General features: G+C 45.4%; 71 protein-coding genes and 3 pseudogenes (2 of these 74 only partly in view). 25 read left to right on the top strand and 49 right to left on the bottom strand.

Going from position 1 to position 53,239, the window contains the following annotated elements; genetic code table 11:
• Together QUE23_RS04515 and QUE23_RS04510 are read left to right on the top strand one after the other, a co-directional pair.
• Positions 1–1,020 carry the 3' portion of a DUF2779 domain-containing protein gene (locus QUE23_RS04515; protein WP_286349379.1) on the top strand. It extends 516 nt beyond the left edge of the window, so the window shows 1,020 of its 1,536 coding nt (coding positions 517–1,536); its start codon lies beyond the left edge, outside the window; the stop codon is at positions 1,018–1,020.
• Between the two features lie 170 nt (positions 1,021–1,190).
• A complete protein-coding gene (locus tag QUE23_RS04510; RefSeq protein WP_286349378.1) occupies positions 1,191–2,390 on the top strand; it encodes a HipA domain-containing protein in 1,200 nt (399 codons plus the stop codon).
• 206 nt (positions 2,391–2,596) lie between these two features.
• Here the strand turns inward: QUE23_RS04510 and fic are convergent, their stop codons facing one another.
• The 6 genes from fic to QUE23_RS04480 all read right to left on the bottom strand — a co-directional run bounded on the left by fic (position 2,597) and on the right by QUE23_RS04480 (position 5,180).
• Positions 2,597–3,172 (bottom strand): protein adenylyltransferase Fic, encoded by a 576-nt coding sequence (gene fic / locus QUE23_RS04505; protein ID WP_286349377.1) that lies wholly within the window; start codon positions 3,170–3,172, stop codon positions 2,597–2,599.
• A gap of 172 nt (positions 3,173–3,344) precedes the next feature.
• Entirely contained in the window at positions 3,345–3,497 is a 153-nt protein-coding gene (locus QUE23_RS04500; protein ID WP_286349376.1) for a hypothetical protein, read from the bottom strand.
• Between the two features lie 21 nt (positions 3,498–3,518).
• A complete protein-coding gene (locus QUE23_RS04495; RefSeq protein WP_286349375.1) occupies positions 3,519–3,686 on the bottom strand; it encodes a hypothetical protein in 168 nt (55 codons plus the stop codon).
• A 107-nt stretch (positions 3,687–3,793) separates the two neighbouring features.
• Positions 3,794–4,501 (bottom strand): Fic family protein, encoded by a 708-nt coding sequence (locus QUE23_RS04490; protein WP_286349374.1) that lies wholly within the window; start codon positions 4,499–4,501, stop codon positions 3,794–3,796.
• 57 nt (positions 4,502–4,558) lie between these two features.
• The gene (locus tag QUE23_RS04485; protein WP_286349373.1) at positions 4,559–5,005 is read right to left on the bottom strand and encodes a type II toxin-antitoxin system death-on-curing family toxin; all 447 of its coding nucleotides are present in this window, start codon (positions 5,003–5,005) and stop codon (positions 4,559–4,561) included.
• 1 nt (position 5,006) lies between these two features.
• Positions 5,007–5,180: a hypothetical protein gene (locus tag QUE23_RS04480; RefSeq protein WP_156295966.1), complete on the bottom strand. Its 174-nt coding sequence runs from the start codon at positions 5,178–5,180 to the stop codon at positions 5,007–5,009.
• A gap of 873 nt (positions 5,181–6,053) precedes the next feature.
• Here QUE23_RS04480 and QUE23_RS04475 point away from each other — a divergent pair.
• Entirely contained in the window at positions 6,054–6,188 is a 135-nt protein-coding gene (locus QUE23_RS04475) for a hypothetical protein (protein ID WP_286349372.1), read from the top strand.
• A gap of 82 nt (positions 6,189–6,270) precedes the next feature.
• On the opposite strand, the gene QUE23_RS04470 is transcribed toward QUE23_RS04475, so the two are convergent.
• The 8 genes from QUE23_RS04470 to QUE23_RS04435 form a co-directional block, all read right to left on the bottom strand.
• Complete coding sequence (locus tag QUE23_RS04470) at positions 6,271–7,674, bottom strand: hypothetical protein (RefSeq protein WP_286349371.1); 1,404 nt, start codon at positions 7,672–7,674, stop codon at positions 6,271–6,273.
• On the bottom strand, positions 7,614–9,374 hold the full coding sequence (locus QUE23_RS04465; protein WP_286349370.1) for a hypothetical protein: 1,761 nt from the start codon (positions 9,372–9,374) through the stop codon (positions 7,614–7,616). Before QUE23_RS04465 ends, QUE23_RS04470 begins: the two co-directional genes overlap by 61 nt.
• A gap of 1,107 nt (positions 9,375–10,481) precedes the next feature.
• The gene (locus QUE23_RS04460; protein WP_286349369.1) at positions 10,482–10,901 is read right to left on the bottom strand and encodes a hypothetical protein; all 420 of its coding nucleotides are present in this window, start codon (positions 10,899–10,901) and stop codon (positions 10,482–10,484) included.
• Between the two features lie 187 nt (positions 10,902–11,088).
• Positions 11,089–13,278, bottom strand: a complete 2,190-nt coding sequence (locus tag QUE23_RS04455) for a coiled-coil domain-containing protein (protein WP_286349368.1) — start codon at positions 13,276–13,278, stop codon at positions 11,089–11,091.
• On the bottom strand, positions 13,278–13,628 hold the full coding sequence (locus QUE23_RS04450) for a hypothetical protein (RefSeq protein ID WP_286349367.1): 351 nt from the start codon (positions 13,626–13,628) through the stop codon (positions 13,278–13,280). Before QUE23_RS04450 ends, QUE23_RS04455 begins: the two co-directional genes overlap by 1 nt.
• A gap of 288 nt (positions 13,629–13,916) precedes the next feature.
• A complete protein-coding gene (locus tag QUE23_RS04445; protein ID WP_286349366.1) occupies positions 13,917–14,108 on the bottom strand; it encodes a hypothetical protein in 192 nt (63 codons plus the stop codon).
• Positions 14,109–14,292: 184 nt separating this feature from the next.
• Positions 14,293–15,357, bottom strand: a complete 1,065-nt coding sequence (locus tag QUE23_RS04440; RefSeq protein ID WP_286349414.1) for a replication initiation protein — start codon at positions 15,355–15,357, stop codon at positions 14,293–14,295.
• Positions 15,332–15,595, bottom strand: coding sequence for a hypothetical protein (locus QUE23_RS04435; RefSeq protein WP_286349365.1), 264 nt, complete (start codon positions 15,593–15,595; stop codon positions 15,332–15,334). Before QUE23_RS04435 ends, QUE23_RS04440 begins: the two co-directional genes overlap by 26 nt.
• Before the next feature lie 301 nt (positions 15,596–15,896).
• Here QUE23_RS04435 and QUE23_RS04430 point away from each other — a divergent pair, with 301 nt between their 5' ends.
• The 11 genes and pseudogenes from QUE23_RS04430 (at position 15,897) to QUE23_RS04385 (ending at position 23,444) form a co-directional block, all read left to right on the top strand.
• On the top strand, positions 15,897–16,703 hold the full coding sequence (locus tag QUE23_RS04430) for a cache domain-containing protein (protein WP_286349364.1): 807 nt from the start codon (positions 15,897–15,899) through the stop codon (positions 16,701–16,703).
• Between the two features lie 4 nt (positions 16,704–16,707).
• On the top strand, positions 16,708–17,577 hold the full coding sequence (locus QUE23_RS04425; protein WP_286349363.1) for a methyl-accepting chemotaxis protein: 870 nt from the start codon (positions 16,708–16,710) through the stop codon (positions 17,575–17,577).
• Between the two features lie 5 nt (positions 17,578–17,582).
• Positions 17,583–17,951 (top strand): annotated as a pseudogene (locus tag QUE23_RS04420) (methyl-accepting chemotaxis protein); the annotation flags it as partial.
• 602 nt (positions 17,952–18,553) lie between these two features.
• Positions 18,554–18,733: an SEL1-like repeat protein gene (locus tag QUE23_RS09950; protein ID WP_353622240.1), complete on the top strand. Its 180-nt coding sequence runs from the start codon at positions 18,554–18,556 to the stop codon at positions 18,731–18,733.
• 408 nt (positions 18,734–19,141) lie between these two features.
• The gene (locus tag QUE23_RS04415; RefSeq protein ID WP_286349362.1) at positions 19,142–19,639 is read left to right on the top strand and encodes a tetratricopeptide repeat protein; all 498 of its coding nucleotides are present in this window, start codon (positions 19,142–19,144) and stop codon (positions 19,637–19,639) included.
• Positions 19,640–19,847: 208 nt separating this feature from the next.
• Positions 19,848–20,144 (top strand): PP2C family serine/threonine-protein phosphatase, encoded by a 297-nt coding sequence (locus QUE23_RS04410; RefSeq protein ID WP_286349361.1) that lies wholly within the window; start codon positions 19,848–19,850, stop codon positions 20,142–20,144.
• Between the two features lie 78 nt (positions 20,145–20,222).
• Entirely contained in the window at positions 20,223–20,492 is a 270-nt protein-coding gene (locus QUE23_RS04405; protein WP_286349360.1) for a NifU family protein, read from the top strand.
• 9 nt (positions 20,493–20,501) lie between these two features.
• A complete protein-coding gene (locus QUE23_RS04400) occupies positions 20,502–21,110 on the top strand; it encodes a histidine kinase (RefSeq protein ID WP_286349359.1) in 609 nt (202 codons plus the stop codon).
• Entirely contained in the window at positions 21,107–22,441 is a 1,335-nt protein-coding gene (locus tag QUE23_RS04395; protein ID WP_286349358.1) for a UDP-N-acetylmuramoyl-L-alanyl-D-glutamate--2,6-diaminopimelate ligase, read from the top strand. Before QUE23_RS04400 ends, QUE23_RS04395 begins: the two co-directional genes overlap by 4 nt.
• Positions 22,438–23,313 (top strand): transaldolase family protein, encoded by an 876-nt coding sequence (locus tag QUE23_RS04390; protein WP_286349357.1) that lies wholly within the window; start codon positions 22,438–22,440, stop codon positions 23,311–23,313. Before QUE23_RS04395 ends, QUE23_RS04390 begins: the two co-directional genes overlap by 4 nt.
• Complete coding sequence (locus QUE23_RS04385) at positions 23,301–23,444, top strand: hypothetical protein (protein WP_286349356.1); 144 nt, start codon at positions 23,301–23,303, stop codon at positions 23,442–23,444. The genes QUE23_RS04390 and QUE23_RS04385 overlap by 13 nt, the downstream gene beginning before the upstream one ends.
• Here QUE23_RS04385 and QUE23_RS04380 read toward each other — a convergent pair.
• Complete coding sequence (locus QUE23_RS04380) at positions 23,427–24,311, bottom strand: aspartate carbamoyltransferase catalytic subunit (RefSeq protein WP_286349412.1); 885 nt, start codon at positions 24,309–24,311, stop codon at positions 23,427–23,429. The genes QUE23_RS04385 and QUE23_RS04380 overlap by 18 nt on opposite strands.
• Positions 24,312–25,644: 1,333 nt before the next feature.
• Here QUE23_RS04380 and QUE23_RS04375 point away from each other — a divergent pair.
• On the top strand, positions 25,645–25,824 hold the full coding sequence (locus QUE23_RS04375) for a hypothetical protein (RefSeq protein ID WP_286349355.1): 180 nt from the start codon (positions 25,645–25,647) through the stop codon (positions 25,822–25,824).
• A gap of 88 nt (positions 25,825–25,912) precedes the next feature.
• The gene (locus QUE23_RS10170) at positions 25,913–26,425 is read left to right on the top strand and encodes a flagellar type III secretion system protein FlhB (RefSeq protein ID WP_434802007.1); all 513 of its coding nucleotides are present in this window, start codon (positions 25,913–25,915) and stop codon (positions 26,423–26,425) included.
• A gap of 16 nt (positions 26,426–26,441) precedes the next feature.
• On the opposite strand, the gene QUE23_RS04365 is transcribed toward QUE23_RS10170, so the two are convergent.
• Positions 26,442–27,428 carry a glycosyl transferase family 90 gene (locus QUE23_RS04365; RefSeq protein WP_286349354.1) on the bottom strand — a complete coding sequence of 329 codons (987 nt, stop codon included), beginning with the start codon at positions 27,426–27,428 and terminating at the stop codon, positions 26,442–26,444.
• Between the two features lie 97 nt (positions 27,429–27,525).
• Here QUE23_RS04365 and QUE23_RS04360 point away from each other — a divergent pair, with 97 nt between their 5' ends.
• From QUE23_RS04360 to purB, 5 genes are read left to right on the top strand one after another with little or no spacing between them, the layout of a single operon-like run.
• Positions 27,526–28,086, top strand: a complete 561-nt coding sequence (locus QUE23_RS04360) for a pyruvate flavodoxin oxidoreductase subunit gamma (protein WP_286349353.1) — start codon at positions 27,526–27,528, stop codon at positions 28,084–28,086.
• Between the two features lie 9 nt (positions 28,087–28,095).
• Positions 28,096–28,524, top strand: coding sequence for a 4Fe-4S dicluster-binding protein (locus tag QUE23_RS04355; protein ID WP_286349352.1), 429 nt, complete (start codon positions 28,096–28,098; stop codon positions 28,522–28,524).
• Positions 28,514–29,737, top strand: coding sequence for a 2-oxoacid:ferredoxin oxidoreductase subunit alpha (locus QUE23_RS04350; RefSeq protein WP_286349351.1), 1,224 nt, complete (start codon positions 28,514–28,516; stop codon positions 29,735–29,737). The genes QUE23_RS04355 and QUE23_RS04350 overlap by 11 nt, the downstream gene beginning before the upstream one ends.
• A 9-nt stretch (positions 29,738–29,746) precedes the next feature.
• On the top strand, positions 29,747–30,691 hold the full coding sequence (locus tag QUE23_RS04345; RefSeq protein WP_286349350.1) for a thiamine pyrophosphate-dependent enzyme: 945 nt from the start codon (positions 29,747–29,749) through the stop codon (positions 30,689–30,691).
• Positions 30,691–32,001 (top strand): adenylosuccinate lyase, encoded by a 1,311-nt coding sequence (purB, locus tag QUE23_RS04340; RefSeq protein WP_286349349.1) that lies wholly within the window; start codon positions 30,691–30,693, stop codon positions 31,999–32,001. Before QUE23_RS04345 ends, purB begins: the two co-directional genes overlap by 1 nt.
• Positions 32,002–32,180: 179 nt before the next feature.
• Here the strand turns inward: purB and QUE23_RS04335 are convergent, their stop codons facing one another.
• The 6 genes and pseudogenes from QUE23_RS04335 to QUE23_RS04310 all read right to left on the bottom strand — a co-directional run bounded on the left by QUE23_RS04335 (position 32,181) and on the right by QUE23_RS04310 (position 36,843).
• Positions 32,181–32,624 (bottom strand): methylated-DNA--[protein]-cysteine S-methyltransferase, encoded by a 444-nt coding sequence (locus tag QUE23_RS04335; RefSeq protein WP_353622239.1) that lies wholly within the window; start codon positions 32,622–32,624, stop codon positions 32,181–32,183.
• Positions 32,621–33,999 (bottom strand): annotated as a pseudogene (glcD, locus tag QUE23_RS04330) (glycolate oxidase subunit GlcD). Before glcD ends, QUE23_RS04335 begins: the two are co-directional and overlap by 4 nt.
• Before the next feature lie 10 nt (positions 34,000–34,009).
• Positions 34,010–34,444: a hypothetical protein gene (locus QUE23_RS04325; RefSeq protein WP_286349348.1), complete on the bottom strand. Its 435-nt coding sequence runs from the start codon at positions 34,442–34,444 to the stop codon at positions 34,010–34,012.
• On the bottom strand, positions 34,441–35,100 hold the full coding sequence (locus QUE23_RS04320; protein WP_286349347.1) for a plasminogen-binding N-terminal domain-containing protein: 660 nt from the start codon (positions 35,098–35,100) through the stop codon (positions 34,441–34,443). The genes QUE23_RS04325 and QUE23_RS04320 overlap by 4 nt, the downstream gene beginning before the upstream one ends.
• Positions 35,093–35,692, bottom strand: coding sequence for an NUDIX hydrolase (locus tag QUE23_RS04315; protein WP_286349346.1), 600 nt, complete (start codon positions 35,690–35,692; stop codon positions 35,093–35,095). Before QUE23_RS04315 ends, QUE23_RS04320 begins: the two co-directional genes overlap by 8 nt.
• Positions 35,692–36,843, bottom strand: a complete 1,152-nt coding sequence (locus tag QUE23_RS04310) for a peptidoglycan DD-metalloendopeptidase family protein (RefSeq protein ID WP_286349345.1) — start codon at positions 36,841–36,843, stop codon at positions 35,692–35,694. Before QUE23_RS04310 ends, QUE23_RS04315 begins: the two co-directional genes overlap by 1 nt.
• A gap of 72 nt (positions 36,844–36,915) precedes the next feature.
• On the opposite strand from QUE23_RS04310, the gene QUE23_RS04305 reads away from it, so the two are divergent.
• The 4 genes from QUE23_RS04305 to flgK all read left to right on the top strand — a co-directional run bounded on the left by QUE23_RS04305 (position 36,916) and on the right by flgK (position 39,708).
• Entirely contained in the window at positions 36,916–37,122 is a 207-nt protein-coding gene (locus tag QUE23_RS04305) for a hypothetical protein (RefSeq protein ID WP_286349344.1), read from the top strand.
• Between the two features lie 56 nt (positions 37,123–37,178).
• On the top strand, positions 37,179–37,379 hold the full coding sequence (locus QUE23_RS10165) for a flagellar biosynthesis anti-sigma factor FlgM (RefSeq protein WP_434802006.1): 201 nt from the start codon (positions 37,179–37,181) through the stop codon (positions 37,377–37,379).
• Between the two features lie 67 nt (positions 37,380–37,446).
• A complete protein-coding gene (locus tag QUE23_RS04295; RefSeq protein WP_286349343.1) occupies positions 37,447–37,875 on the top strand; it encodes a hypothetical protein in 429 nt (142 codons plus the stop codon).
• A 9-nt stretch (positions 37,876–37,884) separates the two neighbouring features.
• Entirely contained in the window at positions 37,885–39,708 is a 1,824-nt protein-coding gene (flgK, locus tag QUE23_RS04290) for a flagellar hook-associated protein FlgK (protein ID WP_286349342.1), read from the top strand.
• An 18-nt stretch (positions 39,709–39,726) separates the two neighbouring features.
• Here the strand turns inward: flgK and QUE23_RS04285 are convergent, their stop codons facing one another.
• The 27 genes and pseudogenes from QUE23_RS04285 to rplP form a co-directional block, all read right to left on the bottom strand.
• On the bottom strand, positions 39,727–41,346 hold the full coding sequence (locus tag QUE23_RS04285) for a hypothetical protein (RefSeq protein ID WP_286349341.1): 1,620 nt from the start codon (positions 41,344–41,346) through the stop codon (positions 39,727–39,729).
• Positions 41,347–41,356: 10 nt separating this feature from the next.
• Positions 41,357–42,361: a hypothetical protein gene (locus tag QUE23_RS04280; RefSeq protein WP_286349340.1), complete on the bottom strand. Its 1,005-nt coding sequence runs from the start codon at positions 42,359–42,361 to the stop codon at positions 41,357–41,359.
• A 14-nt stretch (positions 42,362–42,375) separates the two neighbouring features.
• A complete protein-coding gene (locus QUE23_RS04275; RefSeq protein ID WP_285602144.1) occupies positions 42,376–42,783 on the bottom strand; it encodes a hypothetical protein in 408 nt (135 codons plus the stop codon).
• Between the two features lie 21 nt (positions 42,784–42,804).
• Positions 42,805–43,092: a YkgJ family cysteine cluster protein gene (locus QUE23_RS04270; protein WP_286349339.1), complete on the bottom strand. Its 288-nt coding sequence runs from the start codon at positions 43,090–43,092 to the stop codon at positions 42,805–42,807.
• A 1-nt stretch (position 43,093) separates the two neighbouring features.
• A complete protein-coding gene (locus QUE23_RS04265) occupies positions 43,094–43,507 on the bottom strand; it encodes a hypothetical protein (RefSeq protein WP_286349338.1) in 414 nt (137 codons plus the stop codon).
• Between the two features lie 199 nt (positions 43,508–43,706).
• Entirely contained in the window at positions 43,707–43,871 is a 165-nt protein-coding gene (locus QUE23_RS04260) for a hypothetical protein (protein WP_286349337.1), read from the bottom strand.
• Complete coding sequence (gene rplQ / locus QUE23_RS04255; protein ID WP_286349336.1) at positions 43,872–44,222, bottom strand: 50S ribosomal protein L17; 351 nt, start codon at positions 44,220–44,222, stop codon at positions 43,872–43,874. It abuts the gene before it with no gap.
• Positions 44,222–45,226 (bottom strand): DNA-directed RNA polymerase subunit alpha, encoded by a 1,005-nt coding sequence (locus QUE23_RS04250; protein ID WP_286349335.1) that lies wholly within the window; start codon positions 45,224–45,226, stop codon positions 44,222–44,224. The genes rplQ and QUE23_RS04250 overlap by 1 nt, the downstream gene beginning before the upstream one ends.
• Positions 45,227–45,234: 8 nt before the next feature.
• Positions 45,235–45,861 (bottom strand): 30S ribosomal protein S4, encoded by a 627-nt coding sequence (gene rpsD / locus QUE23_RS04245; protein ID WP_285602141.1) that lies wholly within the window; start codon positions 45,859–45,861, stop codon positions 45,235–45,237.
• Between the two features lie 9 nt (positions 45,862–45,870).
• Positions 45,871–46,263, bottom strand: a complete 393-nt coding sequence (gene rpsK / locus QUE23_RS04240) for a 30S ribosomal protein S11 (protein WP_285759001.1) — start codon at positions 46,261–46,263, stop codon at positions 45,871–45,873.
• A gap of 10 nt (positions 46,264–46,273) precedes the next feature.
• Positions 46,274–46,636 (bottom strand): 30S ribosomal protein S13, encoded by a 363-nt coding sequence (rpsM, locus tag QUE23_RS04235; RefSeq protein ID WP_053829179.1) that lies wholly within the window; start codon positions 46,634–46,636, stop codon positions 46,274–46,276.
• Between the two features lie 3 nt (positions 46,637–46,639).
• Positions 46,640–46,753 carry a 50S ribosomal protein L36 gene (rpmJ, locus tag QUE23_RS04230; RefSeq protein WP_006016749.1) on the bottom strand — a complete coding sequence of 38 codons (114 nt, stop codon included), beginning with the start codon at positions 46,751–46,753 and terminating at the stop codon, positions 46,640–46,642.
• A 57-nt stretch (positions 46,754–46,810) separates the two neighbouring features.
• Entirely contained in the window at positions 46,811–47,029 is a 219-nt protein-coding gene (infA, locus tag QUE23_RS04225) for a translation initiation factor IF-1 (RefSeq protein WP_006016750.1), read from the bottom strand.
• A 1-nt stretch (position 47,030) separates the two neighbouring features.
• Positions 47,031–47,792 (bottom strand): type I methionyl aminopeptidase, encoded by a 762-nt coding sequence (gene map / locus QUE23_RS04220; protein WP_286349334.1) that lies wholly within the window; start codon positions 47,790–47,792, stop codon positions 47,031–47,033.
• A pseudogene (gene secY, locus QUE23_RS04215) lies at positions 47,792–49,050 on the bottom strand (preprotein translocase subunit SecY). The gene map and the pseudogene secY overlap by 1 nt, the downstream one beginning before the upstream one ends.
• A complete protein-coding gene (rplO, locus tag QUE23_RS04210; RefSeq protein WP_286349333.1) occupies positions 49,050–49,454 on the bottom strand; it encodes a 50S ribosomal protein L15 in 405 nt (134 codons plus the stop codon). The pseudogene secY and the gene rplO overlap by 1 nt, the downstream one beginning before the upstream one ends.
• Positions 49,455–49,463: 9 nt before the next feature.
• Positions 49,464–49,904 carry a 30S ribosomal protein S5 gene (gene rpsE, locus QUE23_RS04205; protein ID WP_015106535.1) on the bottom strand — a complete coding sequence of 147 codons (441 nt, stop codon included), beginning with the start codon at positions 49,902–49,904 and terminating at the stop codon, positions 49,464–49,466.
• A 9-nt stretch (positions 49,905–49,913) separates the two neighbouring features.
• Positions 49,914–50,270 (bottom strand): 50S ribosomal protein L18, encoded by a 357-nt coding sequence (gene rplR / locus QUE23_RS04200; protein WP_286349332.1) that lies wholly within the window; start codon positions 50,268–50,270, stop codon positions 49,914–49,916.
• A 9-nt stretch (positions 50,271–50,279) separates the two neighbouring features.
• Positions 50,280–50,816 carry a 50S ribosomal protein L6 gene (gene rplF, locus QUE23_RS04195; RefSeq protein WP_286349331.1) on the bottom strand — a complete coding sequence of 179 codons (537 nt, stop codon included), beginning with the start codon at positions 50,814–50,816 and terminating at the stop codon, positions 50,280–50,282.
• Positions 50,817–50,825: 9 nt separating this feature from the next.
• Positions 50,826–51,221, bottom strand: coding sequence for a 30S ribosomal protein S8 (rpsH, locus tag QUE23_RS04190; RefSeq protein ID WP_286349330.1), 396 nt, complete (start codon positions 51,219–51,221; stop codon positions 50,826–50,828).
• Between the two features lie 9 nt (positions 51,222–51,230).
• Positions 51,231–51,416: a type Z 30S ribosomal protein S14 gene (locus tag QUE23_RS04185; RefSeq protein WP_053829172.1), complete on the bottom strand. Its 186-nt coding sequence runs from the start codon at positions 51,414–51,416 to the stop codon at positions 51,231–51,233.
• Positions 51,416–51,961: a 50S ribosomal protein L5 gene (rplE, locus tag QUE23_RS04180; protein WP_053829171.1), complete on the bottom strand. Its 546-nt coding sequence runs from the start codon at positions 51,959–51,961 to the stop codon at positions 51,416–51,418. Before rplE ends, QUE23_RS04185 begins: the two co-directional genes overlap by 1 nt.
• A gap of 4 nt (positions 51,962–51,965) precedes the next feature.
• Positions 51,966–52,187, bottom strand: coding sequence for a 50S ribosomal protein L24 (rplX, locus tag QUE23_RS04175; protein ID WP_053829170.1), 222 nt, complete (start codon positions 52,185–52,187; stop codon positions 51,966–51,968).
• Positions 52,187–52,555, bottom strand: coding sequence for a 50S ribosomal protein L14 (rplN, locus tag QUE23_RS04170; protein ID WP_015106543.1), 369 nt, complete (start codon positions 52,553–52,555; stop codon positions 52,187–52,189). Before rplN ends, rplX begins: the two co-directional genes overlap by 1 nt.
• Positions 52,556–52,816 (bottom strand): 30S ribosomal protein S17, encoded by a 261-nt coding sequence (gene rpsQ / locus QUE23_RS04165; RefSeq protein ID WP_053829169.1) that lies wholly within the window; start codon positions 52,814–52,816, stop codon positions 52,556–52,558.
• Positions 52,817–52,818: 2 nt separating this feature from the next.
• Positions 52,819–53,007, bottom strand: a complete 189-nt coding sequence (gene rpmC, locus QUE23_RS04160; RefSeq protein ID WP_285692162.1) for a 50S ribosomal protein L29 — start codon at positions 53,005–53,007, stop codon at positions 52,819–52,821.
• Positions 52,994–53,239, bottom strand: the 3' portion of a protein-coding gene (gene rplP / locus QUE23_RS04155) for a 50S ribosomal protein L16 (RefSeq protein WP_053827986.1). Its footprint extends 180 nt past the window's final position; the window shows 246 of its 426 coding nt (coding positions 181–426); its start codon lies beyond the right edge, outside the window; its stop codon occupies positions 52,994–52,996. The genes rpmC and rplP overlap by 14 nt, the downstream gene beginning before the upstream one ends.

The following is a 53,239-nucleotide window of genomic DNA, read 5'->3' as shown; positions in this document are numbered from 1 at the left end:
AAGTTGTTTGTCAAGCACGATTTTTTAGGGTTTGTCAAGGACTTTTATAGTGAAATGCTCCAGCGTTTAGAGGACATACAGAGCACCCTAGCAAACCCACAAGAGCCAGATACCGACATCGGCAAGCATTGTGATAAACCCTATGAGTGTTTGGCTAAACATTATTGTTGGGAGAAACAGCGGGGGATTGTAGGGCATGAGCACATCTTTGCCATTGCAAATCAAAAATTTGCTTCCAAGATGAAGTTATACCAAAACAAGAAAATCTTTTTCACAGATTTAGAAAAAGAGGACATCCAAGCTCTCACGCGCAATCAAAAAATACAAGTGGAATGCGCTTTAAATGGCAAGGCACACATCGATCAGAAGGAGATTAAAAAGTTTTTGGAAACCATAAGATACCCCGCCTATCATTTGGATTTTGAAACTTATAAGCCCGCCATCCCTCCATTTGATGGCACAAAACCCCATGGGCAAGTCCCCTTCCAATACTCTATCCACATCGATCATGGTGATGGTAAACTAGAGCACAGAGAGTTTTTAGCCGAGTGTGGCAGCGATGGGCGTTTGGCTTTGGCAGAGCAACTTATCCAAGACATCCCCCAAGATGCGTGTGTGCTCGCCTACAACGCCGCCTTTGAGAAAAATGTCCTGAAAGATTTGGCTGATTTGTTGGAGGCACAGCACCAACAAGTGGTCAAAGCACTACTGGCGATCAAAGAGAACATTTTAGACCTGATGATCCCATTTAAAGAAGGGCATTACTACGATCCCAAAATGGTGGGCAGTTACTCCATCAAAAGCGTTTTACCCGCTTTGGTACCCGACTTTGAAAGGGCTTATGAGGATTTGGAATTGGTACATAAGGGCACAGAAGCCATGGTCATTTACGCCAAAATGCCTAGCATGCCAAAAGAGCAACAAGAACAAACCAAACAAGCCCTTTTGGAGTATTGCAAGCTAGACACCTTGGCGATGGTGAAGGTACTGGAAGCGTTAGAGGTGTTAAGGGGGATATAAAAGGTTTTATGGCTTTGATGAGTGGCTTAATGTAAAGCTCTCATCTCTTGCTCTTGAATAACTTTTTAAGAGCTTTTGGCAACTTAAGCCATCATTCCAGTCTCCTTTTTCAGCCCAAACAGCCAAAATACCCAGAATCAATGCCAAACAATGCTAAAAAGCGAGTATAAATGCACTACACTCTAAAGAACAAAGACCGCCCCGTTTTAGAATTTGAAGTGCTAAACGAGGGCAAGAACCTACACTTTAAAGTATTGAATGAAGCTCTATTGCCCCATTATATCCGCATCAATGGGGCAAGTGAAAAGCACCTTTTAAGATGGCTACGCAAACGCAAAGTCCCCGATAATCGCTGTTTCGCTTATTCAATCTTAAACGCCCTAGAGGGAGGCATAGAGGCTGATGAAAAAAACCCTTTGTCCTATCTTAACACAACTTTCGCACTCTCACTAAAAGACAGCTTTTGGGTTGTGCCCACTAACGAGGCACATCTGTATAAGTGGGCTCATGTTAATCTTTTTGAAAATGAGTTTAACCCTATTTTGCAAAGAGTGGCTTTTAATGGGGATAGGGGGCAAACACAAGGACAAATCCTAAGCCCCGAGCCCACCACAGATGGTATGCTTAAAAAGTGTTGGTATAGAACTTCTCAGGGCATTGAACTCATCAAGGGGACAGGGGAGGGAGATGAAGTGCGCTATGTTGTGGCTAGAGAGCCTTTATGTGAATACTATATGCCCCAAGTCGCACAAGCAATGGGTTTAGATTGTGTGGAATATGGCCTAGAAAAAGGGATTGGGGAATGGGAGAGGCGTGAAAGGTTTAGCACTTGCCCGCTTTTTACAAGTCAAGAAGTGGGGTTTTTAGCCATTTGGGAGTGTTTGCCTTATGAGGTGTTGCGTTCAAAAGAATTAGAGCAAGCCATAGAAGCGGTGATGGGTAAGCAAGCCTTTAGTGATTTAATGCTCTTTGATGCCATTATTGGCAACATTGACCGCCATTTGGGTAATTTTGGGATGTTGATAGACAATGATACAAATGAGCTCATAAAACCCGCCCCTATCTTTGACAATGGGTGGGCAATTTTTAACTTCATCGATCAATGGGGGATTGATAAGTATTTTAATTTAGCTTACATACGACCATACTATTTTAAAAGCAGTTTGGGCTACCGCTTTAATAAACTTGTTGAAATGCACACCACACCTAGGCATTTAGACTTATGCGATAAGCTCAAAAACTTTACTTTTACTCCACATCCTAAATACCGCCCGAGCCGTAGTTTGATCAAGGCGTGCAGTGAAGTGATTTGCCAAAGAGCAAAGGATGCTAAAAGGGTGGTTTATGAGACATTGAAAAACCACAGTTAGCAAGTCTTGGCTTACTGCAAATCTTAGGGGGCTAAAGTAGCTCTGCCACATTGCCTTAAAGCTCTTACCTTGCCAAAGCTCTAGGGCAATCTCTACCACACAACCCCTTATTTTGCGGGGGCTTTGAATTACATTAACCTTTAAAGGCAATTTGAGCGTGGTTTTGTTATAGCAGCGACCTTTTGTAGGCGGGTCTTCTTTGTCGTTTATTTTTGCTTACCCGTGGTTTTTGGCACAATAGACCTTAACTCTAAGCCCTCATAGTAGTAAGACTGTGTGATGCCTTTAAAAATAACTTCCCTATCATCGACCTTATTTGTTAAATGCGCCTTGAGCAATGTTTTTAGTTCTAAATCATTAACGGGGCTTCTCTCCATTGCGGATAAATAGCCGTTCTTATCCACAAACTGCCAATTTACAACAAGTCCTAATTCTTTTTTAAAAATGCAATCTAGCCAAATGCGTGTCGCACGCCCATTGCCCTCCATAAAGGGGTGTGCTACATTCATTTCCACATATTTTTCTATGATTTCTTCAAAGTTTGTTTGGGGCATTGTTTCAATTTTCTTAAGGATTTCGTGGATATACAAAGCCGAACAAAACCTAAAGTAACCTTTAGAGATATTCTTGTCCCTGATTTGTCCTGCAAAGTTATAAAGTCCTTGAAAAAGCGCCTTATGTATTTCTTGCAATCCTTTAATCGTGCCGACTTCTATGTCGTTAATTGCCCCGTTTTCAAAGAGCTGTTTAGCGTTTTCTAGGCTTTGTTCATCTGGATTCATTCCTTTACATTCATTCCTTTACCTTTTAACATCTTTTTAGCTATAACAAAGTTTCGTGTTCTTTGCCCTTAACTCAAAAGCATTTAAAACAATAAAAAATATTTCAAATTGCATTAAATGAAAATAAATAATATTACAAATAGCATTAAATACAATGCTAAATGTGTTTGCCTCACTCCTTTTGGGCTTGCTCTTGTTTCACTTGCTCTAAAATCTTTGGCAATTCATTGTTAAGGTTATACAAGTCTCTCAAATACATTTGCGCCTCCCCCTTTAGCTCGCTTGCCTTTTGCGGGTCTGCCTTGCCTATTGTCGGCTGTGCCATTAATCATATTCTCTAACACTTCTAAAACCTCATTATGGGCTGATTTAGGTATTTTGTCATACAAGTCCCTAGGCTATCAACCTCTTTGTCTATTCCTGCATTTTGCGCCTTTAAAGCCTCCAAACTCTTGGGGGTGTTGTTCTCTTGGGCTATTTTTGCTTGCGCTAAATTCATTGGCAAGTTATCCAAAAAACGCTCCAAACGAGAAAACATATCCACTAGCTCAAATGCTAAAAAATCCCTTGTTGTTTTGGATAGGTATTTAAAATCGCTTATTTTCTTGTTAATTTCGGCATTTATTGCTCTATATGTTCTAAGCTCTGCTCTTGGCAACGCTCTAAAAAACGAGCAAATCCGCCACAATCACCCTCTGCTTTACAACTTTCTAAAAAGCTCAAATACTCCGCTCGCCGACTATCCACAATCAAGGGCGGGATTAAGTCATTTTGGATAGCTTGAAATGCCATAATAAGCCGACCTGTGCGCCCATTGCCATCAATGAAAGGGTGAATACGCTCGTATTCGGCATGAAACACAGCAATTTGGTTTAGGTTAAGGGCATTGCTCGGGTATTGAAACAATAAGTTTTCTAACTTTTGGGCGATAAAAATGGGGGGAGTGGGGGCAAAATTTGCACCCGCCACAATGACTTCAGCGGTGCGGTAAGTGCCGATGGGCTTAGAAACAAATTGCGGGGTTATGTCTAAAGCGGTCTTAAACAACAAATAGTGTAAATCTTTAATAAAACCTGTGGTTAAAAGCATGTCTTTGTTGCTAGCCTCACGCACAACTAAGTCGTAGGCATTAGCAAAGCCCAAAATAATGAGCTGTTCGTGTAGGGGCTTATTAGGTGCGGTTAAACCTTTTTCTAAAAGTTGCTTAGTTTCGCCTAATTGCAAACTTAAACCTTCTATGGCGTTGCTGTGGTGCGTGAGTGTAACACGCAAGGTTCTAAAAAGTTGCTCCTTTTGGAGTAAAGATAAGTCGCTTAGTTTGTATGCCATTTTGTTAAGAATTTAGTAATTTGGTAGAATGAGGTATTGAGAATAAACTTATTCAAGCTACTCTTTTGTTTCACAGTCGCTTATGAACAGTTGTGTTATGTGTATTTTGTCCTCATATTTTTGGTTTGCCTTGACCGAAAAATTTTTAAAGATAGTTCTTAATTCATCTTTTGAGATTTTGTCTTCGGCAACATCCAATACAAGTTTTTCCAATTTTTCTTCAAGTTTATCCATTATTTCTTTCTTATTGATGAAAAAGAAATGCATACAGAGATAAACAGCTGTTCTTTTATTGCCGTCTGGAAATGGATGAAATTTGACACATGAAAAGAAAAGGTGCGCTATTTTGCTCTCAAATGTTGGGTAGTAATCATCATTCTTAATGTGTTTGAGCACACTCTCAAGGTAACCTATGCTAGTAGGGTTTATTCCTTTTAGTCCCCCCGTCAGCTCCAATATCTCATTATGTATATCAATGGTTTCACCAATATTGATATAAATCAAACTATTTGTCAGCCAATCTTTTATAGACCGCTAAAATGTTTGGATCTTCGAGTCTTTTTCGACATGCAACACGGGCATCTTGAACGATTTTTGCGCGTTGTTCTTCACTTATTTCTACCTGCTTTTCATGTAATGGCTGTTTCATTTCAACTTGTGTATGTTTTAAATTTGGCATATATTCATCTCCAAAATGTTTCGGTAATTATATCACTCTATGGAAGTTTTGGGGCACTACTACTAACGCCCATTTGCTTATTTTTTCTTGCCTATAATCGCATGCACTGATTTTTTCAATCAAATCCACACTTTTTAAAAACAGCATGATCACCCTAAGCAAGGTTTCAAAAACGTATTTATCGCCCGTTTTGCCGAGCTATGTTTTTAAACATTAAATATTGTATTAACCACAATCATTAATATTTTAAATAGTATTTAATCCATTACCAATTATCACTCTATCATCGTTTCATAGGTGTTAAAAACTTTTGTTAAAAGGATTGTGTTTTGGTAGTTTTTATGCTATATACAGCGTATCTTAAAACAAAAGTTATCAAATGCCACGAAAACCAAAACCCAAGCACAAAACATCCCTACGGACTTATTTAACACAGCAACATTCTTTACAACAAATCAAATGGGCTTTAGCTTGCGGGTGCGTTTGGCACTTGTTGGTGCTTGCGCTTGTTTATGCTTTGGTTGCTCGGGCTGTTCTTGCCCTTGCTGTGGCTTGGTTGCCATAAGTCCCCCATAGTCCAAAAATAGCCATTATCTACTAGAAAACATTATACCACAAATCTGGTAAGATTTGTCAAAAAAAGCCCCCCGCTAGGGGCAAACTAGGCACTAAGCGAAGCGTCCCCCTAGTGGGGTAGTGCCTAATTTGTTAAATCGGCACGATGTGCCAAAAAAGATACTAAAAGGCTCTGCTCTAGGCGGTTAAAAACCGCTGTGCCTTAGGCGGTAGATAGTGCCTAAGGCGGTAACATAGTGACTAAGGCGGTTAAATGGGGGTTCTTTATGGGCGGTTTCTTGTGCCTAAGGCGGTTAAATGGGCGATGTGCCTATAAGGCGGTCTGTGTGCGCTCAGTGGGCTAAACACACTCCAAAGCAATGCGCCTTGCTTGTTTTTGTGTCGGTGTGGTGTGCCATTGCAAGCACAGAAAACACCCTTAAAACGCATTGATAAAATGCAAAGGGGGTTCATAGGGGTTGGGGCTAGGTTGCGCCCCAAAGCCAAAAACCACGCTAAAGCGGGCGGGTTAAACCTACTTTCTGCCCTTGCGTTTGCCTTTGCCCTTGCCTTTTTTGTTGCCCTTAGAAGTCTTTTGCGTGGGGGGCGGTGTATCATTGAGTGCTTGTATCCACTCTGTGGCGTGCTCTAAGATGATTGCTAGCCCCTCGTTTATGGGGCTGTTGTCGGTTTCTGCAATGAATTTCGCCCACAGCTCTTTTTGTCTAGGGGTTTGGCAAAAGGGCAAGAATTTAACAAAGTGAGCCATGTAGTTTATTGGTTCAAAAAAGTTCAGCCGATCGGCATACTGCGAAACCATAATTCCTAATCTAAGCACACCACGCAAGGGGATTTTAAAAGCCGTTTCGGGGTTGTCCTCTTTGTAGATAGTAATGGCTTCATTTGCCATGTCCCTTAAATTCTTAACCATGTGTGCGGGTGCTCGCCCCTCTTTTGCTAGATCAAGCCTACTCATTTTAATGGCATCGGCTTGGCTCAAAAGTCTTTGTTGGGTTCTAGTGTCAAACTTGCCTAACCTATCGGGGTGTAAAAAGTTGGTATAACACAAAGATAGCGAGCTAAGGAGCTCATAAGCCAAACTATCAAAGTCGTTTCGCAAGCTTTTAGCCTCTTTAACAATCTCAAGGGCTAAAGATTGATATTTGCTAGGCTTTGCCACTTGCTTGGGCTCTGTGTCCTCAAGCGTATTAGCAAACTCTCTAAGCTTTTGGATAGCCTCTTTTGCTTTCCCCAAAAGCTCGTTATCGCTTTCTCTTAATTCCCGCCCCATTGCCTTGTGGGTTCTCACAAACTCGGCACTATCTTGCTCTATAATCTCTGCTAGGTCTTGCAAGTCGCATTGTTGAACCCCGCCCCCTAAAAAATCCCTTGCTGTTTCAAGGTTAGCCTCTAGGCTTTCTGTAAGCTCATTTATCTTTTGCTCGGGCTCTGTGGGCTCTGCTTGATCTGTCGCTGTGCTTTCTGCCTCTATGTCCTCTTGTTCGGGCTCTAGCTCTACCTCTATGGGTTCTCTAAGATTTTGGATAACCTCTTTTGCTCTCTCCAAAAGCTCGTTATCGCTTTTATCTAATTCTTGCCCCATTGCCTTGCGGGCTTTCACAATCTCGGCACTATTTTGCTCCATAGCCTCTGCCATGTCTTGCATGTATTCCACAGCCGTGGCTAGCTCTTGCTTGTCGCCATTGAAAGTGAGATTTGCTAAATATACTTCCATTGCCTCAATGTCAGTTTTTAGCATTTCTGTGAGCTCATCTATCTTTTGCTCGGGCTCTACGCCTTTAAAGGGCTCTAGCGGGCTCTCTAGGCTCTCTTTTGGCTCGGGCGATGTGTTGGCTTGGTTTTGCTCTGCCTCGCTTTCTAGGGGCTTTTCTGTGGCTTTAATGGGCTCTTGCACTTGTGCGGGCTCTGTTGTTTGCAAAGCCTCCACATTATCGGCGGGGGCGGGGGTGTGGCGGGCTCTGTGATCGCAACACTTTGGGCGGGCTCTAAAGCCTTGTTTAGCGTGCCCGCTATGGTGTGGAGCTCTTGGGTGTTCTCTGCCTTTTTATCGGGCTTTTGCGGGCTATCTATTCTAGCCATAAGTCGGCGGTAGTCGCTGGGTTTTTTAGAGTGTCGTTCCGCTATTAGGCGGGCTAACTTATCCATTTTTGCTTTTTGAAACGCAAAAACCCCTTGCATAGCCAAATCAAGGGGGCTATTAGGCACTGCACCACTCGTTTTATCTAACAAAAATGCGTTGGGTATGGGGCTTAAAGGCTTGAGCTTGGGCGTTTCTGTGGCGGGGGGCGGGGCGATGTGGATTTTATCCACTTGAATAGATCGCAACCACCCATTTAGTTTTGTTATCCGCTCAATTAACCGCTTATTTTTATTTTCTAAACGCTCTATTTGGGTGTCTTTTTTGTCAATCTCAACAAGTTTGGAGCGGGTTTTAAGGTTCTTTTTTTTGTTCTCAGCCACAAGCTTAGACAAGTGAAACATAAGGCGTTTTATCACTTCTTGCTGATAAGCAATAACCTTTGCGCTCCCACTCTCTTGGGGCTGTATATCGCCCTCTACCCCAAAAACCCGCTTATAAAGCTCGTAAGCTTGCCATAATCCTTTAATTTCCGCCTCTGGGAGCGTGCTTGCTTTGGTTTCAATAAGGCGTTTTAGAATTTCTAAAAAACCTTGCGGGGTGTGGTCGTGCTCGTTTGCCTCTCGCAAGATGTCTATTTGCTCTTGCTTAGATTTGCAATTACTGCACTCTTTAGCCTTTTTCTCGGCATATTCTCTTGGGCTTAAATACTTTCTTTTATACCCCGCTTTGCCTAAATTAGGGCTAGGGGTTAATCCTAAAAACTCGCAAATCTCGGTATAAAGGGCACGCTTAAACTTGGGTAATTTTATCTCATCTTTAAAATTTATCGTGCCTGTATCCTTGTCTAAGGCGATAAACTCCAAATGAGCGTGGCGGTTCTTAACCATACACCCGCAATAATCCTTTATGTGCCCCTCATCATTGTGGATTGAGCCCATATAAAAAAGCCAACCATATTTGGCATTTAGGCGGTCCATTAGGGCTTGTATTCGCTCTATCGTGATGTCTTTAGGTATCTTAAAAACCATACTAAAAACGAAGTTTTTTTTCACACTAAAGTGGTTGGCCTTGGGGTGCTTGGTGCGCTCGTATGTTTCAATGCACTCTAAAATATATTTCTCGCCCGCTTTATGGGCTTGCTCTGCGGTGCAAGTGCTGATTACCCCGCTCCCTTTTTCTAGCTTGTTAGCCCATTTGGGGAGCAAATAGCTAGGGGGTAATTTTCTCGTGTTGTGCTTCAGCTGTTTTTTGTTTTTATTAAGTCTAAAATTAACAAAACCCGCCCCCTCATTTTCCTTAGTGATTTCTTTAACCTTTGCCTCAAACTCTGCGCTGTCTAGCGGGGGTGTTAGATCATTAGCCACAATGGTGGATACTTCGGGGGATTGGATAGGCTCGGGTTCGGGTAAGATGTCCTCAATTTCAAAGGGGGTTATGGTGTTTTCTAGCTCTGCCCCATTGTCTAAGGGGGTTTGCGGTGTGGCAGGGGCTTGATTTAAGTTTGCTTGTTGGCTGTTTGTGTTATTATCTGTTTGCATTTGCTTACCTACCTTTCTAGGTAAAGGTTTTAACTTCGCTCGTGTCAAAAGTTCGGTTAAAACCATTGAGCGGGTTTGCGCCAGCCGACATATTTAAATCATCATCTTACCAAAAAATCACATAAAAAACCACATAAACCCCGCTGTGTGCTTGCTTTATCTATCGTTAATGGGTATGCGTAGTTATAAGATAATAACTAAGCATAGTTGTTTTTTCGTGCTAATCTCGTATGCTCGGTTATTAAAAAATAACTATGCATAGAAACCAAAACCCAAAAAATGGCATTGCTTGATCGGGCTTGCTTGTCTAGCCCAAAGATTTGGGGGCTAAAAAAGACAAAAGGCGTGTTGTGCGCCACTTTGTAATGGGTGTAATGGGTTGTAATGGGGAGTAATGGGGGGCTAAAAAAGTGTAATGCCCTCAAAAACCCCTATTTTAGGGCATTTGCCCTCTTTGTAAGGGCTGTAATGGATTTTTGGGTCAAATCCGTTTATATATTCTCTTTTTCGTAAATTATGTTACTTTTGCTCTCTTGCGTATTATCTTTTTGTTATCTCTATTTAACTAAAGAAATTAAGCCCAAAACCCATTACAACCATACAAAAACCCTAGAAAACCCGCAAAATAGGGGTTTGCCACCCATTACACTTGGCATTACACTTCTTACACCCCCATTACACCCCAAACAAGGCTAGAAAAACCCATTACAAAACAATAAAAAAAGAAAAAAATGCCATTATCTGCAATTTAGGGTTCGTGGGGGCAAAAGGGCAATGAACTAAAAATGCTCTCTTTGCCTCCATTTACTCAAACAACTTTCTATGTACAGTCATTTAATTTAAACAACTGCACATACAAGAAACAACATAGTGAGAACCACAAAAACAAGACTTAATACCAAAAAGAACATGGAGCTTTAGTAAGACTTCTTTGCTCCATGATGTCCCCTTGCATTTTTTCGTTTGGTGAGCTTTTGGGTTTGTGAGATTTTGGGTTCTTGGGTTTGTGAGTTTTGGCCTTGTAATTTTGCCTTATCCAAAGCTCTGCCTTTTGAGTTTTTGTTTTTGTCTTGTCCCTTTGTTTTTGAGTTGAGCCCCTTGCATGGCTTATTGCAAAGGATCATCTAAGGTGTTATTCTTTCCCTCCCACTCCCTTTCAGCTTTGCGGGCACTTTTCAAGCTCCGTTTCTCATTATCGTTAAGCGTGCCCTCTTGTTCTTTGAGCTCTAAGGCTTTTATCTTTTCTAGCCTCTTAGTGTGTTCGATCTCTGCTCTCTTAGAACCTTTATAAGTCCGTTTGGGTGTTTCTGCTAGCATTGAGTTTTTGCTAGCAGTATCCACTTCATGAGTTTCTTGATCTGTGGGGATTGAAATCTTACTAGCTTTTCGTGCCACTTCTCTTAAAAAGCTATGAAGTTCTAAAGCCTCCTCAAAATCATCTAAAAGATGAGCTTGTTTAAACTTGTCTTTTAAAGCGGCAAATCTACTAAAGCATTGAGCTAAGTCATCTAAGTTCTCTATTTTCATGTGTTACTCCTACAAGTTAAATTAGCAAATGAATTATACAAAGCAAATACTTAATTTTCACTTGTATTAATTCACTTGTATTAATTCACTTGTATTAATTCACTTGTATTAATTCACTTGTATTAATCTGTCTATTTTCATTTAATTTTACTTGTCTAATTCATCTGTCTAAATTCACTTGATATAGCTAAATATGCTTGCCGCTACTATCTTTTTGCTGTGCTACTTGCATAGAGTTTTCTACTCTTTTTGTGAATTGTAAGCAATCACAAACAAAGTCTAAAATTTCTTGCATAGCCTCTTTAACCTCTTCGGGTTTTGTCTTTGCTAGTTTGGCGATTTCTTGCAAGTGGTAAGCCAAATCCTCGCCTATGCTTTGGATCATGGGTAAATTGATTTCTAGGCTCTCTAGCTTTTGTTTTAATGCCTCGTGCTGCCCCTTTAAAAGGTCGTAGGGCTCTTGCAAAGGATTAGGGGCTATATCCTCTTGCTTTAGCACATCTTGCGTTTGTAGGGTGTTATTTGGCTCTTTAGGCTTTTGTGCCTCTGCAAGCTCTTTAGCGTGCTGTTCTTGCAAGGTCGCAAGCTCATCAGCATGTTGTGTTACAAGCCCTTTGTTAGTTACTCTCATCGCTTTGTATCTGTCCCTTGATCGCTTTAGGGCATTGTAGGTTTGTGTTTGTTTTGCCTCAAAAGTTTTCAATGCCTCCATGTCCTCAAGAGCTTTGTCCTTGCTCTTAATCGCCTCATTAAGATTGTTAATCGTGGTTTCTTGTTCTTGCCCTTTGTCCTCTATCGCCTTGAGCTTGTCTTGGGCTGCAAGATCGCTCTTTTGCTCTTTGGGATCAATCAATGCGCTGTAAGTGGCATTTATGGCGGTTTCTAGGTTTGCCTTGGCGGTTTGTGCTGTTTCTGCCTTGTCCGCTTGCTCTTTGAGCTTGTCTATACCTTTTTCAAGGTGTTCCTTAGCATATTTTGGCGTGTTCCACTTGCCCCCGCCCGCTTTCTCACAAAGTGCGGTTAAATCTGCGTTGCGTTGTTTAATGTCCGCCTCAAGGGTCTTTAAAGCCTCATCAGCCTTAAAAGGCTCTGCACCATATTCATGTCCCACACCCGCAAAATGACAGAGCCTATTCAATTCATTAGAGCGTTTAGCCTCCACATCATCGGGGCTTAAATAGCCCTCGTATTGCTCTTGTAACGCCTCATAGTCTGCTTTGGCTTGTTCGTCTATCTCGGCAAGTTTGGTCTTTACTTCGGCGATTGTGAGCCTATGCTTTTTTAGTTCGCCAACCGCCATGTAAATCTTTTTCGTGTAGAGCTTTAGATCGCCCAGCTCGGCATTAACACCGATCATGTATTTACGGGCTTTGCTGCAAAAGGTCGCTAATTCTTTGGTCGTGAGCTTTCTAGGTGTGTTTTTTTGACTAGGTGAAGTAAAGGATTTTTTTTTCTCTGTTTGTTCCCCCTCCATTTGCTCCACAACACTAGCAAGATCAATAACGGCGGTTTCTAGGGTTTGGTAGTCTTGCTTTAAGGCAGTGTTCTCATCGGTTTTCTTTTGTGCTAAGGCATCGCCGATGATTTCCTCTAGCCTTTCGCCTTTGAATTTTGAATCTAAGATCACCCATAAATCTTTGGTCTTGCCCGTAGCCTCTTGCAAAACACGATCTACACTCATACTCAACGCCTCATAGCCCTTTATCTCCTCTCTAACCGCATCAAGCCTTTTGTTCTTTTCTACAGCTTGTGCGTAAGCTCTAGGTTCAATGCGTTTTCTGCCCGTGCCTTTAATGAAGTTGCCGTTTTCATCTATGGTGTCGTTTTTGTATGCGCCCCGCTCCATACCTAGGATTTGCGCCACTTCTGTTTGCATAAGCCCCAAAGCTCTAGGTCGTTGCAAACTGCCCCTAAAGCGGTTCTTGCCCGTGGCTTCATCAAGCGTAACAAACTCCAAATGGGCGTGGTGATTGATAATAGTATTGCCGTATTCATCAATATGTCCCTCATCTCTATGAATAGCGATTTGGTAGCATTGAAAGCCGTATTTGTTTTTAAAATGTTTTACAAGTCTTTCTAGGTCTTGCATAGTAGTATCGGGCTTGATATTGACAACGGCACTCCAAAGATAACTCCTTGCTTGAAACTTTTGCCCGAATTTTTTCATGTAGGTGTCAATGGCTTTGTCTATGATCCGCTGTTTTAATACCAAAGCCTCATCACCACTTCTGTTACACAAAAAATAAAACTCTCGCAATTTCCACTCAGTGTATGGCATTTGGGACAATAAATAATTTGGCGGGGTCGTGCGGTTGTTGTGAAAAACCTGCACGGGGTTTTTAGTGGGTTTAAAGTTAATTGAAGCGATTGATCCCATTACTCATCATCTAATGCGTGCGTGTTGTCTTCGGGGCTTACCCAGCCCTCCTCACCAAAAAGTATTTCTCGCTTGTTTGCTTGTGTTTGCCCGATTACTTGTTTTTGTTCGGTTACCGCTTTTTTGTTCTTAACCGCCACTTCTGTTTGTTTTTGTTCTGTTGCCACTTTTTTACTTTCTGTTGCCTCGCTCTCTACTACCATAAACCCTTCTAATTCTGCCACACGATTAAACGCCTTTTTTCTATCTGCCTTAAATTTATCTACTTGCCCTTTCAACTTCTCGGCTTTTTTATCTAATGCTTTTAACTCGGTTTCAAGCTCAACAATGCGTGCATCGCATTTATTCATAAAAGACAAAAGCTCTCTGTGTTTCATCTCTTTAAATTCTCTTGGCATACAAAACTCCCTATAATTTGATTGTTTTACAATTTTAGCACGCAATGCGGACAAAAGCATTTTGTTTTATATTTTCTTAGTCCCCCGCTAGGGGCAAATTAACCAAGCGAACTTGTGAGCGTCCTATCATAGATAGGCGGTTAATTTGTAAATTAACCGCCCCTATCGGGGTTCGTTCGCAAGCTCACTCGGTTAATTTGCCACTCAATCGCCGTGGGGGCTTAAATAGCTTAAAGTTATTTAAGCTGTAGAAGGCTCTAGGATGGCTTTGTGTGTGCTGGGGTGTGGGGTTTGGTTCAGTCGGCGGTTGTGGAGGATTTTAGAAGTGGGGATTGGGGTGGTGTGTTTGTTTATCCACTTTTGCAATTCTTGCATGTTGTCAAAAAGATACACAAAGTGCTCGTGGGTGTCGCAAGTGGGGACAGCCAACATAAGACATGACTTACTCTATAAAGTTCAAAAATAAAATAAATCAAAAGCTTTATATATAAAAAATATGAAAGGATTAAAATGAAAAAAATATTATTATTAATAATTCTTATAACTCTATTGTTGATTATAGATAAATTGGATTAGAGATTAATGGGGTGAGTGTAAGACATGTATTTGTCCTCTCTCACTCCATATACTTCTTAAACCAGCTTTTAAAGTGCTTGACATTATCCAAGATGAAAGGGTTTAGAATCTTGTGGGGCTTGTCTATGTCTTGAATATCCACTCTAAGCTTGTTAGTCTCAGTATATGTGATGTCTTTAATCTTAAGAACAGCAGGCACGCCATTGTTGCTCATGTAAAGATTGCGTCCTATGTATTCTGTTAGGTCATTGTTAGGGTTTAGAGTTTGTGGTTGGCTAGGTTGTTGTGGTTGGTTTGGTCTTGTTAAACCTTGAAAAGTTTTAAAGCCGTTTTTGTCTGTTTGTAATCCTATTTTGACTTCTTTGGGTTGTGGTGTTTGCTGTGGTTTCTGTTGCATCTGTGGTACTTGCGATTCTACAATTTGATAACCCCCCTTAGCCATAGCTGTTAAGAAAGTTTCTTTGTTAGCTAATACAGCACTCTTTGCTTGAAACTCTTTGCCCTCTCTGTAGTATTTCACTAAAATCTCATAGCCATCCTTGGCAGGCTGTATGCCATCCACCACAAGAACAACGCTAGGGTCTTGGGGTTTGTAAAAGGCCATCTCTAAGACTTCTAGCATTTCGTTGTCTTGTTTGGTTTGCTTTAGTTGCTCCATAGATTTTTTAATTTGTTTAACCGCCTTTTCACTTCTAATTTTCCATGCAATGGTTCTTAAATCTTTTTTGGCTTGTTCTCTGTCCTTGCTAGTCTTGGTGAGTGGCTGAAAATAGAATTGTATGTGGGTGATACGATTGCCCATACCTTTAGTTTTTAACTTTTCATAGCATAAGTTCTCAAAGTGGGAGAGCTTGTGGAGTTCTTGGGTGGCTGGTTTGAGAATGTCGCGCTCAAGCACCCTAAGTAGTTTAATATTGTCAGAGATTCCCATCAACTCCCTAAACTCCCTCCACTCCATTTTAGGGGGCACACCTGTGCTTTTCCATTGCTTGAGAAGTCTATAGAGGGTCTTAGCGTATTTACCACTGATGTTTTGAAACTCCAAGAGCTCAAAGGAGGTGAAGTTACCATGGAGATAGTTAAGTAAATAGCCAAAATAAGGCATATTCACTTGGATTTCTATGCTTTTGACTTGGGTTTTCTAAGAGCTCATCTTGTCTATCTTTGAGCTTGTGGAATATGGCAAAGAGTAAGTTTGCCTCTAATGTGCCTAGCTTACCTAGAGATACAGAATTGACATCGTTGTGAAAGGTTACATACTTTTCGACAATGGCATTAGGGACTGTGGGGGTATTTTGCGTGATGACTTCGACCGAATCAGCAATCTCCTCTTGAGATTGCAATCTCTTGTTATTGTCCTACCAAAATACAAGCCTAGCAAGATCAGCACACTGTTTTGTTTGGAAATTCTCTGTAGAGGGGTCGTAGGGCGCAAGTTTAAGAGTGGAGAGTTTTATTTAAGGTAGAATACTATCCTATGCGATTTATGCAATTTTAAAGGGTTTGTGTGGGAAATTTAAGAAGCAGACTGGTTACGGGATCGTTAAGAGGGAGGATAGATTGGTTTCGATTCTCAAAGTAAAAGTAGAAGAGATTTGCAAGAATTTTTAGATCCACCATAAGTCAAAGATGGAAAGGAAACTCATGTTTTCTAAATTAGGGATTGCCACTAAGATTATTATAGGAGTATGCGTAGTAGTCGTGTTGGGGATTACAATCCTAGGGGTGGTGATTAATAAGCAGGTAAGAAGTGTTATGCGCAACACCACCATTGAAAACATGCAGAGAAATATCGATCAAAATGCTGCTCGCCTACAAAGGGTGATGAATCGCATGTTTGCGCGGATGAGTACTCTAGGAGAGGATCTAGTTGCTATTGATCTAGTCCATAACGAGAACAAAAGACAACAGTTGATCCAAAAGTTTTTAAATGGTAGTCCAAATGTTAGATTGATTAGCGTATCCGCTGTGGGTGATCCTAACGGTTCTTATATTACGAGCAAAGTGGGAGATACCCTAGAAACTTCCATTAAAAAGGATTTTTACAATCCTGGGATCACGCGTCAAGTGCTACAAGATGGCAAGATTCTTAAAACAAAACCCTATTTTAAAGAGATCGGTGGGCAAAAAGTTTTTGGCTTTGAATTGGCGGTGCCTCTTAACAAGGATGAGCATGGCAAAACTAAATTAGTGGGGGTGATGATCGCTTTTGTAGACATCGATAGTTTTGCTGATGTAGTCATGCGCAGTAAAAACGACACCTTTGTGATGCAACGGAATGGGTATGTGTTGCTCGTAGGCTATAAAAATATGCAAGGCAAGCTCTTGAGCAAAATTAATCCTGATGTGACAGCAGAACGCCTAACAAAGATGGTGCGTGAAAACAGCTCCGGTGCTATGGACTACCACGCCGTTAGCACTAATAAAGATAGCTTTTTGGTCGTCAGATAGCTTTTTGGTCGTCAGATCCTTTGATATTTTTAGCAAAATTGGCCCTAAGGATTTTAAATTCAATTGGGCTGTCGCACGGTTTATTAGCAAAAAAGAAGTCTTTGCAGCAGCCGATTATTTGCAAAAATTGATTTTGGTCATGGGGTTAGTTGTGGTGGTGGCGTTGGTGGTTACTGTCTATTTCCTCGTGCGCTATTTGGTGGGCAATCGCATTGAAGCGGTTTCTAACACCCTGAGCAGTTTCTTTAGACTGCTTAACGACCCCAAAAACAACCAAGATGTCCACATCATCCAGCCCAAAATGCTCGATGAGATTGGGTATATGCAGCAATCCATCAACGAGAACATCTTAAAAATCCACGAGAACACCAAAACGGACAGTGCCACCATTGAAAATATGTTGGGCGTGGTGCGCCACATTAAAGAGGGCAATTTCACGCAAAAGGTTACCGCCACACCCAACAACCCCGATCTCTTACAACTAAGAGAGCTTTTTAATGATGTGGTGGTGTATCTGCAACAACACATCGGAGCACACATGCAAACCATCAACGAGGCCTTTAAACGTTACCGAGCCTTAGATTTCACGCAAGGCATCCCAAACCCCTCTGGTGATGTCGAAAAGTCCATCGATGCTTTGGGGGCCCAGATCACCAAAATGTTGCGTACTTCACTAGATTTTGCCAGTGCTTTAACTCAAGAGTCGCAGGGGTTAAAGACTTGTGTGGACCAGCTCACCAACAGCGCCAACCAACAAAATAAAAGCTTGATCCAAACCTCTCAAGCCATTGAGAACATTACAGAGAACATCTCGGGCATTAGCCAAAAAAGCGAAGAGATGATCGCCCAAGGACAAGACATTAGAACATCGTAGAGATCATTAAAGACATCGCCGACCAAACGAATTTACTCGCGCTCAATGCTGCCATTGAGGCAGCCCGCGCAGGCCAACACGGTCGGGGCTTTGCGGTCGTGGCCGATGAAGTGCGTAAACTTGCCGAGCGCACCCAAAAGTCTTTGAGCGAGATCGAAAGCAATATCAATGTGTTGCTCCAAAGCATTGCCGACACCACAGAGTCCATTAAGGCACAGAGTCAAAGCGTGGAGGGAATCAACGAGTCCTTGCAAATCTTTAAAGAGGACACACAAAATAATTTAAATGTCGCCAACACCTCTTTAGAGGTGGGCAACAACATCGATCGCATTTCCAAGGACATTTTAGAAGATGCGCACAAGAAGAAATTTTAATATAGATTCAATATAGATTCTTAGATCGGTTTTCTTTACTGTTTTTTTGTATCGCGTGACCCCAATGCTAGCTAGTATATATGGGTTCACTCAGGGTGTCCTAATTCTTTTGTAATGCTTTACGCCCCATGTAGTAGTAGTTAGCAGGCAAAAACCCTTTTTCTAGTCCGCTGGTGTCTGTGAGCGTCTGTGTAGAGTCGTAGGCCAAATCCCCTAATTCTGCGCCTATGACGGCTTTGAGTTTATGGTTGCTGACAGATTATAGTGTTTCTTAAGCCTTAAATGGCTCTAGAATTAACTAGAATGGGCAAGATAGTGTTTTATTGTCTAACAATTTACCTTCTTGATTCTTTCTTCAGCTACAATACAATTTGTATTTCTTTTTTTCAAGGAGAGGCAATGCAAGGGTTATCGAAAAAAGCAAGTCAAGTGGTGCTAGCAATGTTATTGTGCCTGAATTGGGCTTATGCAAATGAAAAAAAGTAGATCAGTATCTTAAGGCTGGTTTAGAAGCGCGTAAGAACAACAACCACTTAAAGGCTCTACAAAACTTTCAAGAGGCAGCAAAGCTAGGGGATGCTAGGGGTTATTACAACTTAGCGATGATGTACAAAAATGGGATTTATGGCACCGGAGTTGGGCAGGACAAAAAAATGGCGCAACACTTTTTCCAAAAAGCTTGCGATTTGAATCACCAATTTGGTTGTCAAGATGTTGAAGGCACGGAACCCTATCAAGATCGGAGTGTTGGAAACATTGAAACTGATCGACACATACCCTAAAAATGCTTTGAGCTTTACACAACACAAAAACCAAATAAAGTGGTTTTCTGCAAGAGTAAGTTAGGCAAGAGGTGCGGGTGCTTTCTTGAGGGTTCTGCCTAGCTTATAAATTCTAAACTAGATCGAGTGTTTGTGTGTTTAGTTACCTTACACAGTAGTTTGTTTATAACACTCACCGCTCCATTGGCAAAACTCTCCCATTGTATTGCTGAAAAATCAAACCCATCCAGCGGTGTAGTCCGACACAAGGGAAACAAAATGTATCTAAACGAAACCTTTATGTTATCTAATCAATAAAACAGACTATATTCAGCATTTTTTAAAGTTTTTTTGGTTTCCTATTAACTAGGGGGTCGAGTGAACTAGCGGATAGGAGTAGATTGACGAAGGTAGATTAAAGGAAATAAAATGAAAAACATAGCTAGAACTATACTCAAGATTGTGGCATTAAGCACATGTTTCCTGGTAGGTGCGTTTGCTGGCGAGAGCGCAAGTCAAGACTACATTTCAGCAGCCCAAAAGGCTTTCGAAAATAAAAACTATGTCAAAACTCTAAGATACCTTAAAAAAGCAGCCAGCTTGGGGAGTGCTGAGGCTTACAACAACCTAGGAATCCTATACGAAGATGATGGGCATGGTGTCCCACGAGACATAGAAAAAGCCCTGCAATACTACAAAAAAGCAGCCAGCTTGTGGGGTATAGATCAAGGTAAAATAATGGCAATGCAATATTTTGGAGGTGTTTGTGAAATGGGAAATAAAGATGCTTGTGAGCTTTTTCTCTTGGTTTGCAAAGCAAACAAAGAAGAGTGCATAAGCAACCATGAACCATTTGCCGGATCCTCAAAACATTTTTTCCCAAGACGGTTGACCAGGTTGGTCGAACTGATGAGAAGTAGTTTTTGAAATATTGTCAAGATGCTTTGACAAAAAGGGGCATTTGGGCTGATGCCCGTTTGATAGGGGTTAAGGAGTTTTGTTGAAGGATTGTGTTTTGATGGTTTCACCACCGTTGTGGTGCTGTTTAAAATGATACCACTACTTGTGGCGTGGACTACTGTCTATAACTACCGCGTACGCCACTTTCAACAGACAAAAAGTCTTTAAGGGCACATTGAGTGCTAAGAATTTCACGGGCTTTGTGCTGATGTCCGATGGGGCGGGCGAGTCCTTTTACCAAAATAAAGAGCGTGTCCTTATCCCCTTACTCCAGGATTATATGAATATAGCCCGTGCGCCGGGTATGCAAGAAGGTGTGCAAAGGGCTTTAGAAACCCTATTAGAGCAGAGAGTCAAAGAAAAGACCTTTGATGATTGCAGTGTCATCGCTTTGGTGCTAGAAAGTGGCGACCCTTTAAGCACCACTGAGAAGAAATTACAAGCTAAAATCACAAACACCGCCCTAGATTAGACATTGAAAACGCCATTTAACGGGGTAAACGAGGTTTAGGGTATATTGCGTTATAATAAAAGCTTTTGGAGGTGCTTTATGGTTTTTAGCGATGAAGAATTACAAAAACCCGTAGAATTAGCCCTAGAGAAAATCCGCCCCATGCTCTTAAGGGATGGGGGCGATGTGGTGCTTTTAGGCATTAAAGAGGCAAAGGTGTATGTGAGCTTGCAGGGGGCGTGTAAGGGCTGTGCGTCCAGCGCAAACACCCTAAAATTTGGCATTGAGCGGTGCTTGCAAGAGGAAATCCATCCCGATATGCAAGTCGTGCATGTGTCGCCTGAACGCTACAAAGAGCTGTTTTCTTAAGCGTGTTTGATGACAAATGACCCCAAGAAGCGCACCTTTTGCACGCAGGGCTACAAGGCGTTTTTACACAAGGAGTACCCGAGGGCGGGGTTTTTATTTGGGCAGGCATTGTTCTTAGACCCGATGGATTCGCATGCCAAAATCGGCTTGCTCTTAAGCGACATTGCCCTAGACTTTCCTAAAGAGGCGCACAGCTTTTACGAGTTGTACCAAAGTTTATTAGACTCCCAACCGCGCCGCTACAAACTGAGCATCCAACACCAAATCCTCGATTTAATCGCTTCGTTTGACGACAGCCTGAGCAAAATGGCGCAAGCCTTTAGCGCAGAAAACCAGCTTAAAGCCGAAAGTTTGGAGGGGATTTTGTACGCCGACTTTAAAGCCATGTGTGCGGGTAGAAACTTTAAAGAGGTCTTTGAGGATTTAATGTTTAGTACGAAAGTCATTTTTGACAAGAAAGAGGATTTTTACGAGTTTTTAGAGAGCCTCGTTGAAAATGGCTTTTATGAAATGTCTATCTCCTACATTGAAAACATGCGTGAGTTGCTGTGGTATGATGGGCGGGTGGGTGCAATCTTGCAAAAAGCCCTAAAGCTAGAAAAACAAGCCAAAGAATGAAACACTTTTATCCCCTTACCTACAACGCCCAAAATTTCACCCACTTAAGTGAGGACACAAGAGAATTAGACAACAGCACCCTTTTAGTGCAAACCCCCAGCAACGCTCCCTTCGTGCAAGCACACTTAGCCAAAGAGCCTAAAACGCCCACTATACACGCCCTAGAGCTTTACGGCCTTTTAAATTTATCGCTGAAAATCGTAGGGGTTACGGGCACCAACGGAAAAACCACCACCGCCAGTTGTATCTATTCACTGCTCTTAGATTTGGGGCATGCATGCGCCCTGCTTGGCACAAGGGGGTTTTTTATCAGCGATAGGCGTGTGAAAGAAAAGGGCTTAACCACGCCGACTTTGCTAGAGCTGTATATGGACTTAGCCCAAGCACAAGCTGAAAGTGTGGCGTATTTTATCATGGAGGCAAGCTCGCACGCGATCGTCCAAGAGCGCATTTTGGGTTTGGAGTTTGTGGCTAGGGTGCATACTAATATCACCAGCGATCATTTAGACTACCACCAAGACCTAGAAACTTATAGGGCCGTGAAAAACTCGTTTTTTCAAGGTGAGGGGCTAAAGGTTATCAATAGAGACGACCCTGTGGTGCGTTTTAACCCCGTGAACGCCTACGGCTATGGCTTGGAGCACAAGAGCCATTTAAGCACGGACGCTTACAGCTTGCACCCCAGCTTAAGTGCCCACTTAAGCTTCAAACCCACGCCTAGAGCCCCGGCTGAAAACGCCCTCTTGCACTCCCCCCTAATCGGCCGGCACAACCTTTACAACCTTCTAGGGGCTGTGCTTTGTGTGCGTTTACTCACCGATAAACCTCTAGAAGACATTTGCACCCTTGTGCCAAACTTCTTAGGCGTGAAGGGGCGTTTAGAAGTGGTGCATACCAGCCCTTTGGTGGTGGTGGATTTCGCCCACACGGCAGATGGCTTTAGCCAAATTTTTAGCAGCTTTAGCGGGCAGAAAGTTAAAGTCGTCTTTGGCGCAGGGGGCAACCGCGATAAGAGCAAACGCCCTTTAATGGGGCAAGTCGCCACCACCCATGCGATCAAAACCTACATCACCAGCGACAACCCTAGACACGAAGACCCTTTAGACATCATCAAGGACATCCTAGCGGGGATTGCTGAAAACAAACGCTCTAGCGTGGTGGTGGAGGCGAACCGTCAAAACGCCATTGAGCGTGCCCTAAGCGAATTGCAACAAGACGAGATATTGCTTATTTTAGGCAAGGGGGACGAAAGCATGCAGATTGTGGGCGACATCTTGCACCCCTTTGACGATTGCCAAGTGGTGCGTGCATTTTACAAGGACAGGACATGAAAGACTTTTATTTATGGTGTGATTTCATTGAGAGGGATTTTTTAGAAAGCGGGTTTCAAACCCTTTTAAAGCAGGGGCAGATTGTGGGGGCGACTTCTAACCCCGCCATTTTTGCCAAGGCTTTAGAGTCTCAGGCGTATCAAGCGCAAATCACCCAGCTTAAAAACGCCAAAATGGGGGTAAAGGACATTTACGAGCACTTAGTCATCGCCGACATCAAAAGGTGTGCGGAGATTCTCTTGCCCCTTTGGGAGAAAAACAAAGCCACGGGCTACATCAGCCTAGAGATCGACCCTTTTCTAGCCGACAAGGTGGGGGCGAGCGTGGCAGAGGCGCGGGCGTTGTTTGGACGTGTCAATATGCCAAATGTGATGATTAAAATCCCCGCCACTAAGGCAGGGCTAGAAACGATGGAGCATTTAGCCAAGGACAAGAACATCCCCCTCAATGCGACCTTAGTCTTTGACCCAGAGAGGGCTGAGGATTGTGCCCTTGCGCTCAAAAAAGCCCCTATGGGTGTGGTGAGCGTCTTTGTCTCAAGGCTAGACACTTTAGCTAACCCCCTTTTGCAAGACAAGAACAACCGCCTAAGCCAAAGCACCCAGGCCACGCTTTTAAACCAATTTGGCATTGCCAACGCCCTAGAGTGCTATGACAAAATCCAAAGCGTGGGGGCAAGCCGTGTCTATCCGCTCTTTGCCAGTGTGGGCACAAAAGACCCTAATTTACCCAAAGATTACTATTTACAAGCCCTAAGGCTAGAGCACAGCATCATCACCGCCCCCCTAGAGGCTCTTAAGCTACCTATTACGAAACCCCCAGCACCCCCACCACCCCCATCAAGCACATTAAAGAAACCATGCGGGATTTAGGTTTAGACCTAGACGAAACGCCACAAGATCACGATGACATTAACTTCAACTTAGGCAGAGACTCGCTTTTATTTCCGGGACTGAAAGCCTTTGAAGATGCGTTTAGCAAACTTTTAAAGGCTTTGGGTTAATAGGGCTTCAATGAGTGCCATACGCATGACCACGCCCAGTTTTACCTGCTCTAGGACTTGACAGCGCGGATCGTTTAAAAGCGCGTCTTCAATGTCAATGTTTCGATGCACGGGACCGGGGTGCAACACCACGATTTCTTTTTTCAGCATGGAGGCTTTGAGGCAGTATTGATAGGCGTAGTCTTGCAAAGAGCCATAGGTTTGCAAAGAGTGGCGCTCAGTCTGTGTGCGTAGGCTCATCACAATGTCCGCCACTTCTAGGGCTTCTTGCAGTTCGTGGGTGTAGTCAAACGAAGTCTTTGGCAAAAAATGGGGAGGGGCGACTAAAAGAGGCTTGAGCCCAAAGCGGGGCAAGAGAGCTAAATTGCTGTTAGCTACCCTTGAGTTTTTAATGTCGCCCACAAAGGCGATGGTCTTGCCCTGCAACTGCCCCTTAAAGTGCCTATGCAAGGTGAGTAGGTCCAGGAGGGCCTGCGTGGGGTGGGCGAACGCCCCAGCACCGGCGTTGATTAGGGGGGTGTCTAGGTGTTTGGCTAAATAGGGCAGGGCACTGGAGTGGTGGTGGCGGATGATGAATAAATCTATCCCCATGGCTTGCAAGTTGTAGAGCGTGTCTAGCAAAGTTTCGCCTTTTTTAGCCGAGCTTGTCTGCACGCTAAAGGCGTTGAAGTGGGCGTTTAGGCGGGCGGTGGCGGTTTGAAAACTCGCCACCGTGCGGGTGGAGTGTTCAAAAAACAACGCTGTTACGCTCTTGTGGCTTAAATTTGGGGCTTGCACGCTTTGGTCCAAAAACCCATTTGCCCTATCTAGCAGGGCTAAAACCTGTGCATTATCTAAATCCTGTGTGCTGATGAGGTGTTTTGACATAAGCACGATTGTAGCAGAAAACACAACAAAAAGCACAGATTTGTTTGCAGAGCCTTACGTTTTTGAATGAAGAGAGAACCAACAGCCAAAGTCAATCTGAGAAACACTATAGATGCTCTTACCGTATATTTTTACCGTGTATTAACCGTATATTATTACATGTAGCACAAAGTCAAGATAGAGTTCTTAAAGATATGCACAAGTACACCAAAGGCTCAAAATTTGTAAAACCATGGAGAAGAGTGTAGGTGATAGAGCTTGCCGACTTGTGTGTAAATAGTAGGCGTTTTGGTTGTAGGTGTATATAGTGTTAATGTCAAGAAGTTAACTACATGCAGAAAAGTCACAGAAGCAAGTCAATCCAAAACCTAAAATTTTGTTCTTTGGCAGTTTAGAAATGACGGTCTTGATGGTTTATATGGTTTATTGTATTAGTTTTTGTGTGGTGCCAAGTAATGGTTTGTATGTCCGCCTAGATCGTGTTTGACAAACTATTTGGAGATTGTTTCTTGTCTATATAATACATCTATACTCAAGCCCATAAGATTGAGTTAGAGGCATTTAGTACTCAAGAAAGTTTAGTTGATTAAGAAAAAGAAGTTCTTGATAAAATCTTGCACACAGCAGAGGGAACAAACGATACACAAATAGCTTTAAGACTTGGAGAAATTGCAAACATCTGATGGATTTTGACAGCGTTTTATACAATAAGCTCATACAACCACATGTATATTTGATAAGGAAAATACAAGAGGGTGGGGCGAATCTAGATAGTTTGTTTGATTTGGCTGCTTGGTTCACAATGTTTCAAGTCAAAACAATACACAGCAAGATTTAATTCTGCGTATAAATGCCTTCATCTATCACTGCTTTGAGAGAAAATGGGGCTTGGTTTTATCTATAGCAATAAAAGCGTTGTGCAGGTCAATACAAAGCAGATCTCAGCTACACACGATCAAAATTAATTCCTGGAAGATTTTACACTTGTTGGTGTATTCGCGGAAGTTTTGGAAAAGTTAAAAATGGTGGCACGCATTTTAGAAGGGGAGTTTGTAATGATAAACAGAGCAGAATCAACGTAGATCTGATTCAGGATGTTTTGTCTTGGCATTAAAACCCGTTAGTAAGTTTTCAGTATTCTGCTAAGCATTAGAGGCTGCAATAGAACTAGGATTTGTATGTACGCTTCTTAGGTTATCAAAAAATATTAAAATAGTGGTTAAAATACGCTTGGGTTGTTTTATCCCTGTTGTTCTTTTTTTTGGTGTGGACACTTATAGTTGGTTATGGGGATAGTTTGTCCTATCGTCTAAAGCAGTCGCAAGGAGCGTAGATGTCTAAAGTAGAGTTTAAGCCACCTATTAGAGAAGTTAAAATTAAAAATTTTCTTTCGTTTGGTGAAAATGGGTTAAGCATCGAACTCAAAAACCTTCATGTATTGAGTGGCTACACCAAAATGGAAATTATAGAGCTCAAGAAGCCGAAATCGCTGTGGTCACTTCTGAAGTTTTAGATCGGAGGAGCCGGATACCCATTAAGCACCATGTTTGTTTTGGTGTTAAGGAAGTAAAAACAATACAAAATTCGAGCTCAAAGAAGAAATGATCGAATGTGTTGAGCCAGAACCAGGCGGGGATAATCCCTATTTATCTTACAAATACAAATCCCATGGAGGAGAAAAAGCGATCATCAACACTCGATGGATCGAGGGTGAAGTGCAAGAAAGAGGGCTTGAAAAGGAGTATATCGACAAAGAGCAATCCATTCTCCCCCAAAAAACAGATGCCGAGCTTTATCCCAAGCCCCATGCGCTGGTGCGGCTTTACAGTGGCATTAGACTCTACTCATCTTGGAGTTTTGGGAGATTAGCCGACATACGTAAGCTCCAAAGTCTTTTTCAAGTAGCCCAGTTTGTAGAGGAAGATTTTTCAAATTTTGTTACAGTTGTAGAAAAGGCCAAAGCCTTTGATGTCCCCCTTTTTTGCAACGAAGCTTTGGTCAATTCGCTCTTAGATGTGCGCCTAGACACACCCATCCCGCCCGAGCTTTATGCGAGCGTGGTGGAAGTCTTTATTTGGTTGCAATCGGCTGAAAATGGGGCACAAATGAGCTAGACAAATAGCGCCCTTTTTAGCTAAAAAGGGCCTTTTCAATCTCTAAGGGCTCAACTTGTCCCGTGTAATAAAAATATTTTCTCAACACCAAGAAAGCAGTCCACTCTTCTAGGGGAGTGAGAAAACTTTTGACATACGTGTTGGCATGACAAATCATCTCCAAACAATCCTTGGGACGGGCGCTAAAAAACTCTATCTGGGCGGGGGTATCGCTGTAATCAGGCTTTAAAAGGATGTAGTGGATATAGGGGACAAGTTGGCTTTCTAAAAAGAAACTCTCAAATTTAGGCGGGGACATCACTGCCACCGAATTTGAGCTTAAAATCCATTTTAAATTGCTCGCCACATCAAAGCCCTCCAAAGACAAGATAAATTTATACTCTAAGTGCTGGGCAATGCTCGCTCTAGGTTTGCTAAAGGGGCTTAAAGCGGGGGTAAGCGCCCCTACATGGTCTAAATCCATTAAGGGGTGCTTGAAATAGTGTTTTAAAAAATCTAGGCGGTGGGGCTGAAAACACGCCCCCCTAAAGAAAAGTTTGTTTTGTTTGACCTCAAAGGGCATCGGGCATGGGGGAAAAATGTGCTTGAAGTGGCGGCGCTTGTCTAGGGGCAAAAGCACATTGTTTGAGTGGGAGATTTGGGGGATGGGGCGGCTTTTACACAGCGTGGGGGTCAATAAATTGTAATTGACATCGCCGTACTCAAGCTGGTAGCGCAAACTTTGATCGAAAAACCTAAAATACGCCATGAAATCGTAAAAATACCGACTTCCCAAAGACAAGCCTTTAAAAAGCCCTAGGGGTGGGTTTTGCACGCTTTGATGTGGGGGCAGAGCGCAGGCCTTATTCACCCGATCTTTGATCGATTCCAAGCTAGATAGGGGCAAGCTTGCCAATTGGGCTAAACGCCTTTTGATGCGCCCCTTTTGACCGGGCAGGATCGGTTGCAAGCAAAAGGCTAGAGATTTGAGATTATAGAAAAAGGCGCTTTGCTTGGTTTGCATTCTTAAAATCTCCCTGATTTTGCATAAGTTTACCCAAAATCTTGTATAATCCTCGCGCAATACGGACTATTTTTTGTCTATTTTAGGAAGGAGAACAATGCTAGAAATTCGATGGCATGCACGCGCCGGGCAAGGTGCAGTTACGGGCGCAAAGGGCTTAGCCGATGTGCTCACCACCACAGGAAAAGAAGTACAAGGCTTTGCGGTCTATGGGTCGGCTAAAAGGGGGGCGGCGATGACGGCCTACAACCGCATCGACTCTGAACCCATTTTAAACCACGAAAAGTTCATGAACCCCGATTATGTTTTGGTGATCGATCCGGGACTCACTTTCATCGCCGACATTACAGAAGATGAAAAACCAGACACGACCTACATCATCACCACGCATTTAAGCAAGGATGAGTTGTTTGCTAAAAAACCCGAGTTGGCAAGCAAAAAGGTGTTCACCCTAAATTGCATTAAAATCGCAATGGACACGATCAAACGCCCCATCCCCAACACCCCCATGCTCGGGGCTTTGATGAAGGTGTCTGGCATGCTAGAGTTGGAGTTTTTTAAAAACACTTTTAAAGAAGTGCTGGGTAAAAAAATGCCCCAAGCCTTGATCGATGCGAACATGCTCGCGATCGATCACGCCTATGCCCAAGTGCAATAAAGGACAGACATGAAAAACTGGCAAGAATTTGAAATGGGGGCGGTGCTCTTCCCCTTTGAAAAACAAGGGCAAGAGGAATTAGGCAAGCACAACAACGAGCGCACCTACACCACAGACAGCTCATTCACCGCAAGCGTGGCAAATTGGCGCGTGGAAAAACCCGTGCACAACAAGGATGTTTGCATCAACTGCTTTAACTGCTGGGTTTACTGCCCCGATGCGTCCATACTCTCGCGAGAGGGCAAAATGAGCGGCATTGACTACGAACACTGCAAGGGCTGTGGAGTGTGCGTGGATGTCTGCCCCACTAACCCTAAATCCCTCCTGATGTTTGACAATTTAGAGCCCGTAGAGGAGGCACTCACCAAGTGGCCGCAAAAACAAGAGGGCTTGAAAAAGAAAAGCTACCGCACAGAAGGGGGTTATAATGGCTTCTAGTTACCACTTAAATGGCGTAGAGGCGTGGGATGGTTGCACGGCGAGTGCACACGCCCTAAGACAGGCACAAGTGGATGTCGTGGCCGCTTACCCCATCACCCCCTCCACCCCCATCATCCAAAACTACGGCTCTTTTAAAGACAATGGCTACATCGATGGCGAATTTGTTTTAGTCGAGTCCGAGCACGCGGCGATGAGTGCGTGCGTGGGCGCGGCGGCGGCGGGCGGAAGGGTCAGCACCGCCACAAGCTCACAGGGCTTTGCTTTAATGGTTGAAGTGCTTTACCAAGCCTCAGGCATGCGTTTACCCATTGTGCTAAATGTCGCTAACCGCGCTTTGGCTTCGCCCTTAAACATCCACTGCGACCACTCGGACATGTATTTGGGGAGGGATAGCGGTTGGATCAGTTTATGTACTTGTAACCCTCAAGAGGTCTATGACTTCACTTTAATGGCGTTTAAACTCGCCGAACATACGGGGGTTAGAGTGCCTGTCATGGTGCATCAAGACGGGTTTTTATCTTCACATACCGTGCAAAATGTCCGCCCCCTAGCTGACCATGTCGCCTATAAATTCGTGGGCGATTATGTGAGCGTGCATCCCATGCTCGACTTTGATAAGCCTGTAAGCTATGGAGCCCAGGCAGAAGAAGAGTGGCACTTTGAGCACAAGGCCAAGTTGCACCACGCCATCATGGAATCTAGCCATGTATTGGAAGAAATCCTTAATGATTTTGCCAAACTCACCGGGCGGCAATACAATATCCTAGAAACCTTTGGCATGGAAGATGCCGAAGTGGCGATTTTTGCTTTGGGCACCACGTGGGAGTCGGCGATTGTGGCGGCCAAAAAAGCGAGAGACAAGGGCATCAAAGCGGGTGTCGTAACGACCCACCTGCTGCGCCCCTTCCCCTTTGTGGCTTTGGGCGAGGTCTTTAAAAAGGCGAAAGCGGTGGCGGTGATGGATAAAAGCTCGCCTTCAGGTGCGATGGGCGCGCTCTTTAATGAAGTGGCCGCAAGCCTGTATCAAGTGCAAGGCTCACGCCACCCCGTGCTTAGCAACTACATTTATGGGCTAGGCGGGCGCGACTTGACCCAAGCAGACTTGGATCGCATTTTTGAGGAGTTGAGTCAAGATGCCCAAAAAGGCGCGCTCACCCACCCTACCCAACAATTCATCGGGCTTGCTGGCCCCGAATTGTCTTATTTTTGAGGAGAACACATGGTTAGAGAAGTCAAAACACTCAAAAGTTTTAGCCAATCGGCAGAAAAATTTGAAGGCTCGCATTTGCTCTGCCCGGGCTGTGGGCATGGAATCATTGTCAGGGAGGTGCTTAACGCCGTGGATGGACCTATTGTGCTAGGCAATTCTACGGGCTGTTTAGAAGTCTGTTCGGCGGTGTATCCGCACACTTCATGGGATGTGCCCTGGATTCACATCGGGTTTGAAAACGGCTCCACCGCCATTAGTGGCGTAGAAAGCATGTATAAAGCCTTAGAGCGCAAGGGCAAATACAAGGGGCAGCGGCCTAAATTTGTCGCCTTTGGCGGCGATGGGGCGAGCTACGACATCGGTTTTCAGTTCATCAGCGGGTGTATGGAGCGTGGACATGACATCACCTACATCTGCCTAGACAATGAAAACTATGCCAACACAGGGGGACAAAGGAGTGGGAGCACGCCTATGGGTGCAAGCACCAGCACCACCCCTGCGGGCAAAGTGAGCTTTGGGAAAAAAGAGCGTAAAAAAGACCTGCCCTTGATCATGGCAGCGCATGGCATCCCCTACACTGCCCAAATCGCCCCCAACAAGTGGAAGGACATGAATAAAAAGATCAAAACCGCCCTAGACACGGAAGGACCTTGTTTTATCAACGCCCTTAGCCCATGCCCGACTGAATGGAAATACCACTCTTCTTTAGCGATTGAAATGACGGATTTGGCCGTGGATTGCTTGATCTTTCCTTTGTTTGAGATTTTTCACGGACAAGAGTTGAAAATCACCTACCGCCCCCGCAATGTCCTGCCTGTGCGCGATTATTTGGGCGTGCAAAAACGCTTCGCCCACCTCTTCAAAAAAGAGAACGAGCACATTATTGAAGCCTTGCAAAAAGATGTGGACGCGCGTTGGGAATATTTGCAGCGGCGGGAGGAAGCCAAGGTTTAATGGTCGATCGCTATGCTTTGGAGGGGATGGCGCACCTTTGGGGTGCACAGAATAAGTTTAACACTTACCTAAGAGTTGAAAAGGCGATTGTGCAAGCGTGGCACGCCCTAGGCGTGATAGACGCTAAGAGTTGCCAAAAAATCCAAGAAGTTAGCTTTAGCTTAGAGCGTATTTATGAGATTGAGCAGACCACTAAACACGATTTAATCGCCTTTGTCAATGCCGTCTGTGAGAACTTAGGCGAGGAAGCCCGCTTTTTCCACTATGGAATCACCTCTAGCGATTGCATAGACACCGCTCTAGCCCTCATGCTTAAAGAGAGCCTAGAGATCCTTTTAAAAGACTTGCAAGGGCTTTTAGAGGTGTTAAAAACGCGGGCACTCGAGTTTAAAGACATCCCCACCATCGGGCGTAGCCACGGAATTCACGGCGAACCTATGAGCTTTGGGTTGGTGTGGGCGTTGTGGTTTGAAGAAATGCACCGCCATGTGAAGTCTTTAGAAGGTGTGTTAGAAGAAATTGGCGTGGGTATGGTGAGCGGGGCGATGGGCAATTTCGCCCATATCCCCCTAGAGCTAGAGGAAAAGACTTGTGAAATTTTGGGACTAAAACCCGCTTTAATCACAAACCAAGTCATCTCAAGGGATCGGCACGCGAAACTCATCAACGCTTTAGCGGTGCTCGCCAGCAGCTGTGAAAAAATCGCCATCAATGTCCGCCACTACCAGCGCACCGAAGTGTATGAGGCAGAGGAATATTTTAGTGCGGGGCAAAAGGGCAGCTCCGCCATGCCGCATAAGCGTAACCCCGTTTTAAGCGAAAACATCACGGGGTTGTGCCGCGTCATCAGAGGATATGCCACGCCCATGCTAGAGAGTGTCGCCCTGTGGCACGAGCGCGACATCAGCCACAGCTCCGTGGAGCGCTTTGCCTTCCCCGATATTTTCACCACCACGGATTTTATGCTGCACCGCTTGACAAACCTGTTAAAAACCCTTGTCATCTACCCCAAGAACATGCAGGCAAATTTGGAGCACACGGGGGGGTTGGTGTATTCGCAAAGAGTGCTGTTAGAGTTGCCAAACTTAGGCTTTAGCAAGCAAGAGAGCTACACCATCGTGCAAGAGTGCGCCGCCAAGGTGTGGCAGGACTTACAAGAGGATAAACACCACAAGGGGAGCTTTTTACACGCCTTGCTCGCCGACCCTAGACTAAAAGACATTGATCCCCAAAGACTTAAGGCGTGCTTTCAAACGGCGCATTATCTAAGACATACAGACCAGATTTTTAAGCGCGTCTTTGACAAATAAGCCGACTTTAAGCCCGAATACGCTACTTTTAGCCGTCCTTTCATGAGTTAATCTTGTGGGCTTTCTAGCCCACTGGTTACCTTGATCCTCAAAATCTCACCCCCCGAAAGCCCCCAGAACTGCAATGAGCACAGGTCTTTATGGGATTTTTATGTGAGGTTTGTGGCGTTGCTCGTGTTTTAACAGCCACTCTTTAATTTCCACCCCGCCCCCATAGCCCCCAAATTGCCGCTTTTTAAAACCACTCTATGGCAGGGGATCACAATGGGACAAGGGTTGTTGTGGTTGACGTTGCCTACGGCCCGACACGCTTTGGGATTGTTAATAGCGTGGGCGATCTCTTGATAAGTCCTCGTTGCGCCGTAGGGGATATTTTGCAAAGCCTGCCACACTTGCAAGCTAAAGGGGCTGGCTGATAAGCTCAAAGGCAGGTTAAAACTAAAAAGCTTGCCCCTAAAATAGCTCTCTAAACTCTCTAGCACGGCCTGCATTAAGGCATCGGGTTTTAAGACACTCTGTCTTTGTGTTACAAAATCCACGCTCACTAAGCCCTTGCTATCCGTGCGTAAAGCCAAATAGGGGCTAGGAAAGCTCTTAGGGGGTTTGAAAAAGGCTAAAATCACAGCCCCATTTTAAAAGGGTTTAAAATGTTATTTGGGTCAAAGGCTTTTTTAATCGCCCGAAACAAACCCATTTCTTCAGGGCTAAAGGCTAGGGGCATGAACTTTGCCTTAGACAGCCCGATGCCATGCTCCCCGCTTAAAGTCCCCTCTAAAGCAATGGCGCATTTAAAGATTTCCTCCATCGCCCTTTGCCCTTGCTCTAGCTGGGTCTTAGGGTCTTCAAGCATGATATTCACATGCACATTGCCATCGCCGGTGTGCCCGAAACAGGGGATTGGCAAATTGTAGGCCTTTGAGATACGCCCCACTTCTTCAAGCAAGGCGGGTAAGCTCGCTCTAGGCACCGTCACATCTTCGTTTAATTTCTTCTTGCCATAGACGCTGATGCTCTGCGAGGCGTTGCGTCTTGAAAACCAAAGGTCTTCTTCCTCTTGGGGGTTTTGCGCTGCCTTAAAATCCACGCACCCACACGCCTTAAAATGCCCCTCAATGGCGTTTAACTGCCATATGATCTGCTCGGGCACGCTCCCATCCACTTGGGTGATTAAAATCGCCCCCGCCTCAGTGGGCAGCCCTTTGTTAAAACGCTCTTCCACTGCTTTAATGGTGAGGTTGTCTAAAAACTCCATCGCCACGGGTGTAACTCCACTGGCCATGGTTTGATACACCGCCTCCATCGCCTCTTGTATGGTGTGAAACACCCCCATTGCCGATTGGCGTAATTTGGGTTTAGCTAGAAGTTTTAAAGTGATCTCGCTAATCACGGCTAAACATCCCTCGCTGGCAATGAGTATCCCGGCGACATTAAAACCCGCCACATCTTTAATCGTTTTTTTGCCCGCACGGATAATGTCCCCATTAGGGAGCACCGCCCGTAAAGCCATCACATAGTCTTTAGTGATGCCGTATTTAGCGGCACGCATGCCCCCGGCGTTTTCGCTCACATTGCCCCCCAAAGTGCTTTGCTCTTGGCTGGCTGGATCGGGCGGGTAGAAGAGCCCTAGTTTCTCCACTTCGTTTTGGAAGTGCTTATTAATCACGCCCGGTTGCACCCTTGCGATTAAATTCTTGGTGTCGATCTCTAAGATTTTGTCTAAATGCTTTTCTACGCTTAAAATCAGCCCCCCACTCACCCCCAAAGCCCCGCCTGTAAAGCCACTGCCCGCCCCCTAGGCACAACGATGATTTGATGCTGGTTGCAATAGGCTAAAATCTGGCTGATCTCTTGTTCGTTTTTAGGGAAGATCACGCCCTCGGGTAAGTGGCGCTCTCTGGTCGCATCGTAAGCGTAAGCACTCAAATGGGCGGGGTCTGTGAAAAAATTATCCTCCCCCACAAATGCGCTTAAGGCCTTGGCATGTTCGGGGTTTAGCATAGGTTGCCTCCTATTGTTTTTCTAGCTTTTTCTCCTCTTGGCGTATGCGTTTTTCATCGGCTTTCTCGCGCTCTTTTTGCTCTTTTTTGGCTTTCTTCTCTGCCTTTTCCTCTTGCTTTTCTTTGGCAAGTTCTCTTTTACGCTCTTTTTTCGCCTCTTTGGCTTCTTTGGCGCGTTCTTTGGTGGTTGCCTGGTCTAATACCTTTTCCTCTGCCTTTTGTTGTTTGGAGAGTGCGGGGGCGATTTGTTGTTGCTCCTCTTTGATTTCCTCTTTATATTCCTTCTCTAGAGCTTGTTTTTGTTTGGCACTCTTGGCATTTTTGATGTTTTTGCGTAACTCCTTCTTATCTTCTGCTTTAACCTCTCTCTCTAACTTTTTCTGCCCCTCTTTGCGTAAGAGCGTGTCGTAATAGTTAAAGTAGTGCTTTGTCTTGCCCCCAGTCATGATTTTCCCCAAAGTCCCCCGATCCACCCCCTCCACACGGGAAAAAAGGGCGTGAAGGTGCGCCCTACCCTTGAGGTGTCAAAGGGTTTGGTTTCTAAAATGGCGAAACTTTGGCAGTCTAGGATATTTAAGCGGTTGGTGCTCACTAGATAGACTAGCCCCACGCTGTAAATGTCGCAAGCCCGTCTTAAGGTTTTTGCTGTGGGATCGAACCCGTTTAAAAAGGCCACCAACAGATCCGAGTTGATAAAGGTTGTGTCGGGATAGTCGTCTTTGACTTTTTCATAGCTGTGCACGTCGGGGGCGATCAAAAAGGCCTGGTTGTTAAACTCCCTAAAGATCGCTAGATTACCCTTTTTAGGAGTCATGCGCGGTGTGGGCAAGTGCTTTTGTTTCATCACTTTGTAGGCGGTGTATTTGGCATAAGCCACGCCATTTTCAATAGACAACACCTCAAGGCTAGCGGCAATCACATCATAATCAGTGAGTTTGGCAAGCACATACCCGCTCTCCCCCACTTTGAGATCGTAGGCCTGAAACTGCACGACTTTCCTAGTGGTGTCTACGCTGTCGATGTTGATTTTAAGGGGTGCACTCCAATCTTTGGCAGACATGAGCCCACATAGTCCCAAAATGATAAAAATCCACTTATGCATGCCCGTCCTTGAAATGTTGTTGAAACCACACCAGTGCATAGCCCAGCCCCACACTTTTGCAAAACTGTTCGTTTGCCATAAAACTCTCCACCTCCTCTAAGGGCAAGTAAATGATCTCAATGTCCTCAGTGTCGACTCCCCCGCCTTGGTGGGCGTGTTGGTTTTGGCTGATGCGGCTAAAAAACATGGTTTGCTTGCTCCCGCTGATGCCCGTAGAGCCGTAAAACACCCCGATTTTTTGCAGCATTTCAGGCACGAGGGCGTACCCGCACTCTTCGAGCACCTCTTCGCAAGCGATTTGCTCCACGCTCTTATGCGCTTTATCCACAAGCCCCGCGCACAGCTCGTAGGTGTAGCCATCCACACTCTGCCCCCCATACAAGCACGCGCTCACAAACACGGGGGGTCTAAATTGCTTCACCAACACAAAGCTTTGTTTCTCGGTGTGGTAAAGTAAAATAGACACGCTGTCGTGCACGCGCACCATGTCCCAACTTTTATTCACGCCATCTTCCTCGTATAAAATACGTTTGGGCTTGAAGTAGGCGGAAGTGGGACAGTCTGTGATTTGGATATTGTCGTAGGCGATCATTAGTCTGTGTTCTTTGTGTTTTCTTTTTGGGCGTATTCAAAAGAAGTCAAGTCTTCTAGGGTTTTAAAGTAGGGTTTGATGGCTTGGCTGAAAAGTTGCTTTTCATGCCCGCTAAGTTGGCTTTTGGCGGTGCGGATACGCCCGAGCGGGTCAACGGGGCGGTCGTTCAAATACACTCCAAAGTGTAAATGTGGTCCTGTGCTAAGCCCCGTGCTGCCCACCTTGCCGATCACCTGCCCTCTTTTGACATAGCTGTGTAAGTGCAAGCCTCTAGCAAAGGCACTCATGTGGGCGTAGACCATACGTAAATCGCTGCCGTGTTTGATCTCAATCTCATTGCCATACCCCCCTCTGCGTCCGATCGACACAATGTAGCCATCGGTGGCGGCGTGGATCAAACTCCCCTTTTTGGCTGCCAAATCCACGCCATAGTGGGGGCGAACCTGCCCCAAGATGGGGTGCATGCGTCCTAGAGAAAAACGCGATGAAATGCGGGTGTAGTGCACGGGGGTCTCTAGCAAGAACACCACGACCTCTCGCCCCTTTTCATCGTAATATTTGCCCTTGTAGGCAAAGACATAGTGGTTGCGCCTGTGGGTTTGGAGCATGGCAGCCTTGATGTTAGGGTAGCCAAAGGGTTGATTTAGGCGGTATTTGCGGGTGTAAATCAAGCTTAACTGGTCGTCCTTAATGACCGCGCGTTTTAGATTTAGGGTTTTTTGGTAGATACCGATGAACTCTTGGGCGAGTTTGGCATCCCCTGTGACCTTAAAAATGTCATGGTAGGCAGAGTGCTTGATTCGCATCGCTAGGGTTTTTTGGGTGGAGCTGTAAATGATGGGGATGAAGTCTAGGTTGTATTGCCCGCTTGAGTCTTTGTAAAGGCGCAGCTGCACGGACTCACTCACAGGGACCAAGACTTGTAAGAGTTGATTTTGATCGTCTTTTAACACATAGTAGGGCGCACCTGCGCGGATTTCTGTCCCCAATTCCTTGTCTTGGTAGGATAAGTTGTAATAGATTTTGGGGTCAATGTGGTGTTTGTTGAAAAACTTGAGTAAGGTCATGCCATTTTCCCAAATGAGCTTTTGTCCCACAGCCGCCCCGCTAAGACCCACGCAAAAGACCCACGCCAAAATAAAACGAATCATCACCATCCTTACTTTGAAAAAAGCTAAATTTTAGTATAGAATAGCTTATAAATAAACTTTTGGGAGGGCTTGATGAAAAAAGTGCGTCTCAACTGGCACATTTGGCTTGTGCCAACCATCACCTTTTTGCTCTTTTGCTGTGCGCTCTTGCTCTTGCTGGTCTACACCTTCAGTGGGTCGCAATCCGTGTTTTCGGCGATAGACACTGCAAGAAAGGCCCCCGCGAGCGCAAAGGAATTGCGTCAAGAATTGTCAAAAACAATGCGCCTCATGCAATAGTTAAAGTTTTGAAACTTTTGCCGATATAGCCCGAAATCTTAGAGAAAGGATCTGCCATGCTCAAGCCTATAGGCACTGCCCCCTCTTATAGCCACCTAAGCCCCGTGCAAGTGTCCCGCCCCACCAGCCACGCCCAAGCTAGCGAAGCCCACGAATCCGACCGAGTCGCCCAAATCAAAAAGGCTGTGGAAAACGGGCATTACAAAGTGGACATGGACAAAACCGCCCATAAAATGGCACAAGATTTGCTTGGCTAAAGCGATACCGAGCCATTTGTATTCTTAGTAAAAGGTAGCTTGGTATGAAACCACTTAAAGGCGGCGCATGCTTTATGGCTATCTTGAACAGTCCGTGCAGGACTTGCAGACTCTCATCCAACTCACTTCCCAAGATCTAGAAGACATTAAAGAAGCCAACCACGAAGCGATCTTTGATCGTAATGGGCTCAAAAGAGAGCGGATCGCCTCTTTTGAAAATTGCAAAGCCCTTTTTGATCAAGAGATGCTGGATTTGATGGAGAAAAACCCCGGCACCCCTCTAGCCAATCTCTTAGATGAGCGCGGATCACAGCTCTTAAAAAAAATGCGCCAACTTTTAGCCGAGCTGAAAGACCTCAACGCCGACTACGCCCGCATTGTTTTTGCGGTGTCGGATTTTTACTCTAGCCTCATGCAAAAAATCGTGCCGCATGAGAGCACGGGCTACTATAACCAAAAGACCATTGTCAGCAGCTTTTTACAAGTGCAGGCTTAAGGGGGTTTTATGGGCGGGATATTTGCGACTTTAAACACTTCTTACACGGGCTTACAAGCCCACCAAGTGATGGTCGATGTTACGGGCAACAACATTTCCAACGCCAACGATGAATTCTACAGCCGACAGCGCGTGATCGCCACACCCCAAAGCACCCTCATGTACACCAACCGCAACATGAACATGGGGGTGAATGTCCAAAGCGTCCAACGCACGCACGATGAATTTGTCTTTGCCCGCTATGCCCATGCCAAACAAGAGCAAGCCTATTACAGCACCCAATTTGACAATTTGCGTGAAGCGTCTTCTTACTTCCCCGACATGGACGAAGTGGGCGTGCATACAGACCTGCAAGACTACTTCAACGCATGGAAAGACCTCGCCAAAGACGCTAAATCCCCCGCCACCAAGCAAGCCCTCGTACAGAAAACAAAAACCTTGACCACAAGCATCCACGATGCCCGTGCACGCCTTGTAGACTTGCAGAAAAAAGCCAGCCATGAGCTCACCAGCACCATCACCGAAGTGAACCGCCTAGGTAGGGAAATCGCCAACATCAACAAGCACCTTAAAGAAATGGAGGATGCTAAAACCCTCAAACAAGCCAACGAACTGCGCGATAAACGCGACCAGCTAGAGTTTCACCTCAAAGAGCTGATCGGGGGCAATGTGACCAAGAACCACATACAGACCTACTCGCTCAATGACATCAAAACCGCCGACTTTGACGATGGCTACGTTTTTAATGTGGGGTATGGGTTTAACATCGTGGACGGGGCGATCTTCCACCCCCTAGTGGTCGAGCCGAATAAAAACGAAAACCAGCTTGCCCAAATCTACTTTAGGGGCGACGATTTTAAAGTCGTCAACATCACCGACAAGATCGATCAGGGCAAGGTCGGGGCGTTGATGGGTGTGTATAACGATGGCTTGAATGGCACTAGAAAGGGTAAATTGCAAACCTACATCGATCGCCTAGACACCTTCGCCAAAGGCTTGATCCAAGCCACCAACGCCATTTACGCCCAAAGCGCCGCACACCGCATTGAAGGGCACATCATGGACTTTCAAGGCGATGAAGCCTTAAAAGACACCAACCATAACATCAAAACGGGGACTTTTGATTTACTCGCCTACAACACCAACGGGCAAGTGATCGCCAAAAAAACCATCACCATCACCCCCATCACCACCATGAACGATGTGATCGCCCAAATCAACGCCAACACAGATGACAACCACGACAACAACACCACGAACGATTTTGACGACTACTTCGTGGCGCACTACGACAGCGATGCGAAACAATTCACCATCCAACCCAAAAACGTTTCTCAAGGGTTGTTTGTATCCCTCAAGGACCATGGCACAAACATCACAGGCGCGCTAGGGCTTAACACCTTCTTTGAAGGCGACAGTGCCAGGGACATTAAAATCAACGACACCTACCGCAAAGAGCCCACCGCTCTGCGCCCGTGGCTTGCCCCCATTGATGGCAACTTTGACGTTGCCAACATGATGCAACAACTCCAATACGATAAGGTGGACTTTTTCAAAGACAATAAACTAGACAACAAGCCCATGACACTTGAGAATTACTACCAATTCCTCGTGGGTAAAATCCATACAGAGGCCGAACATGCCAAAAAGACCTTAGAAAGCAAAGATGCGATTTTACAAGTTGTCAAAAAGGAGCAACAAGCCATTTCTGGCGTGAGTACAGATGAAGAAATGGTGAATCTCATTAAATTCCAAAGCGGTTACGCCGCCAACGCCAAAGTGGTAACCGCCGTGGATCGCATGATCGAAACCTTGCTAGAGATGAAGCAATAGGGGCTTAACGCCTTAAAGCTACCAGCGTAATTTACCCGTGCGGTTCGGGTTTTCTAACACCCTTTGCACATCTTGCATGGTTTTGGTTTCTAAATGCCCGCCATAGAGTTGGCAAATGCCCTCTAAGGCGTTGTAAATTTGCCCACCATCGCAATGCGCATAAGCCCTCTCGTAATCTTGAAAGCACGCATCCAAAGCCATCAAGCGTTCTTGGTGTGTGCTGGCAATCAAGACTTCTAATTCTTCTCGCTTAGCGATCAAGGCGGGCAAATGGACTTCCACCAACTGGGCGATCTCTTCAGCACGCATTTTGGCGCGATCTCTAGCCGCAAATGCCCCAAAAAGAGAATCTAAAGCCATATCAATGCCACGATGACTTGCCACCACTGCAAACGCCCCAGCCACAATCGCTAAAATGGGGGCAACAAAGGGGGCAAGGGGAGGTGCGATCACGGCCAACTTAGCCTCTAAGCCTTTTTCTACCCCCACAGCAGCGACCACCCACGCCGCACTAAAAAGGGATTTTAAAATGGTTTTGAGCAAATCCCTAAAACTTTTAATTTCCCCTTTGATGTAGGACACAATGCCATTATAAATGGACTTCGCCGCGTTTCTAATGCCGCCCCAAAGCTGGCGTAGTGAGCCCGCCACACTTTTAAAGATTTGCCCCACAGTGCCCACCACCACATCGATCGCCACAAAGCCCGCCCCTCTTGCAAACGCCGCTTTAAAAGCCTCGAGAGTTTTACTTAAAAGCCGTTTGATCCGCTCTAAAATGCTGGTGTCGGTGTCTATGGGGTGTTTGGCATACATGTCCTTGATTTCCCACACAATGCCACTAGCTAAAGTAGAAAGGCTTGCCACAATGGCATCGCTAAGGCCTGCTTGCCCCATATGTGCCCCCGCTGCCACGCTTTGAGTCATCAAGGCTGTAGCTCTAGGGTTTTCACACATCCAGCGGTTAGTGGTGTTGTTGGTATTCAGCTTATCTAGGGCTTGTTTGGCTTTTTGGGCTTGTTCTCCACCACTTGCCGCCATTTTCTCTAGGTTTTCCTTATGGCGTTTGTAGTCCTCATAGGGCATGCGTAAATCCACCCCCGCCTCCAAGTAGCGATCTTCTAAAAGCCCTTTAGTGTCCTTAATCACCTTGAGTTGGGCGGTGTTGATGACATTGCCCTCTTTGTCTAGGGTGATGGTGTCTGTGGTGTTGTGGTTGGTGCGGGCAAAATCGCCAAGCTTGCTAAAGTCCATATGTTGCACCTCATCGCTATAGAAGGCTAGAATATGCTCCACTTTGGCTTGGTCTTTGGGGCTTAGATTGTCTAGCTTTTTATGGCTGGCTAAAATCCCTTGCACCTTTTTAATGTCGGCTAAGGTGTCTGTGGTGTAGGTCTTGTGCCCCGTGTTTAGCAACGCATCTTGCATGTTGCGTTGTCCAATATCCAATTCTTCAAAAGTTTGCCCGTGGTAATTGGGGTTGTTTCTATGCCTGTCATACGCCCTAAAGCTGTCCGCACTCATCGCCACACTCGCCCCATACGCCCCGTAAGTGTTGAGGCTAAAAATATTAAGCCCCAAACGGGCTAAAGTCTGCGTCCCGATCTCCTCGATCACTTCCTCATAAAATTCTTTTGCCATGTGTGCTCCTTCAACCCCATCTAGCTTGGATGTTTTCCATCAATGCCTTACACTCTTGTTGGTGCTTTTGGAGCTCTTGGGTCAAGGGCTCTTCATCGTGCATGAGGGGGGCACTGATGGCGATGGTGATGGTTTCTGCTTGTTGCATGAGGGTTTGTACTTGGAGCTTTTCCTCTTTGCTCCAAGCATCCGCATCAAGCCCCTTGGCTTGCATACATCCCTCAACAATATCCAAGACTCCTTGAAAAGCGGTGTCTAAATTACCCAAACTGTATTCCTTCTCTTGGGCTTTGCAAGCAATGTTTTGCCAAGTGAGCCCCTCGGCTTGCATGCATTCACACACCGCACGCACACTACTGTAATAACTTTGAGCATTGTATTTTCTCTCTTCTGCCTTGCTCGCAAAAACAGAAGCCGCCACCGCAATGACGGGGGCAGCCACAATCCCCCCTAAAACCCAAGCCCCTCCAGCCATGCCAAGCCCTCCAGCCGCCAAAGAACCTCCACCAAACCAAGCAAGCGTGGCGTTTGTGGCAGCCGCCCCGCCTAAAGCACTAAGAGCCGTACCCGTAGAAGCACTCCCCACTAAGCCAGCAAGCCCCCAAGCCCCAAACCCCGCCATCGCCCCCGCTGTGGCAGAACCCATGACAGAGCTTAACGCTGTCCCTAAATCTACAATGGCGTTGCGCACACTCACCAAATGTTGCAAACTCTCCTTACTGAGTATGTCTTGCCAACTCGTGTCGTTGCTGATTTTAAGTTTATCGACAATCTCTTTGAAACGCTCCAACGAGGTGTTGACAATCCTTTCTTGCAATGCCCCTAGACTTTCAAAAGCCCTTTGTGCCCCCTCTTGTTCCTCTTTGAGCTCTCTTTCAGCCCTTCTATAACGGCTTTGTGCTCGATCGTGTAAATCTTCTGCCTCTTTGGTGTCTTTGTAGGCATCGACCCCTTTTTTAGCCCCATAACCCGCAAGTGCTAGGGCTGCTGCCCCTAAAATAAATGGCAAAGGCATGCGTTCTCCTTACTCTATTTTTTCATCCAGCTGGGCAAGATGTTTTTAAAGAAACCTGACCATTTTGAAGGTGTTTGGTTGTTTGGCAACCTATTAGAGTGGTGATCTACCATGCTCTCAAAAGCCGTGTCTCCAAATAACACCTCAGCCTCTGTCTTTTTTAGAGGACGATTAGTGTCTCTAGCAAAGAAGTTAAATTTCCTGAGAAACTTGCCATCAGTCGTGGTGACTTCTACACTGATCTTGGCATCCCAAAAAGGGTCGTCATTAAACGGATTGGCATTTGGTGAGGGATTGGACGGTCGAGCATGTGATTTCCCTCCATTTAAAATCCTCTTTAAGCCACGCATGCCCTGTTTATAGGTTTGGTTTTCTTCCATCTCATCATCATTTTGCCAAAAATCATCATTGCGCAAATACATAACTTTCTCCTTCTTTAAAGATTAATCATCAGGCTCATGTAGGGACTTTACCCCCTCTTTTTCTTGCAATTTTTGGCAAGCCTTGAGATTGAGGGCGTAAAACTCCTCTAGACTGTAGTGTTGGTAAAACACCTTTTCATACATTTCATCGACTCTGCAAATTTGGGGGCGGGTGTCGTAGATCAAACACTTTTGGGTGGCGGTGTCTAAATGGCGACACACCCCATTGCCCAAATCAAAGGGGGCTAGCTCTTTAACCCCCTTGATATTACGGCAACACGCTCCGCAAATGGTGCAAGGAAAGCCCATGTTAAAGCGCGATGAGATTTTTACCCTGATTGGTGAGCACCAACATCGCCTTGGTCCAGTCGGCGTAAATTGTGGCAAGATGAGGTTCTAGCCCAAAGGTTTTAACCATGGTGTCTATAACTTCCTTTTCGCCCTCGTGCAAGGCTTCTAAATGGGTGAGGCGATCGGCCATAGCCAGCGCCATGGTTTCTAGCAATACGATTTTTTGGTGTTCTTTTTGTTTAAAAACTCCTAGAGTGCTCTTAAGGTCGAATTGATCCGCCTCATAGGTGATGTCCTCAATCTGCATTTCTAGACAATAAGTGGCGATCACGCCCCTTTGTGCGTCTGAAAAATCATGGTTGCTCCACGCAAAATGGTGGGCAATTTGCAAGAACGCCCTTTTTTCCTCTGCATTCAACGCGCCTAAAAACATGCCAACTCCTTTACTCAAAAAGATAAACCCCATTTTACCCCCCCCCCCCCTGTCAAGCGATCTGCCTACAAATGGCAAAAATTAAAATAAAAAGTAGAAATTTGTAACAAAAAAGTGGGGAGTTTAAAAATTTAGAGTAGTCGAAAAGATAGGGGAGTTAAAAATTAAGGTTTTTGAGGGGTAGCGGGGGCTTGGGAATCTATAAATTCATGTTAGGTAAAATCGTAGAAGTGTGGGCGATGAACATGGCGATCTCTACAAGCCATGCTCCGATGAAGATAGAGAAGGCGAGCTTCTCTAGGGCGGGTCTAAAAAGTAAAATCCCCGCCACGCTCAAGGTGGCTAAAAAGCCTAAAAATTCCATCTATACAAAAGCAATTTGAGCCAACACAGAGGCATCGCCCCGGCGAATCGCGCTTCTGTGGATACGGGTGTAGCCCCCTTTACGTTCGGCATACTTGGGGGCAACTTCTGTAACAAGTTTATGGGTGGCTTCTTTGTTTTGCAAATAGGCAAAGACATAGCGGTGGGCGTTGAAGTCCCCAATTCTGGCCGCTGTTACTAGCTTTTCAATGTAGCTTTGCAATTCTTTGGCTTTGCAAACCCCTGTTTCAATCTTGCCATGCGTGATTAGGGCGATGGCTAGGTTTTTTAAAAGTGCCTTTCTGTGGGCACTGGTCCTGCCTAGTTTTCTAAAACGATTTTGGTGACGCATTAATTGTCCTCACTTTTTAATTTATCGATCCGTGCTTTGAGCGATGCTTTAAACTCAGGGGAGAGTTCTTGCCCCACGGGGTATTTGAGTTGTTCTAATTTTTCAGCGATCTCATCGTAGGACTTCTTGCCTAGATTTTTAATGCCCTTAAGCTCGTAAGCGTCCATCAGCACAAGCTCCCCGATGTATTTGATCCCGATTTTATCTAGGCAATTAAAGCACCTTGCGCTTAGGTCCAAGTCCTCCACTTTACGCACAAGCTCTTTGACCTCTAGGCTGTCCTCTAGGGCGTAGGCTTTGGAGTGCGCCATGCTGGTGCTGAAAATATGCATCTGCGCGTGCATGGTCTTTACTGCCTCTTGGAAAGCGTGTTGGGGATCGACTTGCCCATCGCTCTCAATGTCAAACACCACCCTTTCAAAATTCGGGTTGCCATCCACGAGCATGTTTTCAATGTTGTAAACCACTTTTTTAATGGGCGTGAAGTAGGCATCTAGGGGGATGTAATCGCTAGGAATCAGCCCCCTAATGCTCTCACTAGGCACATAGCCCATGCCCCTTTGGACAATTAGGGCAAAGTCTAGTTGCACATCTTCATTGATGGTGGCCAAATACGCTTCTTTATCGACCACGCCCACGCCTTCGTTTTCTAAGTGTTTTCCGCACAACTTCGCTGGACCTTTGAAAGAGTAATGCACCACAAGTTGCTCATCAGGGTTTTTTACTTGCCCCACTAGGCGGATGTTTTTAAGGTTAGCGATGAAAAGAGCAGCGTCTTCAGACATCCCCCGCACAGAGTCAAACTCGTGGGCGACATTTTCAATTTTAATGCCGATGGGCGCATACCCCACGGAGCTTTGCAAGAGCAGACGGCGGATAGGGTGCGCTAGGGTGATGGCGTAGCCGCTTTCAAAAGCGGACACACAAACGCGAATCTGCCGGTCACTGATTTTCTCAACGCTGATGTCCGTGGGGACATGGGGCGCTGTTTTAATCACTTTCATGCGCACCCCTATTTTGAGTAAAGTTCGACAATCAGGCGTTCTTCAATGGGGATTGCCACTTCATCTCTCTCAGGGTAGCGGGTGAAAATCCCAAATTTTTTATCCTGATCCACATCGATCCAAGCGACCATCCCCGTTTGTTTGCTCAGCTCAATAGAGCGCAAAATCTGGGGGTTTTCTTTGCTTTTTTCAATCAATTCGATTTTTTGCCCGTGTTTGATGAACGCAGAAGGGATGTCCATGCGTTTGCCATCGACTAAGATATGCCCGTGTGTAACAAGTTGCCTAGCAAAAGAGCGGGTGGTGGCAAAGCCCATGCGATAGACCACATTATCCAAGCGGCGCTCCAACAAGCGGACTAAATTCTCCCCGGTGTTGCCCTCCATGCGATTGGCTTCTCTAAAAATGGAGCGGAATTGCTTTTCAGAAATCCCATACATGGCTTTGGCTTTTTGTTTTTCTCTCAGTTGCAAGCCGTAATCCGAGATTTTGCCCCGTCTTTGCCCGTGCTGGCCCGGACCATAGGCGCGTTTGTCTAACGCACTCTTGCCGCTCAAACGGCGCTCGCCCTTTAGGGCTAAAGAAATCCCAAAACGGCGCTCTAACTTCTCAACTGCACCTCTGTATCTTGCCATAGTTGCTCCTTACACTCTTCTTCTCTTAGGCGGGCGGCAGCCATTGTGGGGTAGTGGGGTGATGTCTTTGATCCAAAGGACTTTAATGCCCTCCACACTCCCCACACTCTTGATGGCGGTTTCACGGCCAGAGCCTGGACCTTGCACCTTGATCCCCACTTCTTTAAGCCCATGTTCTTTGGCTTTCATCATCGCATTCTCTACGGCCTGCTGTGCGGCGTAGGGGGTGGATTTTTTAGACCCCCTAAAGCCTAACCCACCAGCAGTCGACCAACAAACCACATTGCCCATCTCATCGGTGATGGTGATGTTTGTGTTGTTGAAGGAAGCACAGATATAAACCACACCTTTAGCGATGTTCTTTTTAACAACCCGTTTTTTTGTCCCAACTCGTTTCGCCATTCAAACTCCCTTATTTACTGCCCACGGTTTTTTTCTTGCCTTTGCGGGTGCGGGCGTTGTTTTTTGTGGTTTGTCCGCGCACAGGCAAGCCCTTGCGGTGGCGAATCCCCCGATAACTACCTAAATCCATCAACGCCTTGATGTCCATTTGCACCTTTTTACGCAAATCCCCCTCCACGACATAGTTGGCTTGGATTTCTTTAGTGATGCTAGAGATTTCGTCCTCACTCAATTCATGCACCCTTTTATCCAAAGAGATCTGCACTTTGGCAAGAATATCTCTAGAGCTTTTCAAGCCCACGCCGTAAATGTAGGTCAAAGCGTATTCGACCCGTTTCTTTTTGGGTAAATCTACCCCAGCAATGCGCGCCATTGTCTATCCTTGTCTTTGTTTATGTTTAGGGGTTACGCAAATCACCCGGATCACGCCCCGCCTTTTAATGACCTTACATTTATCGCACATTTTTTTAACAGAAGGTCTAACTTTCATTGAAATCTCCTTAAGCAAAACTTCTATTCTAACGATCTTTGGTTAGAACTAACTTAATCACTTGTAGCGGAAAGTGATCCGCCCTTTATCCAAACTATAGGGGGTGAGCTCCAAGCGCACCCGATCGCCTAGGGCAATGCGGATATAGTGCATCCGCATTTTGCCCGAAATCCGGCACAACACGACATGTTTGTTCTCCAACTCCACTTTAAAGGTGGCGTTAGGCAAACACTCGATCACCCGTCCATCCACCTCAATCACATCGTCTTTTGCCACTTTAAGCCTCCGTTAAAATTTGCGCTTTTTGACCCACCATCGCGATGGTGTGTTCGTAATGGCTCGTGTTTAACCCATCTGTGGAAACCACGCTCCACTTGTCTTTTAAGATTTTAGGACTGCCCTCTTTTTGGCACACCATCGGCTCAAGGCAAAACACCATGCCCTCTTTGATCTTAGGGCCGCTCTTGGGGTTTGCCTGTGGGGCTAGGTAGTTGGGGATTTGGGGTTCTTCATGGGGTCTCTTGCCGATCCCATGCCCGCAAAAATCCAGCAAGGGCACAAATCCACGCCTCCGAATTTCTTGCTCTAAAAGCGCACTCACTTCTTTAAAGTGCATGCCCACTTTGAGCTTGGAAATTGCGGCGTATAAACTCTCTTTAGCGCAAGAGATGAGTTTTTGATCGGTGTCGCTTGCTTGCCCGATGGCTAGAGTTATGGCCGCATCTGCAAAGTAGCCATTCACAGACGCGCCCAAGTCCAGCCCCACAATGTCGCCTTCTTGGAGTTGATACTCTGTAGGAATGCCGTGGATCACCACTTCATTGAGCGACACGCAAAGGCTGTTAGGAAAGCCATACAGCCCCTTAAACGCCGGCTTGCCCCCCATTTTATGGATATTCTCTTCGGCTAAAGCGTCCAGCTCCAATAAGCTCACCCCGACTTGGGCTTTTTCTTTTAAGAGTTTTAAAGTCTGCCCCACCACTTGCCCGGCTTTGGCTAAAAGGGCAAGCTCTTTGGAGTTTCTAAGGGCAATCGCCATTAAAAGCCCACAGCACTTAGGGTTTTATATTTACTCATATACACTTGCGCTTCGATCTTTTTCATGGTGTCGATCGCCACTTGCACCACGATCAGCACCGCCGTGCCCCCAAAGTAAAAGGGCACGCCCATGGCTTTAACTAAAATCCAAGGCAAGGTAGAGATGAGGGCTAGATACAAAGAGCCCCAAAAGGTGAGCCGGCTTGCCACGGTGTTTAAGAAATTCGCCGTGCCCTCCCCTGGGCGAAGTCCGGCAATGAAGCCCCCATTGCGTTTCAAGTTGTCGGCAATGTCTTTGGCGTTAAACACAATGGAGGAATAAAAGTAGGCAAAGAAGATGATGAGCAAGAACATTAAGATATTGTAAGCATAGCCATGGGGGTTTAAGAAGTCGGCGACGGCTTGCAAAATCTTATTGGAAGAGGCTTGTAAAATCGTGGAGGGGAACACCAAGAGAGCGGAGGCAAAAATGGGGGGGATCACCCCACTTAAGTTTAACTTAATGGGGATGTAGTTCATGATCCGCTTGTTTTGGTTTTGCAACACCACTTTTCTAGCGTAAGAAATAGGGATACGCCTTTCGGCAAGTTCCACATAATGATCGAAAAAATTGTAGCTAGGATGATGAGCACAATGCCGATCAACACCAAGACATTGATGACCCCGGTGTTGACTAAGTTAAAAGTCCCGGCAATGGCATGCGGGATACCGGAAACAATCCCGGCAAAGATGATGAGGCTAATGCCATTACCCACGCCCCGCTGTGTGATCTGCTCGCCGATCCACATTAAAAGCATGGTGCCCGTAAGCATGGAGAAAGTGGCGATCAACAAGAAAGTTTGCATAGGCACCATGATCGCCCCATTATGCCCGTGCCCGATAGAACGCAAGCCAAAGGACACGCTCACAGCTTGGATCACGGTGATCCCGATCGTGGCGTAACGCACGATTTGCATGTATTTTTGCATGCCATCGCGCTCTTTTTTCATTTTGGCTAAATTAGGAAAAGTTGCGCTTAGTAGCTCCATGATGATCGAAGAGGTGATGTAGGGCATGATGCCTAGCGAGATGATGCTAAGGCGGCTCACAGCGTTGCCGCTGAACATATTAAAAAGCCCTAAAGCGTTGCTTGAGTTGCTGTCAAAAAAAGATTTAATGGCTGCCAAATCCACTCCCGGGATGGGGACATAGGCTAAAACTCTATAAAGGAAGAGATAGCCCAGTGTGATGAAAATCTTAGTGGCAATGGCTTTTGTCATTATTTTTGTCCGCTAGTGGTGATTCTCTCGTCTTGGATTTTAGAGGCTAGCTCTTTTGCCCCTTGGCCTATCAACTTCACTTTTTCAATGTAGCTTGGGAAGGGATGGACTTGTTTAATCAGCTCCAAACTCAAGGTTTTTAGCTTTAAAATCTCGGGGTGTTTAGAAACATTGATGCTATAGGTAAGCCCCTTTGTGCGGCTTTTAAAGCCCACTTTAGGCAAGCGGCGTTGCAAGGGTTGTTGCCCGCCTTCAAAACCGCGTTTTTGTTTGTAGCCGGTGCGTGCCGTCTGCCCCTTGCCCCCACGCGTAGAAGTCTTGCCCATGCCAGAGCCCTGACCCCTACCGACTCGCTTGGTGTTTTTCACACTCCCTTTAGCGGGGCGTAAATTTTCTAATGCCATGAAAACTCCTTAACCCTTGATTCTTGCCAAAGCGTCAAAAGTCGCCCGGACCACATTGTAAGGGTTGTTAGACCCCAAAGACTTTGTCAAAATGTCTTTAATGCCGGCAAGTTCGATCATAGGACGGGTCGAACCACCGGCGATGATGCCTGTACCTTCACTGGCGGGCTTTAAAAGGATTTTGCTCGCATTGTATTTTTGCTCGATGTCGTGCGCGATGGTCGTGCCTTTGATTTTCACTTCAATGATGTTTTTAAAAGCGTCATCCACGGCTTTTTTAATGGCATCGGGCACTTCACGCGCTTTACCTAAACCAAAACCCACAAGTCCGTTTTTATTGCCAACCACCACCAAAGCATTAAAGCGGAAGCGCCGCCCGCCTTTAACCACCTTAGTCACCCGCCCGATATTGACGACCACTTCTTGGAATTCTTCTCGATTAATCTCCATAGTTATCCTTTAAAGGGCGATGTTGTTTTCACGCAAAGTTTCAGCAAAAGCCGCCACCACGCCGTGGTATAAATACCCGTTGCGATCAAAGACCACTTGCGTGATGCCCTTAGCCTTCAAGTTTTCGGCAAAAGCCGCGGCAATTTTCTTGCTGTCTTCCATGTTCTTACCCAAACCTAGCTTTTTGCCATCGACATGGGCTAAAGTCGCGTGGTTGTTGTCGTCAATCGCTTGGGCGTAGAGATGTTTGTTGGATTTAAAGACGCTCACACGGGGGCGTTGCTTTGTGCCAAACACCTTAGAGCGCACCCGCATTTTGCGCTTTGCCCGTTGGGCTTTTTTCTTTTCTAACACATTTTTAGTCATGCTTATCCCCTATTTCTTAGCGGTCTTACCGGCTTTGCGGATGATCACTTCGTCTTTGTATTTAATGCCCTTGCCTTTGTAAGGTTCTGGGGGGCGGAAAGCCCGGATATCGGCGGCGATCTGCCCGATTTGCTGTTTATTGCTCCCCTTGATGGTGATGGTGTTTTTATCCACCACCATATCCACGCCATCGGGGATGGGGTATTTGACCGGGTGGCTAAAGCCTAAACTTAGCTCTAAGACTTTATGCCCCAAAGCCACTTTATAGCCCACGCCATTGACTTCTAGAACCTTGCTAAAGCCCTTGTCTAGGCCGGTTACGATGTTGCTTGCCAAAGCCCCATAAGTCCCCCAAAAGGCTTTATCTTGGGCGTTTTCACCCACGGGCTCAAAACGGAGCGTGTTGCCTTCCAGGATGATTTTCACGCGCCCATGTGTTTCGAGCTCTTGGCTGGTTTTTTGGTTTTTAAACACAAGTTTAGAGTGTTCGACACTCACTTGCACCCCATTAGGGATGTGGATGATTTTTTTACCAATTCTTGACATGCACTCTCCCTACCAAATGCTGCAAAGCACTTCACCGCCCACATTTTGTTTGTAGGCTTCTTCATTGGTGATGACCCCTTTGCTCGTGCTCACCACCACCACACCATAGCCATTTTTAAAGCGCTTCAACTCTTTAGACTGGCGATACACCCGACGCCCGGGCTTGCTTAAGCGTTTGATCTCATTGATGACCGCCCTGCCTTTTTCATCATAAGCCAACTCCACAGAGATAAAAGGTTTGCCCTCTTTTTCGATCACATTAAAGTTTGTGATGAAGCCTCTGTTTTTAAAGATTTCCAAAATAGACACCACGATTTTGGCGTAATAAAGCTCCGTCACCTCCAAACGGCGCATGCTCGCATTGCGGATGCGTGTTAGAGAATCTGCCACAATGTCATTAACCATGTAACCCCTTTACCAGCTAGCTTTTCTAAGGCCGGGGATCAAACCCTCATTGCCCATTTTGCGCAAACACACCCGGCACAAGCCAAAATCTCTATAAACTGAGTGAGAACGCCCACAAATGTTGCAACGGGTGTAAGCCCTCACTTTAAATTTAGGTTTGCGGTGTGCCTTTGCAATGATTGATTTTTTAGCCATTAGCGTCCTTTCGCAAATGGCATTCCAAGTAATTCTAACAACTTAAATGCCTCCTTGTCGCTGTTTGTAGAAGTGATGATGGCGATGTTGAGCCCGTGTGTCACCATGATGTCGTCATAGACCACTTCGGGGAAAATGAGCTGTTCGTTTAAGCCAAAGCCGTAATTGCCCCGCCCATCAAAGCCGCTTCTGGACACGCCCCTAAAGTCTTTCACTCTAGGCAGAGCAATCACAATCAACTTTTCTAAGAAGTTATACATAACTTTGTTGCGCAGGGTAACTTTCACCCCCACAGCCATGCGCTCACGGATTTTAAACCCAGCCACGGATTTTTTTGCCATCGTGATGACGGCTTTTTGCCCGGCGATCAAAGAAAGGGTTTGGGCGATGTTTTGCATGATTTTCATGTCTTTGGCATAAGCCCCCGCCCCTACACTGAGTACGATTTTCTCAATTTTGGGGAGCAACATGGGGTTTTTAATGTTGAGCTCTTCGGCTAACTTCCCCTTCACTTCTTTTTCATAGAAGCTCTTTAAGCCATACATGCGCCTACTCCTCCTCTTTCTTCACGTTCGAAATGTGCATGGGCATCTCTTTGTGTATATGCCCGCCTTTTGGATTGTCGTCCGTGGGTTTCATGCTTTTTTTTACAAGTTTGCACCCCTCTACAACCACCATAGACTTTTTAGGAAACACTGCCAAAACCTTGCCTATCTTGCCCTTGTCATCGCCAGCGATGACCTTGACCGAGTCGCCTTTTTTAATCCGCATTAAAGCACCTCCGGAGCCAAAGAAATGATTTTCATGAAATTTGCGTAACGCACTTCGCGGCTCACGGGGCCAAAAATGCGTGTCCCGATGGGGTCTTTCTTCGCGTCTAAAATCACCGCTGCATTGTCGTCAAAGCGAATCAATGAACCATTGGGGCGTTGCACCTCCTTTTTGGTGCGGACAATCACGGCTTTCACAACTTGCCCTTTTTTCACCTTGCCATTGGGGATCGCTTTTTTTACAGAAGCCACGATCACATCGCCCACGCTGGCATAACGCCTATGGCTGCCCCCCAAAACTTTAATACACATGATCTCTTTGCCACCGCTGTTGTCTGCCACCACTAACCTCGTGAAACTTTGGATCATCTACACTCCCTTAATGACGATTTCTTTGAGTGCAAAGGTTTTGGTTTTAGACACCGGCTTACACTCAATCGCGCTCACAAAATCCCCAACTTCCGCTTTGTTTTGGCGGTCGTCAATGGTGTATTTTTTAAAACGCTTCACAATCTTATGGTACTTTTGGTGCACGACTTTGCGTTCCACCAAAATCACCACACTACAGGTATCGATGCGGCGCACCACTTTGCCCTGTATGGTGCGCTTATGGGCTTGTTTCTGTTCCATCATTAAGCCTTAAGGGCGTTTAGAGCCGTAGAAATGCGGGCAATGTCTTTACGCACCGCACGGATTTCACTAGGCTTGTTAAGTTGCATGGTTTTCAACTTCACCCGCAATTCAAAAAGCTCCAACTTCTTGGATTTCAGCAACTCTTGTAGTTGCTTTGTATCCTTGTCTTTCAACTCAGTAAACTTCATTTTCACTCTCTCTAGTCACAATTTTGGTTTTGAAAGGCAACTTCCTTTGCGCCAAAGTCAAAGCCTCTCGTGCCAAGCCCTCTTCAATGCCTAGCATTTCATAGACAATGCGTCCGGGTTTGATGTTCATCACCCATTTTTCTACAGAGCCCTTACCTTTACCCATCCTCGTTTCTAGGGGTTTAGCGGTGAGGGGTTTGTCGGGGAAGACGCGAATCCACACTTTGCCCGC

This window comes from Helicobacter felistomachi (assembly GCF_030296895.1).
GTDB lineage: Bacteria > Campylobacterota > Campylobacteria > Campylobacterales > Helicobacteraceae > Helicobacter > Helicobacter felistomachi.
Note: the sequence above shows the minus strand (reverse complement) of the source record. Positions and strands in the feature narration are given on the sequence as shown.

Excerpts from the sequence above, each read along its gene's own strand:
- QUE23_RS04510 (WP_286349378.1), top strand. The coding sequence starts at position 1,191 with ATGCACTACACTCTAAAGAACAAAGACCGCCCCGTTTTAGAATTTGAA.
- fic (WP_286349377.1), bottom strand. The coding sequence starts at position 3,172 with ATGAATCCAGATGAACAAAGCCTAGAAAACGCTAAACAGCTCTTTGAA.
- QUE23_RS04500 (WP_286349376.1), bottom strand. The coding sequence starts at position 3,497 with ATGGCACAGCCGACAATAGGCAAGGCAGACCCGCAAAAGGCAAGCGAG.
- QUE23_RS04490 (WP_286349374.1), bottom strand. The coding sequence starts at position 4,501 with ATGGCATACAAACTAAGCGACTTATCTTTACTCCAAAAGGAGCAACTT.
- QUE23_RS04480 (WP_156295966.1), bottom strand. The coding sequence starts at position 5,180 with ATGCCAAATTTAAAACATACACAAGTTGAAATGAAACAGCCATTACAT.
- QUE23_RS04475 (WP_286349372.1), top strand. The coding sequence starts at position 6,054 with ATGGGCGATGTGCCTATAAGGCGGTCTGTGTGCGCTCAGTGGGCTAAA.
- QUE23_RS04465 (WP_286349370.1), bottom strand. The coding sequence starts at position 9,374 with ATGCAAACAGATAATAACACAAACAGCCAACAAGCAAACTTAAATCAA.
- QUE23_RS04460 (WP_286349369.1), bottom strand. The coding sequence starts at position 10,901 with ATGAAAATAGAGAACTTAGATGACTTAGCTCAATGCTTTAGTAGATTT.
- QUE23_RS04455 (WP_286349368.1), bottom strand. The coding sequence starts at position 13,278 with ATGGGATCAATCGCTTCAATTAACTTTAAACCCACTAAAAACCCCGTG.
- QUE23_RS04450 (WP_286349367.1), bottom strand. The coding sequence starts at position 13,628 with ATGAATAAATGCGATGCACGCATTGTTGAGCTTGAAACCGAGTTAAAA.
- QUE23_RS04445 (WP_286349366.1), bottom strand. The coding sequence starts at position 14,108 with ATGTTGGCTGTCCCCACTTGCGACACCCACGAGCACTTTGTGTATCTT.
- QUE23_RS04440 (WP_286349414.1), bottom strand. The coding sequence starts at position 15,357 with ATGCCTTATTTTGGCTATTTACTTAACTATCTCCATGGTAACTTCACC.
- QUE23_RS04430 (WP_286349364.1), top strand. The coding sequence starts at position 15,897 with ATGTTTTCTAAATTAGGGATTGCCACTAAGATTATTATAGGAGTATGC.
- QUE23_RS09950 (WP_353622240.1), top strand. The coding sequence starts at position 18,554 with ATGATGTACAAAAATGGGATTTATGGCACCGGAGTTGGGCAGGACAAA.
- QUE23_RS04415 (WP_286349362.1), top strand. The coding sequence starts at position 19,142 with ATGAAAAACATAGCTAGAACTATACTCAAGATTGTGGCATTAAGCACA.
- QUE23_RS04405 (WP_286349360.1), top strand. The coding sequence starts at position 20,223 with ATGGTTTTTAGCGATGAAGAATTACAAAAACCCGTAGAATTAGCCCTA.
- QUE23_RS04400 (WP_286349359.1), top strand. The coding sequence starts at position 20,502 with ATGACAAATGACCCCAAGAAGCGCACCTTTTGCACGCAGGGCTACAAG.
- QUE23_RS04395 (WP_286349358.1), top strand. The coding sequence starts at position 21,107 with ATGAAACACTTTTATCCCCTTACCTACAACGCCCAAAATTTCACCCAC.
- QUE23_RS04390 (WP_286349357.1), top strand. The coding sequence starts at position 22,438 with ATGAAAGACTTTTATTTATGGTGTGATTTCATTGAGAGGGATTTTTTA.
- QUE23_RS04385 (WP_286349356.1), top strand. The coding sequence starts at position 23,301 with ATGCGGGATTTAGGTTTAGACCTAGACGAAACGCCACAAGATCACGAT.
- QUE23_RS04380 (WP_286349412.1), bottom strand. The coding sequence starts at position 24,311 with ATGTCAAAACACCTCATCAGCACACAGGATTTAGATAATGCACAGGTT.
- QUE23_RS04375 (WP_286349355.1), top strand. The coding sequence starts at position 25,645 with ATGTCTAAAGTAGAGTTTAAGCCACCTATTAGAGAAGTTAAAATTAAA.
- QUE23_RS10170 (WP_434802007.1), top strand. The coding sequence starts at position 25,913 with ATGATCGAATGTGTTGAGCCAGAACCAGGCGGGGATAATCCCTATTTA.
- QUE23_RS04365 (WP_286349354.1), bottom strand. The coding sequence starts at position 27,428 with ATGCAAACCAAGCAAAGCGCCTTTTTCTATAATCTCAAATCTCTAGCC.
- QUE23_RS04360 (WP_286349353.1), top strand. The coding sequence starts at position 27,526 with ATGCTAGAAATTCGATGGCATGCACGCGCCGGGCAAGGTGCAGTTACG.
- QUE23_RS04355 (WP_286349352.1), top strand. The coding sequence starts at position 28,096 with ATGAAAAACTGGCAAGAATTTGAAATGGGGGCGGTGCTCTTCCCCTTT.
- QUE23_RS04350 (WP_286349351.1), top strand. The coding sequence starts at position 28,514 with ATGGCTTCTAGTTACCACTTAAATGGCGTAGAGGCGTGGGATGGTTGC.
- QUE23_RS04345 (WP_286349350.1), top strand. The coding sequence starts at position 29,747 with ATGGTTAGAGAAGTCAAAACACTCAAAAGTTTTAGCCAATCGGCAGAA.
- purB (WP_286349349.1), top strand. The coding sequence starts at position 30,691 with ATGGTCGATCGCTATGCTTTGGAGGGGATGGCGCACCTTTGGGGTGCA.
- QUE23_RS04325 (WP_286349348.1), bottom strand. The coding sequence starts at position 34,444 with ATGACTGGGGGCAAGACAAAGCACTACTTTAACTATTACGACACGCTC.
- QUE23_RS04320 (WP_286349347.1), bottom strand. The coding sequence starts at position 35,100 with ATGCATAAGTGGATTTTTATCATTTTGGGACTATGTGGGCTCATGTCT.
- QUE23_RS04315 (WP_286349346.1), bottom strand. The coding sequence starts at position 35,692 with ATGATCGCCTACGACAATATCCAAATCACAGACTGTCCCACTTCCGCC.
- QUE23_RS04310 (WP_286349345.1), bottom strand. The coding sequence starts at position 36,843 with ATGATTCGTTTTATTTTGGCGTGGGTCTTTTGCGTGGGTCTTAGCGGG.
- QUE23_RS04305 (WP_286349344.1), top strand. The coding sequence starts at position 36,916 with ATGAAAAAAGTGCGTCTCAACTGGCACATTTGGCTTGTGCCAACCATC.
- QUE23_RS10165 (WP_434802006.1), top strand. The coding sequence starts at position 37,179 with ATGCTCAAGCCTATAGGCACTGCCCCCTCTTATAGCCACCTAAGCCCC.
- QUE23_RS04295 (WP_286349343.1), top strand. The coding sequence starts at position 37,447 with ATGCTTTATGGCTATCTTGAACAGTCCGTGCAGGACTTGCAGACTCTC.
- flgK (WP_286349342.1), top strand. The coding sequence starts at position 37,885 with ATGGGCGGGATATTTGCGACTTTAAACACTTCTTACACGGGCTTACAA.
- QUE23_RS04285 (WP_286349341.1), bottom strand. The coding sequence starts at position 41,346 with ATGGCAAAAGAATTTTATGAGGAAGTGATCGAGGAGATCGGGACGCAG.
- QUE23_RS04280 (WP_286349340.1), bottom strand. The coding sequence starts at position 42,361 with ATGCCTTTGCCATTTATTTTAGGGGCAGCAGCCCTAGCACTTGCGGGT.
- QUE23_RS04275 (WP_285602144.1), bottom strand. The coding sequence starts at position 42,783 with ATGTATTTGCGCAATGATGATTTTTGGCAAAATGATGATGAGATGGAA.
- QUE23_RS04270 (WP_286349339.1), bottom strand. The coding sequence starts at position 43,092 with ATGGGCTTTCCTTGCACCATTTGCGGAGCGTGTTGCCGTAATATCAAG.
- QUE23_RS04265 (WP_286349338.1), bottom strand. The coding sequence starts at position 43,507 with ATGTTTTTAGGCGCGTTGAATGCAGAGGAAAAAAGGGCGTTCTTGCAA.
- QUE23_RS04260 (WP_286349337.1), bottom strand. The coding sequence starts at position 43,871 with ATGGAATTTTTAGGCTTTTTAGCCACCTTGAGCGTGGCGGGGATTTTA.
- rplQ (WP_286349336.1), bottom strand. The coding sequence starts at position 44,222 with ATGCGTCACCAAAATCGTTTTAGAAAACTAGGCAGGACCAGTGCCCAC.
- QUE23_RS04250 (WP_286349335.1), bottom strand. The coding sequence starts at position 45,226 with ATGAAAGTGATTAAAACAGCGCCCCATGTCCCCACGGACATCAGCGTT.
- rpsD (WP_285602141.1), bottom strand. The coding sequence starts at position 45,861 with ATGGCAAGATACAGAGGTGCAGTTGAGAAGTTAGAGCGCCGTTTTGGG.
- rpsK (WP_285759001.1), bottom strand. The coding sequence starts at position 46,263 with ATGGCGAAACGAGTTGGGACAAAAAAACGGGTTGTTAAAAAGAACATC.
- rpsM (WP_053829179.1), bottom strand. The coding sequence starts at position 46,636 with ATGGCGCGCATTGCTGGGGTAGATTTACCCAAAAAGAAACGGGTCGAA.
- rpmJ (WP_006016749.1), bottom strand. The coding sequence starts at position 46,753 with ATGAAAGTTAGACCTTCTGTTAAAAAAATGTGCGATAAATGTAAGGTC.
- map (WP_286349334.1), bottom strand. The coding sequence starts at position 47,792 with ATGGCGATTGCCCTTAGAAACTCCAAAGAGCTTGCCCTTTTAGCCAAA.
- rplO (WP_286349333.1), bottom strand. The coding sequence starts at position 49,454 with ATGGCATTAGAAAATTTACGCCCCGCTAAAGGGAGTGTGAAAAACACC.
- rpsE (WP_015106535.1), bottom strand. The coding sequence starts at position 49,904 with ATGGAGATTAATCGAGAAGAATTCCAAGAAGTGGTCGTCAATATCGGG.
- rplR (WP_286349332.1), bottom strand. The coding sequence starts at position 50,270 with ATGACTAAAAATGTGTTAGAAAAGAAAAAAGCCCAACGGGCAAAGCGC.
- rplF (WP_286349331.1), bottom strand. The coding sequence starts at position 50,816 with ATGTCAAGAATTGGTAAAAAAATCATCCACATCCCTAATGGGGTGCAA.
- rpsH (WP_286349330.1), bottom strand. The coding sequence starts at position 51,221 with ATGGTTAATGACATTGTGGCAGATTCTCTAACACGCATCCGCAATGCG.
- QUE23_RS04185 (WP_053829172.1), bottom strand. The coding sequence starts at position 51,416 with ATGGCTAAAAAATCAATCATTGCAAAGGCACACCGCAAACCTAAATTT.
- rplE (WP_053829171.1), bottom strand. The coding sequence starts at position 51,961 with ATGTATGGCTTAAAGAGCTTCTATGAAAAAGAAGTGAAGGGGAAGTTA.
- rplX (WP_053829170.1), bottom strand. The coding sequence starts at position 52,187 with ATGCGGATTAAAAAAGGCGACTCGGTCAAGGTCATCGCTGGCGATGAC.
- rplN (WP_015106543.1), bottom strand. The coding sequence starts at position 52,555 with ATGATCCAAAGTTTCACGAGGTTAGTGGTGGCAGACAACAGCGGTGGC.
- rpsQ (WP_053829169.1), bottom strand. The coding sequence starts at position 52,816 with ATGGAACAGAAACAAGCCCATAAGCGCACCATACAGGGCAAAGTGGTG.
- rpmC (WP_285692162.1), bottom strand. The coding sequence starts at position 53,007 with ATGAAGTTTACTGAGTTGAAAGACAAGGATACAAAGCAACTACAAGAG.